The sequence below is a fragment of the Cellulosimicrobium sp. XJ-DQ-B-000 genome (assembly GCF_031119065.1).
GTDB classification, from domain to species: domain Bacteria; phylum Actinomycetota; class Actinomycetes; order Actinomycetales; family Cellulomonadaceae; genus Cellulosimicrobium; species Cellulosimicrobium funkei.
Genome location: NZ_JAVHYN010000001.1, coordinates 735135 through 791962 on the forward strand (window position 1 = coordinate 735135; position 56828 = coordinate 791962).

General features: G+C 75.2%; 50 protein-coding genes and 1 riboswitch (1 of these 51 only partly in view). Of the genes, 28 read left to right on the forward strand and 22 right to left on the reverse strand.

The window, feature by feature from the left end:
• The first annotated feature begins 99 nt into the window (after positions 1–99).
• The 3 genes from RDI86_RS03630 (at position 100) to RDI86_RS03640 (ending at position 1785) form a co-directional block, all read left to right on the forward strand.
• A complete protein-coding gene (locus tag RDI86_RS03630; RefSeq protein ID WP_034653339.1) occupies positions 100–321 on the forward strand; it encodes a helix-turn-helix domain-containing protein in 222 nt (73 codons plus the stop codon).
• A gap of 1 nt (position 322) precedes the next feature.
• Complete coding sequence (locus RDI86_RS03635) at positions 323–898, forward strand: Clp protease N-terminal domain-containing protein (RefSeq protein ID WP_308820707.1); 576 nt, start codon at positions 323–325, stop codon at positions 896–898.
• A gap of 173 nt (positions 899–1071) precedes the next feature.
• Positions 1072–1785: a DUF6518 family protein gene (locus RDI86_RS03640; protein WP_308820708.1), complete on the forward strand. Its 714-nt coding sequence runs from the start codon at positions 1072–1074 to the stop codon at positions 1783–1785.
• A 90-nt stretch (positions 1786–1875) separates the two neighbouring features.
• On the opposite strand, the gene pcrA is transcribed toward RDI86_RS03640, so the two are convergent.
• Positions 1876–4626, reverse strand: coding sequence for a DNA helicase PcrA (gene pcrA, locus RDI86_RS03645; RefSeq protein WP_308820709.1), 2751 nt, complete (start codon positions 4624–4626; stop codon positions 1876–1878).
• Between the two features lie 168 nt (positions 4627–4794).
• Between pcrA and RDI86_RS03650 the strand changes: the two genes are divergently transcribed.
• Entirely contained in the window at positions 4795–5175 is a 381-nt protein-coding gene (locus RDI86_RS03650) for a VOC family protein (RefSeq protein WP_308820710.1), read from the forward strand.
• A 17-nt stretch (positions 5176–5192) separates the two neighbouring features.
• Here the strand turns inward: RDI86_RS03650 and RDI86_RS03655 are convergent, their stop codons facing one another.
• From RDI86_RS03655 to RDI86_RS03670, 4 genes are all read right to left on the reverse strand, one after another.
• Positions 5193–5675, reverse strand: a complete 483-nt coding sequence (locus RDI86_RS03655; protein ID WP_308820711.1) for a DUF456 domain-containing protein — start codon at positions 5673–5675, stop codon at positions 5193–5195.
• A gap of 27 nt (positions 5676–5702) precedes the next feature.
• Positions 5703–6509: an alpha/beta fold hydrolase gene (locus RDI86_RS03660; RefSeq protein ID WP_083711834.1), complete on the reverse strand. Its 807-nt coding sequence runs from the start codon at positions 6507–6509 to the stop codon at positions 5703–5705.
• Positions 6506–7066: a PadR family transcriptional regulator gene (locus RDI86_RS03665; protein WP_076405116.1), complete on the reverse strand. Its 561-nt coding sequence runs from the start codon at positions 7064–7066 to the stop codon at positions 6506–6508. Before RDI86_RS03665 ends, RDI86_RS03660 begins: the two co-directional genes overlap by 4 nt.
• 100 nt (positions 7067–7166) lie before the next feature.
• On the reverse strand, positions 7167–7532 hold the full coding sequence (locus RDI86_RS03670; protein WP_021482514.1) for a hypothetical protein: 366 nt from the start codon (positions 7530–7532) through the stop codon (positions 7167–7169).
• Between the two features lie 412 nt (positions 7533–7944).
• On the opposite strand from RDI86_RS03670, the gene RDI86_RS03675 reads away from it, so the two are divergent.
• The 5 genes from RDI86_RS03675 to cobA are packed head-to-tail and all read left to right on the forward strand — an operon-like array spanning position 7945 to position 14401.
• Positions 7945–9690 carry a nitrite/sulfite reductase gene (locus RDI86_RS03675; RefSeq protein WP_308820712.1) on the forward strand — a complete coding sequence of 582 codons (1746 nt, stop codon included), beginning with the start codon at positions 7945–7947 and terminating at the stop codon, positions 9688–9690.
• Positions 9687–10574, forward strand: coding sequence for a phosphoadenylyl-sulfate reductase (locus tag RDI86_RS03680; protein WP_083711833.1), 888 nt, complete (start codon positions 9687–9689; stop codon positions 10572–10574). The genes RDI86_RS03675 and RDI86_RS03680 overlap by 4 nt, the downstream gene beginning before the upstream one ends.
• Before the next feature lie 8 nt (positions 10575–10582).
• Positions 10583–11578 carry a sulfate adenylyltransferase subunit CysD gene (cysD, locus tag RDI86_RS03685; RefSeq protein WP_308820713.1) on the forward strand — a complete coding sequence of 332 codons (996 nt, stop codon included), beginning with the start codon at positions 10583–10585 and terminating at the stop codon, positions 11576–11578.
• Complete coding sequence (locus RDI86_RS03690) at positions 11578–12966, forward strand: GTP-binding protein (RefSeq protein WP_308820715.1); 1389 nt, start codon at positions 11578–11580, stop codon at positions 12964–12966. The genes cysD and RDI86_RS03690 overlap by 1 nt, the downstream gene beginning before the upstream one ends.
• Positions 12967–13003: 37 nt before the next feature.
• Positions 13004–14401 carry a uroporphyrinogen-III C-methyltransferase gene (cobA, locus tag RDI86_RS03695; RefSeq protein WP_308820716.1) on the forward strand — a complete coding sequence of 466 codons (1398 nt, stop codon included), beginning with the start codon at positions 13004–13006 and terminating at the stop codon, positions 14399–14401.
• 68 nt (positions 14402–14469) lie between these two features.
• Here the strand turns inward: cobA and RDI86_RS03700 are convergent, their stop codons facing one another.
• Positions 14470–15168, reverse strand: a complete 699-nt coding sequence (locus RDI86_RS03700; RefSeq protein WP_021483838.1) for a response regulator transcription factor — start codon at positions 15166–15168, stop codon at positions 14470–14472.
• Entirely contained in the window at positions 15165–16526 is a 1362-nt protein-coding gene (locus RDI86_RS03705) for an ATP-binding protein (protein WP_061266871.1), read from the reverse strand. Before RDI86_RS03705 ends, RDI86_RS03700 begins: the two co-directional genes overlap by 4 nt.
• Positions 16527–16662: 136 nt before the next feature.
• Between RDI86_RS03705 and RDI86_RS03710 the strand changes: the two genes are divergently transcribed.
• Both RDI86_RS03710 and RDI86_RS03715 read left to right on the forward strand, forming a co-directional pair.
• Positions 16663–18402, forward strand: coding sequence for a PspC domain-containing protein (locus RDI86_RS03710; protein WP_308820717.1), 1740 nt, complete (start codon positions 16663–16665; stop codon positions 18400–18402).
• A complete protein-coding gene (locus tag RDI86_RS03715) occupies positions 18402–19013 on the forward strand; it encodes a hypothetical protein (protein ID WP_308820718.1) in 612 nt (203 codons plus the stop codon). The genes RDI86_RS03710 and RDI86_RS03715 overlap by 1 nt, the downstream gene beginning before the upstream one ends.
• 147 nt (positions 19014–19160) lie before the next feature.
• Here RDI86_RS03715 and RDI86_RS03720 read toward each other — a convergent pair whose 3' ends face one another.
• On the reverse strand, positions 19161–19967 hold the full coding sequence (locus tag RDI86_RS03720) for a hypothetical protein (RefSeq protein WP_308820719.1): 807 nt from the start codon (positions 19965–19967) through the stop codon (positions 19161–19163).
• A gap of 207 nt (positions 19968–20174) precedes the next feature.
• Here RDI86_RS03720 and RDI86_RS03725 point away from each other — a divergent pair, with 207 nt between their 5' ends.
• Positions 20175–21335, forward strand: coding sequence for a glycosyltransferase family 4 protein (locus RDI86_RS03725; RefSeq protein WP_076405326.1), 1161 nt, complete (start codon positions 20175–20177; stop codon positions 21333–21335).
• Positions 21336–21339: 4 nt separating this feature from the next.
• On the opposite strand, the gene guaA is transcribed toward RDI86_RS03725, so the two are convergent.
• Both guaA and thiE read right to left on the reverse strand, forming a co-directional pair.
• Positions 21340–22953 (reverse strand): glutamine-hydrolyzing GMP synthase, encoded by a 1614-nt coding sequence (guaA, locus tag RDI86_RS03730; RefSeq protein ID WP_061268633.1) that lies wholly within the window; start codon positions 22951–22953, stop codon positions 21340–21342.
• A gap of 42 nt (positions 22954–22995) precedes the next feature.
• The gene (gene thiE / locus RDI86_RS03735; RefSeq protein ID WP_061268634.1) at positions 22996–23709 is read right to left on the reverse strand and encodes a thiamine phosphate synthase; all 714 of its coding nucleotides are present in this window, start codon (positions 23707–23709) and stop codon (positions 22996–22998) included.
• 44 nt (positions 23710–23753) lie between these two features.
• Positions 23754–23856: riboswitch (TPP riboswitch) on the forward strand.
• Between thiE and thiO the strand changes: the two genes are divergently transcribed.
• The 3 genes from thiO (at position 23846) to RDI86_RS03750 (ending at position 26211) form a co-directional block, all read left to right on the forward strand.
• Entirely contained in the window at positions 23846–25120 is a 1275-nt protein-coding gene (gene thiO / locus RDI86_RS03740; protein WP_308820720.1) for a glycine oxidase ThiO, read from the forward strand. It overlaps the preceding riboswitch by 11 nt.
• 5 nt (positions 25121–25125) lie before the next feature.
• Positions 25126–25359, forward strand: a complete 234-nt coding sequence (thiS, locus tag RDI86_RS03745; protein ID WP_168944694.1) for a sulfur carrier protein ThiS — start codon at positions 25126–25128, stop codon at positions 25357–25359.
• A 9-nt stretch (positions 25360–25368) separates the two neighbouring features.
• The gene (locus RDI86_RS03750) at positions 25369–26211 is read left to right on the forward strand and encodes a thiazole synthase (protein WP_308820721.1); all 843 of its coding nucleotides are present in this window, start codon (positions 25369–25371) and stop codon (positions 26209–26211) included.
• Between the two features lie 96 nt (positions 26212–26307).
• Here RDI86_RS03750 and RDI86_RS03755 read toward each other — a convergent pair whose 3' ends face one another.
• Positions 26308–27624, reverse strand: coding sequence for a ThiF family adenylyltransferase (locus tag RDI86_RS03755; protein WP_061268637.1), 1317 nt, complete (start codon positions 27622–27624; stop codon positions 26308–26310).
• Entirely contained in the window at positions 27621–28067 is a 447-nt protein-coding gene (locus RDI86_RS03760; RefSeq protein WP_308820722.1) for a DUF3817 domain-containing protein, read from the reverse strand. The genes RDI86_RS03755 and RDI86_RS03760 overlap by 4 nt, the downstream gene beginning before the upstream one ends.
• Positions 28068–28188: 121 nt before the next feature.
• Between RDI86_RS03760 and RDI86_RS03765 the strand changes: the two genes are divergently transcribed.
• The 3 genes from RDI86_RS03765 to RDI86_RS03775 are packed head-to-tail and all read left to right on the forward strand — an operon-like array spanning position 28189 to position 32779.
• Positions 28189–29985, forward strand: coding sequence for an ABC transporter ATP-binding protein (locus tag RDI86_RS03765; protein WP_308820723.1), 1797 nt, complete (start codon positions 28189–28191; stop codon positions 29983–29985).
• Positions 29982–31715: an ABC transporter ATP-binding protein gene (locus RDI86_RS03770; protein WP_076405106.1), complete on the forward strand. Its 1734-nt coding sequence runs from the start codon at positions 29982–29984 to the stop codon at positions 31713–31715. The genes RDI86_RS03765 and RDI86_RS03770 overlap by 4 nt, the downstream gene beginning before the upstream one ends.
• A 26-nt stretch (positions 31716–31741) precedes the next feature.
• Positions 31742–32779: a GNAT family N-acetyltransferase gene (locus RDI86_RS03775; protein ID WP_206158297.1), complete on the forward strand. Its 1038-nt coding sequence runs from the start codon at positions 31742–31744 to the stop codon at positions 32777–32779.
• A 180-nt stretch (positions 32780–32959) separates the two neighbouring features.
• Here RDI86_RS03775 and RDI86_RS03780 read toward each other — a convergent pair whose 3' ends face one another.
• Together RDI86_RS03780 and RDI86_RS03785 are read right to left on the reverse strand one after the other, a co-directional pair.
• Positions 32960–33253: a hypothetical protein gene (locus tag RDI86_RS03780; RefSeq protein ID WP_034654148.1), complete on the reverse strand. Its 294-nt coding sequence runs from the start codon at positions 33251–33253 to the stop codon at positions 32960–32962.
• Positions 33254–33435: 182 nt separating this feature from the next.
• Positions 33436–34329 carry an SURF1 family protein gene (locus RDI86_RS03785; protein WP_308820724.1) on the reverse strand — a complete coding sequence of 298 codons (894 nt, stop codon included), beginning with the start codon at positions 34327–34329 and terminating at the stop codon, positions 33436–33438.
• 260 nt (positions 34330–34589) lie between these two features.
• Between RDI86_RS03785 and RDI86_RS03790 the strand changes: the two genes are divergently transcribed.
• The 5 genes from RDI86_RS03790 to RDI86_RS03810 all read left to right on the forward strand — a co-directional run bounded on the left by RDI86_RS03790 (position 34590) and on the right by RDI86_RS03810 (position 42461).
• Positions 34590–37091 carry a phosphoketolase gene (locus RDI86_RS03790; protein ID WP_076405104.1) on the forward strand — a complete coding sequence of 834 codons (2502 nt, stop codon included), beginning with the start codon at positions 34590–34592 and terminating at the stop codon, positions 37089–37091.
• On the forward strand, positions 37088–39277 hold the full coding sequence (pta, locus tag RDI86_RS03795; RefSeq protein WP_034654151.1) for a phosphate acetyltransferase: 2190 nt from the start codon (positions 37088–37090) through the stop codon (positions 39275–39277). Before RDI86_RS03790 ends, pta begins: the two co-directional genes overlap by 4 nt.
• The gene (locus RDI86_RS03800) at positions 39274–40533 is read left to right on the forward strand and encodes an acetate/propionate family kinase (protein ID WP_043656335.1); all 1260 of its coding nucleotides are present in this window, start codon (positions 39274–39276) and stop codon (positions 40531–40533) included. Before pta ends, RDI86_RS03800 begins: the two co-directional genes overlap by 4 nt.
• Positions 40534–40643: 110 nt before the next feature.
• Positions 40644–41636 carry a DUF4031 domain-containing protein gene (locus RDI86_RS03805; protein WP_308820725.1) on the forward strand — a complete coding sequence of 331 codons (993 nt, stop codon included), beginning with the start codon at positions 40644–40646 and terminating at the stop codon, positions 41634–41636.
• 138 nt (positions 41637–41774) lie between these two features.
• Complete coding sequence (locus RDI86_RS03810) at positions 41775–42461, forward strand: ElyC/SanA/YdcF family protein (protein ID WP_308820726.1); 687 nt, start codon at positions 41775–41777, stop codon at positions 42459–42461.
• 10 nt (positions 42462–42471) lie between these two features.
• Here the strand turns inward: RDI86_RS03810 and RDI86_RS03815 are convergent, their stop codons facing one another.
• Genes RDI86_RS03815 through RDI86_RS03830 form a run of 4 tightly spaced genes read right to left on the reverse strand, consistent with a single transcriptional unit; the run spans position 42472 to position 46934 of the window.
• Complete coding sequence (locus tag RDI86_RS03815) at positions 42472–44115, reverse strand: succinic semialdehyde dehydrogenase (protein ID WP_308820727.1); 1644 nt, start codon at positions 44113–44115, stop codon at positions 42472–42474.
• Positions 44112–45167 carry a GNAT family N-acetyltransferase gene (locus tag RDI86_RS03820; protein ID WP_308820728.1) on the reverse strand — a complete coding sequence of 352 codons (1056 nt, stop codon included), beginning with the start codon at positions 45165–45167 and terminating at the stop codon, positions 44112–44114. Before RDI86_RS03820 ends, RDI86_RS03815 begins: the two co-directional genes overlap by 4 nt.
• Positions 45164–45802, reverse strand: a complete 639-nt coding sequence (locus tag RDI86_RS03825; RefSeq protein WP_308820729.1) for a GNAT family N-acetyltransferase — start codon at positions 45800–45802, stop codon at positions 45164–45166. Before RDI86_RS03825 ends, RDI86_RS03820 begins: the two co-directional genes overlap by 4 nt.
• Before the next feature lie 7 nt (positions 45803–45809).
• Entirely contained in the window at positions 45810–46934 is a 1125-nt protein-coding gene (locus RDI86_RS03830) for a GuaB3 family IMP dehydrogenase-related protein (protein WP_034653983.1), read from the reverse strand.
• 148 nt (positions 46935–47082) lie between these two features.
• Here RDI86_RS03830 and RDI86_RS03835 point away from each other — a divergent pair, with 148 nt between their 5' ends.
• Together RDI86_RS03835 and RDI86_RS03840 are read left to right on the forward strand one after the other, a co-directional pair.
• On the forward strand, positions 47083–47784 hold the full coding sequence (locus RDI86_RS03835; protein ID WP_308820730.1) for an exonuclease domain-containing protein: 702 nt from the start codon (positions 47083–47085) through the stop codon (positions 47782–47784).
• A gap of 137 nt (positions 47785–47921) precedes the next feature.
• Complete coding sequence (locus RDI86_RS03840) at positions 47922–49457, forward strand: UDP-N-acetylglucosamine 1-carboxyvinyltransferase (protein WP_194522185.1); 1536 nt, start codon at positions 47922–47924, stop codon at positions 49455–49457.
• Positions 49458–49561: 104 nt separating this feature from the next.
• Here RDI86_RS03840 and RDI86_RS03845 read toward each other — a convergent pair whose 3' ends face one another.
• Positions 49562–50200: a Rid family hydrolase gene (locus RDI86_RS03845; RefSeq protein WP_076405096.1), complete on the reverse strand. Its 639-nt coding sequence runs from the start codon at positions 50198–50200 to the stop codon at positions 49562–49564.
• A gap of 358 nt (positions 50201–50558) precedes the next feature.
• On the opposite strand from RDI86_RS03845, the gene RDI86_RS03850 reads away from it, so the two are divergent.
• Complete coding sequence (locus RDI86_RS03850) at positions 50559–52172, forward strand: FAD-dependent oxidoreductase (RefSeq protein ID WP_061268650.1); 1614 nt, start codon at positions 50559–50561, stop codon at positions 52170–52172.
• Between the two features lie 97 nt (positions 52173–52269).
• Here RDI86_RS03850 and guaB read toward each other — a convergent pair whose 3' ends face one another.
• Entirely contained in the window at positions 52270–53799 is a 1530-nt protein-coding gene (guaB, locus tag RDI86_RS03855) for an IMP dehydrogenase (RefSeq protein WP_021479849.1), read from the reverse strand.
• A gap of 139 nt (positions 53800–53938) precedes the next feature.
• Positions 53939–55024 (reverse strand): MerR family transcriptional regulator, encoded by a 1086-nt coding sequence (locus RDI86_RS03860; RefSeq protein WP_285678237.1) that lies wholly within the window; start codon positions 55022–55024, stop codon positions 53939–53941.
• Positions 55025–55329: 305 nt separating this feature from the next.
• Between RDI86_RS03860 and RDI86_RS03865 the strand changes: the two genes are divergently transcribed.
• Entirely contained in the window at positions 55330–55620 is a 291-nt protein-coding gene (locus tag RDI86_RS03865) for a WhiB family transcriptional regulator (protein WP_031316449.1), read from the forward strand.
• A gap of 189 nt (positions 55621–55809) precedes the next feature.
• On the opposite strand, the gene groES is transcribed toward RDI86_RS03865, so the two are convergent.
• Complete coding sequence (gene groES / locus RDI86_RS03870; protein WP_021482870.1) at positions 55810–56106, reverse strand: co-chaperone GroES; 297 nt, start codon at positions 56104–56106, stop codon at positions 55810–55812.
• A 239-nt stretch (positions 56107–56345) separates the two neighbouring features.
• Here groES and RDI86_RS03875 point away from each other — a divergent pair, with 239 nt between their 5' ends.
• On the forward strand, positions 56346–56828 hold the start of the coding sequence (locus tag RDI86_RS03875) for an SAM-dependent methyltransferase (protein ID WP_308820731.1). Its footprint extends 819 nt past the window's final position; only the first 483 of its 1302 coding nucleotides appear in the window; its start codon is at positions 56346–56348; the stop codon falls past the right edge of the window.

Consider the following 56828-nt stretch of genomic DNA (forward strand, 5'->3'; position numbering starts at 1 on the left):
GCTGCGGCGGCTCGCGGACCGGTGTTCCCTTCGTCACCCCGCACGACGGGCGTCAACCACTGTTGACATCAGACCGAGCGTCAACCTAGATTGACACGCATGGAACCCGTCGACATGGACGCCGCGAGCAGCACCGACCCGGACGTCGGGCTGCGCGCCGTGCGGTCGCTGCGCGTGCTGGCCGAGCGCCTCGAGGCGCTCCAGGTCGAGCACGCCCGGGCGCTCGGCTGGTCCTGGCAGGAGATCGCCGACCGGCTCGGCGTCACGCGTCAGGCCGTGCACAAGAAGTACGGCGCGTCCCGCACCACGAGGAGGTCGTGACATGTTCGAACGCTTCGCCGCCGACGCCCGGGAGACCGTGGTCGGCGCCCAGGAGGTCGCGCGGGAGCGCGGCGACGACACGATCGACGGGGTGCACCTGCTCCTGTCGCTCGCCCGGCAGGAGGGCGGCGCCGGGGCGGCCGCGCTCGGTGCGGTCGGCGTGAGTCCGGCCGACCTCGAGCGCGAGGTCGACGCGGCCGGCGGGCTCGACCCGCTCGACGGCTCCGCGCTCGCGGCGCTCGGGATCGACCTGGACCAGGTCCGGGCCCGCACGGACGCCGCGTTCGGCCCCGGCGCGCTCGACCGGGCAGGGAACGAGGCGAGGGGCCGCGGGCGCCGTCGAAGCCGCTCGCACGTCCCGTTCACTCCCGAGGCGAAGAAGGTGCTCGAGCTCTCGCTCCGCGAGGCAGTGCACGACGCGTCGCGCGTGATCGACTCGGGCCACGTCCTCGCCGCCGTCGCGCGCAGCACGGGCTCGACGGCGCACCGGGCGCTCACCGGCGCGCTCACGGCCGCCGGGTCCGACGACGTCGGGCTGCGCGCGGCGCTCGCGACCCGCCACCGCGCGGCGTCCTGACCGGCACGCAGCGCCGCACGTCGCGGTCGGGCCAGGGACGGGACGGGCGGCCGACGGCAGCGTCACGGCAGGCTCCTCGGGCTCGGTCGTCCTGCCACGGGAGGACCGGGCGCGCGCTCGTGCCCGACGACGGGCTGACGCCCCGCGGCGCCCGGCGCACCTACCGTCGGGGTGTGCCCGACCAGACTGCGCTCCCCCGCCGCTCGGACGCCCGCTCCGACGCCCCCGCCCTCCGCACGCGCTCCGCGCCGGGCCGCCACGCCGGCGCCCCGGCGCCCGGTGGGCAGCCGTGGGCGCGGGGCGCCGTCGTGCTCGCCGCGAGCTTCCTGCTCGGCGGCCTCACCTCCTTCGCCCAGGGCTTCCTGCCCGACGCCGCAGCCCCCTTCGCGAACTCGGCGAGCGGCTGGACGCTGCTCACGGCGCTCCTCGTCGCCTGGGCCGCCCGCGACGCGCGGACGCGGACCTGGCACGCCGCCGTGCTCGGTGCCGCGAGCTTCGTGCTGCTCACCCTCGGGTACACGGTCGCCGCCGACCTGCGTGGGTTCTTCTACGACCCGACGCTGTTCGGGGTGGTCGGTCTCGTCGTCGGCCCGTTCGTCGGGGTCGCGGCGGCGTGGCTGTGGCGGGCAGGCGTGCGCGCGGCTCTCGGCACGGCGGTGCTCGCGGGCATCGGCCTCGGCGAGTCGGTGTACGGGCTCACCACGGTCGTCGAGACGACGGGCGCCACGTACTGGGTCGTGATCGGGCTCGCGTCGCTCGTCCTGCTCGCCGCGGTGCTGGCCCGGCGCCTGCGCGGCCCCGTCCCGGTGGCCGTCGCCGCGGGAGGCACCGCCGTCGTCGCCACGGCGTTCGTCCTCGCCTACCGCGCGCTCGGCACGATCGGCTGACGCGGCGGACGTCCCCCGCGCACGCAGGGCGCTCGACCGGCCGGTCGAGCGCCCTGTGTGTCAGCGCGTGGTGCGTCGGAGCGTGGTGCGTCAGAGCTTCGTGACGGGCGAGTACCGCAGCAGCAGCCGCTTGGTCCCGTCCGCGCCGAAGTCGATCTTCGCGACGGCGTTCGGCCCCGCGCCCTCGAGCGAGACGACCGTCCCGAGCCCGTACGCGTCGTGCGTGACCTTGTCGCCGACGGCGAGGTTCGGCACGTCCCCGTCGGCCCGCGGCGTCGCCGACCCGAACTTCGCACCGCCGGAAGGCGAGCCGAACGCGGCGCGGGCAGGGGCCGACGACGGGGCGTGGCGGGTCTGGCGGGAGCTGCCCGAGGAACGAGGGCCGCGGATGGTAGACCCGTCGTCGTCGGCGCCTGTCCGCGCCCCCGACCCGAATCCCGAACGCGAACCTGACCACGAGCCCGAGCCGCGGCCCCAGACGGACCCGCCCGCGCGCAGCGTCGCCATCGACGACTCGCGCCGCCGCCAGTCCCACAGCTCCTCGGGGATCTCCTCGAGGAACCGGCTCGGCGGGAACTCGTTCGCCATGCCCCACGCGGAGCGCACCGCGGACCGCGACACGTAGAGCCGCTCGCGCGCGCGGGTGATGCCCACGTAGGCGAGGCGGCGCTCCTCGGCGAGCTCGGCGTCGTCGTGCAGGGACCGCATGTGCGGGAACGTGCCGTCCTCCATGCCGGTGAGGAAGACGACGGGGAACTCGAGGCCCTTCGCGGTGTGCAGCGTCATGAGCGTGACGACGCCCGGGTCCTCCTTCTCCTCCCCCTCGTCCTCCTCGTCGGCGCCGTCGTCCGCGGGGATCTGGTCCGCGTCGGCGACGAGCGAGACGCGCTCGAGGAAGTCGGACAGCGTGCCCTCGGGGTCGAGCTCGCTGAACTCCGTCGCGACGGCGTGCAGCTCGGCGAGGTTCTCGACGCGCGTCGCGTCCTGCGGGTCGTCGCTCGCGCGCAGCTCGGCGAGGTAGCCCGTGCGGTCGAGGACGGCGCCGAGGATCTCGGACGGGCTCGCGCCGGAGTCCGCGAGCTCGCGCAGCCCCGTCATGAGCTCCGCGAAGGCGCGCAGCGGGTTGAGCGTGCGGTTCGTCAGGCCGGGGATCTCGTCGATGCGGGCGAGCGCCGCGCCGAACGAGATGCGCTCGCGGTCCGCGAGCGCCGCGACGGCGCCCTCGGCGCGGTCGCCGAGACCGCGCTTGGGCACGTTGAGGACGCGGCGCAGGTTGACGTCGTCGTCGAGGTTGTCGATCGCGCGCAGGTAAGCCACGGCGTCCTTGACCTCGCGCCGCTCGTAGAAGCGCGTCCCGCCGACCACCTTGTACGGCAGGCCGACGCGGATGAGCACCTCCTCCAGCGCCCGGGACTGCGCGTTCGTGCGGTAGAAGACCGCGACGTCGCCGGGGCGCACGCCCTCGGTGTCGCCGAGGCGGTCGATCTCCTCCGCGACGAACCGCGCCTCCTCGTGCTCGTTGTCCGCGACGTAGCCGATGACCTTCGCGCCCGCGCCCGAGTCCGTCCACAGGCGCTTGGGCTTGCGGTCGGGGTTGCGCGAGATGACGGCGTTGGCGGCCGAGAGGATGTTCTGGGTCGAGCGGTAGTTCTGCTCGAGCAGGATGGTCCGGGCGTCCGGGTAGTCGGCCTCGAACTCGAGGATGTTGCGGATCGTCGCGCCGCGGAACGCGTAGATCGACTGGTCGGCGTCGCCGACGACCGTGAGCTCGGCCGGGTCGAGCGCCGGGACCTGCGCCTCGCCCGTGCCGCTCGTCGCCGGGTCGGTCGCCGCGGAGTCCTCCCCCACGCCCGCGAGCTCGCGCACGAGCACGTACTGCGCGTGGTTGGTGTCCTGGTACTCGTCGACGAGCACGTGGCGGAACCGGCGGCGGTAGTGCTCGGCGACCGCGGGGAACGCCTGGAGCAGGTTCACCGTGGTCATGATGATGTCGTCGAAGTCGAGCGCGCTGGCCGCGACGAGACGGGCCTGGTAGCGCGTGTAGACGTCGGCGAGCACCTGGTCGAACTCGGGCACGTTCGCGCCGTGCTGGCCGGCCCGCGCCGCGAGGCCGTCGTCCGTCGCGTGGGCGCCGGAGTCGCGCGCGTAGGTCTCGGGGTCGATGAGCTCGTTCTTGAGGTCCGAGATCTTGTTGGCGAGCGACCGGGCCGGGTACTTCTTCGGGTCCAGGTCGAGCTCGCGCGTGACGAGGGTGATGAGCCGCTGGGAGTCCGCGGCGTCGTAGATCGAGAAGCTCGACCGCAGGCCGAGCGTCTTCGCCTCGCGCCGCAGGATGCGCACGCACGCCGAGTGGAACGTGGAGACCCACATGTTCCGCGCCGACGGCCCGACGAGCGCCTCGACGCGCTCGCGCATCTCGGCCGCGGCCTTGTTGGTGAACGTGATCGCGAGGATCTGGCCCGCCCGCGCCCGGCCCGTGGCGAGCAGGTGCGCGATGCGGTGCGTCAGCACGCGCGTCTTGCCCGACCCGGCGCCCGCGACGATGAGCAGCGGCCCGCCCGCGTGCACGACGGCCTCGCGCTGCTGCGGGTTGAGCCCGTCGAGCAGAGCGTCGGGGTCGAGGTGCGCGTATAGGCCCCGGCGCTCGCCCGACGGCGCACCGCCGGTCGTCCCCGGCGCGCCGTCCCCGGCGGGCGACCCCGCGCCGTCGGGCACGGCCGGGTCGTCGGTCCAGCGCGGGGCGGTCCGCGGGAGGCGGGACTCGCCGCCGTGGTCGACGCGCGGGCCGTCGAACAGCGTGTCGAGGCCGGGCAGCGGGAGGTTCTCGAAGAGCGAAGCCATAGCCCCTCCAGCCTAGGCGCCCGCGCCCACACCCGGCACCGCCCGACCGACGCGTCCGCCGACGGTCCTCACCGGCGGGTCGTGCCGATGAGTCCTGCCGCCCGGCCCGGTCTCTCCTTCGTCCGCCGCACGTGCGCGCAGCACGGCCCGCACCACGAAGGAGTCCCCATGACGACGACGCACCTCACGGGCGTGCACACCGTCGCGATCCCGGTCACCGACCAGGACCGCGCGCTCGCCTACTACACCGGGACGCTCGGCTTCGAGCTCCGCATGGACGGCGAGCTCCAGGAGGGCTTCCGCTGGATCGAGGTCGCGCCCCCGGGCGCCGGGACGTCCGTCGCGCTCGTCCCGGCCGACGGCGGCCGCGGCGCGGGCGTCGACACCGGCATCCGCCTCACGACGACGGACGCCGCGGGCGACCACGCGACGCTCACCGCGGCGGGCGCGGACACGGGCGAGCTCCTGCGCTGGGAGGGGGTCCCGCCGATGTTCGCGCTGCGCGACGCCGACGGCAACACCCTCTACGTGATGGAGCGCCCCGGCTGACCGGGGACACCCCCGGGTCAGGTGAACGTGAGCCCGACGCCCCACGTCGCGGCGGCGAGGAGCCCGCCGAGGAGCTGGACGAGGATCGTGATGCCGGTCGCCTGCATCGCGGCGACCGTCGCGCGCCAGGCGGCGTGCCGGTCGCGGCGGCGCACGAGCTCGGCGAGGAACACGGCGAGCACGAACCCGATGAAGAGCCCGACCACCGGGATGACGAAGAACCCGACGACGCCCGCGATACCGCCCCACACGAGCGTCGACCACGGGACGTCCGCCCGGCGCATGTGCCGACCCGCGAGGACGTACTGGGACACCTCCGCGGCGACGACGAGCACGGCCGCGACCGCGAAGACGACCCAGGCGGCCGTGCCGCCCGTGACGATCGCCCACACGAGGATCGCCCCGAGCACGAGCACGTTCCCGGGCAGGATCTGCACGACGATCCCGATCAGCCCGACCAGGATCGCCAGCCCGACGAGGACCTCTCCACCGACGCTCACGGGGGAAACCCTCGCACGTCCGGCGCGCTACGCACGCCCCGCGGGCGGGACCAGCCGGGGGTGCGCGACGCCGTCGACCACCCACGAGCGGATCATCGCGCTGAAAAGGTCGGGGTCCTCCGCGCTCCACTGGTGGTGCATGCCGGGCGCCAGGCGGACGACGGCGTCCGGCACCCGGCGGGCGATCGTCCCGAGCGCGGAGCGCGCGGCGCGCAGGTCGCGCGAGCCCGCGACGGCGAGGACGCGCGTACCCGACGCCTCGAGGCCGGTCGGCCAGCAGCCGCCGTAGACGTCACGCAGGGTGCGGGCCATGTTGTCGCGGCGGATCGCGAGGCCGGTCCGGACGAAGACGTCGCGCGCGTCGGCGGGGAGGCGGAAGGCGCGGGCCTGCGCCTCCCAGTACCAGCGCCGGTCCCACACCCGGAGCTGGGCGCGCCCGACGGCCCCGGCGAGACCCGGCACGCCGTCGACCGCAGCGCCGGACGCGAGGACGGAGCGCACGAGCCCGGGGTGCCGCGCCGCGGCACGGAGGGCGACGATCCCGCCGTACGACAGCCCGACGAGGTGCACGGCCCGGCCCGCGGGCAGAGCCGCGACGAGGGCGGCCACGTCGTCGGCGGTGGCGTCCAGCGACACGACGTCCTCGGCCGCCCGGGACCCGAAGCCGGGCAGGTCCGGCGTCCGGACGTCGAGGTCGGCGAGGTGCTCGACCTGCGGCTCCCACATCCACGACGCGACGTTGCCGCCGTGCAGCAGGACGACGGAGACCTCGTCCGCCCCGGACCCGTCGGGCGGCGTCGCGGGGTGGCGCCCGACGGCGTCCGGCGTGGTCACGGGAGCACCTCCCGCTCGGTCTCGTCGAGCCACGCGAGCTCGGTCCGGGCGTGCGCGAGGCCGTGGCGGAGCGTGGCGAGGCGCAGGGCGAGCCCCCGGGTGCCGCGGACGCGGTCGGCGTCGGTACCGCCGTCGGCGAGGACGGCGGCGACGCGCTCGTGCTCGGCGGCGAGCGCCGCGACCGCCTCCTCCGCCTGCGCGCGGCGGGACGCGAGGAGCTCCGCGACGCCCGCGTCGTCGAGCTGGTCGGCGAAGAACAGCCGCCCGAGGAAGGGCTCGCGCGCGTCCTCCGGCTCGAGCGGCGCGGCGAGCCAGTCGCGGAGCGCCGCGCGGCCCGCGGCGGTGATCGTGTGGACCTTGCGGTCGGGGTAGCTCTCCTGCGGCACGACCTCCACCTCCGCGAGGCGCGCGTCGACGAGGGCCGCGAGCGTGCGGTAGAGCTGCGAGCGGTCCGCGGCCCAGAAGTGGTGCACGGAGGTGTCGAACGCGCGCTTGAGGTCGTAGCCGGTCATGGGCCGGACCGTGAGGAGCCCGAGCACGAGGTATCGAAGGACCATGCGACTAGTGGACCATGCACCTAGAACCAGGTCAACGCTTCCCGAGACGACGACGGCCCGCCGACGCGGAGCGTCGACGGGCCGGGTGCCGGTGGTGCGGTCAGTTCCAGAACACGGCGACGAGGATGTTGACGAGGGTCAGGCCGCCGATGGCGTGCTTGAGGCCCGGCGCCACGGCGCCGTCGGAGGACTTGGCCCCCTGGCGCTTGGCGACGAACGCGAGGACGGCGATGACGAGGGCGACGACCAGCTTGACGCCGATCTTGGCCATGTCCGGGCCACCGTCGCCCCAGACCGAGGCCTCACCGATCCCGACCATGGCGATCCCCGCGACGAGGGCGGTGAGCGCCCCGTGGAAGACGCCCTTGTACAGGCCCGGCGAGCGCAGGGACGCGAGGTAGCCACCGAGCACGATGGCCCACCCGATGAAGTGCAGCGCGACGAAGACGTTGTAGAGGAACTCCATGACCCCATGGTATTTGCTGACGACCCTGTCGTGAAACTTTGCACAAGGTGAGATGCGCCCGGCGATCTACGGCGCTCGACAAAGCAGACCGAATCGGTCTACTATTTTCGGTTTCCCACCATGCGGACCGGGGCTGTCCACGCGTCCGGACCGCGGCTACTGTTCTCGGCATGACCACGGCTGCCCGCACCCTCCTCGTGACCTCCGGTCACGGGACGCCGGCGTGCGCGCACACGTGTCTGAGCTGTTGTCGCTGAACCGCGCCCGACTCAGCGCGAGCCATCGCTCGCCTCTCTTCCCGAGAACCCCTGAGAACCGGCGCGCGCCGTCGGTCCTCAGCCACTCGCAGCATCCTCGCTGAGCGCTCGCCGTCGCGCGTCCCCGCCCCCCAACGAGGACACGAGGAACCCCGATGACGCAGGCACCGACTGCGCCCGAGGCCACGGACGGCAGCACTCCTCCCGCCCGTCCGCCGCGGACCGCCGAGCGCCCCGCGCGCGCCGCTCGACCGAACGGGCAGTGGAAGGTCGACGGCACCGAGCCGCTCAACGCGAACGAGAAGTGGAAGCAGGAGGACGGCGGCCTGTCCGTCCGCGAGCGCATCGAGACGATCTACGCGCGCGACGGCTTCGACTCCATCCCCGGCGACGACCTCCACGGACGCTTCCGCTGGTGGGGCCTGTACACGCAGCGCAAGCCCGGGATCGACGGCGGCAGGACCGCGACGCTCGAGCCGCACGAGCTCGAGGACCGGTACTTCATGCTCCGGGTCCGCATCGACGGTGGGGCGCTCACGACCGAGCAGCTGCGCGTCGTCGCGGGCATCTCGACGGAGTTCGCCCGCGACAGCGCGGACATCACCGACCGCCAGAACATCCAGCTCCACTGGGTCGAGGTCGAGGACGTCCCCGAGATCTGGCGCCGCCTGGAGTCCGTCGGGCTGCAGACGACCGAGGCGTGCGGCGACGTCCCGCGCGTCGTGCTCGGCAGCCCCGTCGCGGGCATCGCCGCCGACGAGCTCATCGACATCGGCCCGGCCGTCGCGGGGATCACCGAGAAGTACATCGGCGTCCCCGAGCTCGCGAACCTGCCCCGCAAGTTCAAGACGGCGCTCACCGGCCACCCGAGCCAGGACGTCGTCCACGAGATCAACGACGTCGCGTTCGTCGCGCACCGCCACCCCGAGCTGGGCGTCGGGTTCGACCTGTGGGTCGGCGGCGGCCTGTCCGCGAACCCGCGTCTCGGGGAGCGCCTCGGGGCGTTCGTCACCGAGGAGCAGGTGCCCGACGTGTGGCACGGCGTCGTGCGGATCTTCCGCGACTACGGCTACCGCCGGCTGCGCAACAAGGCGCGCCTGAAGTTCCTGCTCGCCGACTGGGGGCCGGAGAAGTTCCGCGAGGTCCTCGAGACCGAGTACCTCGGGTACGCGCTGCCCGACGGCCCCCCGGCGCCCAAGCCGACCGTCCCCGGTGACCACGTGGGCGTGCACAAGCAGAAGGACGGGCTCAACTACGTCGGGGCGGCGCCGTACGTCGGGCGCGTGTCCGGCACGATCCTCGCGAACGTCGCCGACCTCGCGGAGTCGGTCGGGTCGCACCGCGTGCGCCTCACCCCGCACCAGAAGCTCCTCGTCCTCGACGTGCCGGACGAGCACGTCGAGCACGTCGTGTCGACGCTCAAGGAGAACGGCCTCGACGCCCGGCCGAGCCCGTTCCGGCGCAGCACGATCGCGTGCACCGGCATCGAGTACTGCAAGCTCGCGATCGTCGACACGAAGGACACCGCGACCGCGACGATCGACGAGCTCGAGCAGCGGCTCGGGGACCTGTCCCAGATGAAGCCGCTCTCCCTGCACGTCAACGGCTGCCCCAACTCGTGCGCGCGCATCCAGACGGCGGACATCGGCCTCAAGGGCCAGCTCGTCATGGACGACGACGGCCGGCAGGTCCCGGGCTTCCAGGTCCACCTGGGCGGCGGGCTGGCCTCCGACGACCGCGAGCTCGCGGGGCTGGGCCGGACCGTGCGCGGGCTCAAGGTGACCGCGGACGACCTCACCGACTACGTCGAGCGCGTCGTCCGGCGCTACGAGAGCGACAAGGACGGGTCCGAGACGTTCGCCGAGTGGGCGCACCGTGCGGACGAGGAGGCGCTCCGATGACCGCGGACCTGACCGGCGGGAGCGCCGCACCCGCGGGCACCGACCCGCTCGCGGCGCTGCGCGCCGCGGCGCGGGCCCGGACGGAGCAGCGCGAGGGCGCGAAGGCCGCGCACCACGCGGAGCGTGCGCGGCAGGCCGCGCAGGGCCGGGAGAAGCGCTCGACCGACCAGCTGCGCGAGATCGCGCGGCGCGGCGCCGAGCTGCTGCACGGCGTGGGCACGCCCGGCGTCGAGGGCGCCACGCGCCCGGAGGCGACCGCCGACGAGGTGGTCGCCTGGGCGGCGCGCGAGTTCGGGACGTCCGTCGCGGTCGCGTGCTCCATGGCCGACGCGGTGCTCCCCCACGTCGTCGCGGCGCAGATCCCCTGGGTCGACGTGCTGTTCCTCGACACGGGCTACCACTTCGCCGAGACCGTCGGCACGCGCGACGCCGTCGAGCAGCAGCTGGACGTGACGATCGTCGACGTCAGGCCCGAGCTCACGGTCGCCCAGCAGGACGCGGCGCACGGCAAGGACCTGTTCGGCCGCGACCCGGCGCTGTGCTGCCAGCTGCGCAAGGTCGAGCCGCTGCACCGCACGCTCGCGGGCTACGAGGTGTGGGTCACGGGCGTGCGCCGCGACGAGGCGCCGACGCGGACCGGCACGCCGCTCGTCACGTTCGACGAGAAGAACGGGCTCGTGAAGATCAACCCGCTCGCGGCGTGGTCCTTCGACGACCTGCTCGCGTACGCGGCGCGGCACCAGGTGGTGCTCAACCCCCTGCTCCACGACGGCTACCCGTCGATCGGCTGCCAGCCGTGCACCCGGCGCGTCGCGCCGGGCGAGGACCCGAGGGCCGGCCGCTGGGCGGGGCTCGACAAGACAGAGTGCGGACTCCACGTATGAGGACGGGCATGACGACCATCGACCTGACGACCGACGCGCCGGGCTCCCCCGGCGCCTCCGCCGCCGCGGGCACGACCCCGGCCGCGGCGCTCCCCGGCGGGCGCCGCCTCGCCCAGCTCGACGCGCTCGAGAGCGAGGGCATCCACATCGTGCGGGAGGTCGTCGCCGAGTTCGAGCGACCGGTCCTGCTGTTCAGCGGGGGCAAGGACTCCGTGGTGATGCTCCACCTCGCGGTCAAGGCGTTCGCGCCCGGCCCGGTGCCGTTCCCCGTGCTGCACGTCGACACCGGGCACAACTTCCCCGAGGTCCTGGCCTACCGCGACGCGACGGCAGAGCGCCTCGGCCTGCGCCTCGAGGTGGCGCGCGTGCAGGACTACATCGACGACGGCCAGCTGCGCGAGCGCGCCGACGGCACGCGCAACCCGCTCCAGACGCAGCCGCTGCTCGACGCCATCTCGGGGCACCGGTTCGACGCCGTGTTCGGCGGCGGCCGTCGCGACGAGGAGAAGGCGCGCGCCAAGGAGCGCGTGTTCTCCCTGCGCGACGAGTTCGGCCAGTGGGACCCGCGCAACCAGCGCCCGGAGCTGTGGAACCTCTACAACGGGCGGCACCGCCCGGGCGAGCACGTCCGCGTGTTCCCGCTGTCGAACTGGACCGAGCTCGACGTGTGGCGCTACATCGCGCGCGAGCGCATCGAGCTCCCCGCGCTCTACTACGCGCACGAGCGCGAGGTGTTCGACCGCGACGGGATGCTCCTCGCCGTCGGGCCGTACTCGGAGCCCCGCACGGATGCCGAGACCGCGTCGCTGCGGACGGAGACCGTGCGCTACCGGACGGTGGGCGACATGTCGTGCACCGGCGCCGTGCGCTCGGACGCGGCGGGCGTCGACGACGTCATCGCCGAGGTCGCCGCGACGCGCATCACCGAGCGCGGCGCGACCCGCGCCGACGACCGCCTCTCCGAGGCCGCCATGGAGGACCGCAAGAAGGAGGGGTACTTCTGATGGGCACCCACACCACCACCGGTACCGTCACCGCGGACGCGGCGCCCCCGCTCGACGACGCGCGCCGCGGCACGCTGCTGCGCCTCGCGACGGCGGGCTCCGTCGACGACGGCAAGTCCACGCTCGTGGGCCGCCTGCTGTTCGACTCGAAGTCCGTGCTCGCCGACCAGCTCGACGCGGTCGAGCGCGTCTCGCGCGACCGCGGGCTGGAGACCGCCGACCTCGCGCTGCTCACCGACGGCCTGCGCGCCGAGCGCGAGCAGGGCATCACGATCGACGTCGCGTACCGGTACTTCGCGACCGCGCGCCGCTCGTTCATCCTCGCCGACTGCCCCGGGCACGTGCAGTACACGCGCAACACCGTGACGGGGGCGTCGACGGCCGACGTCGTCGTGCTGCTCATCGACGCGCGCAAGGGCCTGCTGGAGCAGACGCGCCGCCACCTCGCCGTCGCGAGCCTCCTGCGCGTGCCGCACGTCGTCGTCGCGGTGAACAAGATCGACCTCGTCGACTACAGCGAGGCGCGCTACGCCGAGCTCGCCGCGGACATCCGGGCGGCGGCGACGTCGCTCGGCGTCGGCGACGTGCACACGATCCCCGTCTCGGCGCTCGTCGGCGACAACGTCGTGGACCGGGCCAGCGCGCGCACGCCCTGGTACGACGGCCCGAGCCTGCTCGAGCTGCTCGAGGAGCTCCCGACGGGCGACGACCCGGAGGCCGAGGCGTTCCGCTTCCCCGTCCAGGTCGTCATCCGCCCGCAGGCCGCGGCCGACGAGCGCTACCGCGACTACCGCGGGTACGCCGGGCAGGTCGCGTCGGGCGTCGTGACGGTCGGCGACGAGGTCGTGGTGCTGCCCTCCGGGCGCCGCACGACGGTCGTCGGGATCGACACCGCCGACTCCCTCGCGAGCGGCACGGAGCTCGCCGAGGCGTTCGCCCCGCAGTCGGTGACGATCCGCCTCGCCGACGACGTGGACGTCGCGCGCGGCGACCTCCTCGCGTCCGCGGCCGAGGCACCCGACGTCACGCAGGACGTCGAGGGCACGGTCGCGTGGCTGGGCGACCGTCCGCTCCTGCCCGGCGCGCGCGTGCTGCTCAAGCACACGACCCGCACCGTGCAGGCCGTGGTGCGCGACGTCGTCGGGCGCCTCGACCTGGACACGGCCGAGCTCGAGCCCGCCGAGCGCCTGGAGCTCAACGACATCGGCCGCGTGACGCTGCGGCTCGCGTCGCCCGTCGCGGCCGAGGAGTACGTCGTGGCGCGCCGCACGGGCGCGTTCCTGCTCGTCGACGCCCAGGACGGCGGCACGCTCGCCGCCGGCATGGTCGGTGACGCGCTCGCCGCCGCCCGCCGGCCGGCCGAGCGTCCCGGCTCCTACGCCATCTAGCTCCTTCGCCACCGAGACCGAGACCGAGGCCGGAACCGTGACCGTACCCACCCACGAGACGTACCCCCTGGGCCTGCGTCTCGACGGCCGTCGCGTCGTCGTCGTCGGCGGCGGGCCCGTCGCCGCACGCCGCGCGCGAGGCGTCCTCGACGCGGGCGCGGTCGTGACCGTCGTCGCGCCGTACGTGTGCGAGGACCTCGCCGAGCTGCTCGCGGCCCACGGCCCGGGGGCCGCCGGTCACGCGGCGCACGCCCCGGCGGCGGTCCCGGCGCGGGACGCCCGGCTCTCCTGGGTGCGGCGCGACTACCTCACGGGCGACCTCGACGGCGCGTGGCTCGTCCACACCGCGACGGGCGACGCCCGCGTCGACGCCGAGGTAGCGGCCGACGCCGAGGCGGACCGCGTCTTCTGCGTCACCGCGGGCGACGCCGAGCGCGCGACCGCGTGGGTCCCGGCCGTCGCGCGCACGGTCGTGCCGGGCTCCTCCTCCGGGGCAGGGGAGGCCGAGGTCACGGTGGCCGTCAACGCCGGTCGCGACCCGCGGCGCGCCCAGCGCGTGCGCGACGCCGTCGCGGTGCTCCTCGAGACGGGCGAGCTCCCGCTGCGTGCGGTGCGGCCGGCACGCGCCGTCGTCGCGGGGTCTGGCGACGCCGGGCACGAGGCCACTACCGCGGGGGCCGTCACGGCGCCGCTCGTGCGGCCCGTGGGCTCCGTCGCGCTCGTCGGCGGGGGCCCGGGCGACGCGGGCCTGATCTCCGTGCGCGGGCGCCGGGTGCTCGCGGAGGCCGACGTCGTCGTGGTCGACCGGCTCGCGCCGCGCGCGCTGCTCGCCGAGCTCGGCGACGACGTCGTCGTGGTGGACGTCGGCAAGACGTCGGGCAACCACCCCGTGCCGCAGGACGAGATCAACCGGATCCTCGTGCACCACGCGCTCGTGGGGAAGCGGGTCGTCCGGCTCAAGGGCGGCGACCCGTACGTGTTCGGACGGGGTGGCGAGGAGCTCGACGCGTGCCGCGCCCACGGCGTCCCGGTGGAGGTCGTGCCCGGCGTGACGAGCGCCGTCTCCGTGCCCGCCGCCGCGGGCATCCCGGTGACGCACCGGGGCCTGTCGCGCGGGTTCACCGTGCTCACGGGGCACGAGGACGTCGGGAAGGTCCCCGCGGCGAGCGACCACACCGTCGTCCTGCTCATGGGTGTCTCGCGCCTCGCGGAGACCGCCGCGGCGCTCGTCGCGCAGGGCCGCTCGCCCGACACGCCGGTCGCGGTGGTCGAGGACGGCTACGGCCCGCGCCAGCGGACGACGGTCGGGACGCTCGCGACCATCGCCGAGCGGGCCCGCGAGGCCGGAGTGCGGCCCCCGGCCGTGACCGTCGTCGGCGACGTGGTCACCCTCTCCCCCGCCTGGCCGCCCCGCACCCCGCCCGCCCCGCGCTGAGTGCATGAAACAGTCGCCCTCGGATCCGTTCCGCGCGACTGTTTCCCGCACTCAGCGGTGGGCGGGGCTCAGAGGAGGCGGCGCTGGGCCGCCCAGCGGGTGAGCTCGTGACGGGACGACAGCTGGAGCTTGCGCAGGACCGCGGAGACGTGGGTCTCGACGGTCTTGATCGAGATGAACAGCTCCGACGCGACCTCGCGGTACGTGTACCCGCGCGCGATGAGGCGCATGACCTCCTGCTCGCGCGCGGAGAGCCGGTCGAGCTCGTCGTCGTGCACGGCGACGTCGCCCGCGCCCGTGCCGAACGCGTCGAGCACGAAGCCCGCGAGCCGCGGCGAGAACACCGCGTCGCCGCCCGCGACCTGCCCGACGGCGGCCGACAGGTCCGGCCCCGAGATCGCCTTCGTCACGTACCCGCGCGCGCCGGCGCGGATGACCGCGACGACGTCCTCCGCGGCGTCCGACACGGACAGCGCGAGGAACCGCACGTCGCCCAGCACGTCGGCGCAGCGCTGGATGACCTCCGCGCCCCCGCCGCCGTTCCCGCCGGGCAGGTGCACGTCGAGCAGCACGACCGGCGGCCGCAGCTCGTGCACGCGCGCGACCGCCGACCCCACGTCGTCCGCCTCGCCCACGACCGTGACGAGCGCCGGGTCGAGGCTCGCGCGCACACCGGCCCGGAACATGTGGTGGTCGTCGACGAGCACCACGGGCACCGGCCCGGTGGCGGGTGCGCCGTCGGGCGTCGCGCTGGGGATGGTCGTCACGGGGTCTCCTCGCTCGGTGCGGTCCGCGCCGGGCCGGGGTCCGTCGGCACGTCCGTCGACACGGCCCGCGGCACGCGCAACCGTACCTCGGTGCCCCACCCCGGCCGGCTGATGATCTCGGCCTTGCCCCCGCGGCGCTGCACGCGCCCGAGGATCGACTCGCGCACCCCGAACCGGTCGGGGGCGACGTCGTCCATGTCGAAGCCCTCGCCCCGGTCGCGGACGAACACCTCGACCGCCGCGTCGCTCACCTCGAGGTAGACGGAGTACGGCGGCCCGCCGTGGGCGACGGCGTTGACGAGCGCCTCGCGGGTCGCCTGGAGGAGCGCCGCCGTCTCCTGCGTCGGGGTGCAGTCCCCCACCACGACGACGTCCACGACGACCGGCCCCGGCTCGGGCGCACCGGGCGCCGCGCCGATCGGCTCGGCGCGGCGGCCCACGCGCCCGTCCTCGACCTCCGCCACGAGCGCGCGCAGCTCGGCAGCGAGCGACGTCCCGGGCGAGGGGCGGTCGTCGTAGAGCCACTCGCGCAGCTCGCGCTCCTGGGCGCGCGCGAGGCGCGCGACGGTGTCGGCGTCGGAGGACCGGGCGCGGATGAGGGCGAGCGTCTGGAGCACGGAGTCGTGCAGGTGCGCGGCGATGTCGGCCCGCTCGGCCTCGCGCGCCCGGGCGGCGCGCTCGTCGCCGAGCTCGCGCACGAGCCGCAGCCACCACGGAGCGAGCACGATCGCGACGCCGGCGAGCACCGCGACCGCGGCCACCGCGGCGCGCACGACCTGGGTGGGCCGCGCGTCCTGCCCCACGAGCAGCACGATGCCGACGAGCACGAGCACGACGCCGCCCGCGATGCGCACGACCCCGGCGGGCGTTCGCCCGCCCGCCCGCGTGAGCAGCCGCCCCCGCTCGACGGCGTCGAGCTGGCTCCACGCGAGCGCCGCGCCCGCGAGCGCGATGAGCACGGGGATGACCCACGAGACCTCGACGTCGACGCCCGTGCGCAGCGCCACGAGCAGCGCGGCGCCGCCCAGGAGGACGACGCCGATCGCGACGTCGCGCACGGGCAGGCGCCGCACGCTCCCCTGGAGGCGCGGCGCGAGCCGGGACAGCGAGGCGGGGCGCTGCTCGTCGCGCGCGGCCAGCGGGTCGCCGGACGGGACGGTGAGCCACCAGAACACGTACAGCGCGACGCCCGCGCCGCCCGCGAGCGCGAGGAGCGCCATGACGAGGCGCACGACCCCGACGCCGACGCCGAGGTGCGCCGCGAGGCCCGCGCACACGCCACCCACCCACCGGCCGCGCTCGGGGCGGCGCAGCGGCAGGTCGCGCGGTCGGGCGCCGGGCCGGGCTGCTGTCGTCACCCCCCGATCGTCACACGGCGCGGACGCCTCGAGCGCCCCCGGGCGGGGAAACCAGGGTCGGGCCCCGGACGGTTCAGGGTCGGGTCAGGGTGGCACCCGATACCGGCGGCGCGCCCCGCGCACCAGCATGGTGGTCATGAGCACTCCCGACCTCCCCGGACCCGGCGCCCAGCCCGGGAGCTCCGGCGGCGACACCGAGACACCCGGCGCGCAGCCGGGCACCGTCCCCCCGGGGCCGAGCGACCCCGACCACGGCGGCGGACCGGGCTGGACCGGCCCCGCCGGCCCGCCCCCGGGTGCACCGGGCGCGGCGCCGGGCGAGCCGCCCCGGCGTCCGAGCGGCGCCGACGGCTTCTTCGACGCGGTGCGCCGCGTCGGCATCTACCGCTCGGACGACCGCTGGATCGGCGGCGTCGCGTCCGGCGTCGCGGAGCGGTTCGGGATCGACCCGCTGGTCGTGCGCGGGCTGCTGTTCGTGACGTTCTTCCTCTCCGGCGCCGGGCTCGTCCTGTACGGCGCGGCGTGGGCGCTGCTGCCCGAGCGTCGCGACGGCCGCATCCACCTCCAGGAGGCGTTCCGCGGCAACGTCGACGTCGCGCTGCTCGGCGCCGCGGCGTTCGTCGTGGTCGGGTTCTCGTGGGGCGGCGGCTGGTGGTCGTGGTGGGACGCGCTCCACCTCGGCTGGCTGACCGGCCTGTTCTGGGTCGCGGCCTTCGTCACCGTGGCGGTCGTCGCGGTCTCGGCGCTCACGCAGCGCGGCCCCCGCGGCGGCCAGGGCACGCCTCCGCAGGCTCCGCCGTGGCCGGGCGGTCCGGGTCACGGCCCGGGTGGTCCGGGTCACGGCCCGGGCGGCGCCGGTCCGGCGCAGGGCCCGTACGCCCCGGGCCACGGCCCGACGGCGACCCCCGGCGCCCCCGCGGGCGGCGCACCCTCGGACGCCCCGTGGGGCAGCCCCGGCCCGACGTACCCGGGCGGCCCGACGACGTCCGGCACCCCCGGCGGGTCGCCCGTGGGCGGTGCGCCGACGAGAACGCAGGACGACGCGGTCTGGTCGGCGGAGGCGAGCCCGTACGCCGCCCCCGCGCCCGGCGTGACCGCGCCCCTCCCCCCGCACGCGCCGTACGCCCCGTCCCCGCAGGGCGGCGCACCGCAGCCGCCGCTCCCTCCGCAGGCCGCGCGCGCCCCGCGCCCGCCGAAGCCCCCGCGCCCTCGCGGCCCGGGTGCGACGACGACCGGCGTCGTCGTCGGGCTGAGCCTCCTCCTGGGGGCGCTGCTCCTCGTGCTCGACCGCCAGGGCGCGCTGCCCTGGCCGGTGTTCCTGACCTGGGCGGGCCTCAGCGGGATCCTCGCGGGCCTCGCGATCGTGGTCAGCGGGCTGCGGGGCCGGACGAGCGGCGGCCTCGGCTGGCTCGCGGTGGTCCTGCTCGTCGTCGCGCTCCCCGCCTCGGCGTGGCGCACGACCCCGTTCACCGTGTTCGTCGACGACTCCGTGCGGACCGTCACCGACGGCACGCACCGCATCACCGACCCCGAGGTCGCCGAGCAGGGGTTCGGCGTGTCGTTCGGCGACCCGCGCATCGACCTTTCCGACCTGGACCTGTCCGACGCGACCGCCGGCTCGCCCGTCGAGGTCCCCGTCCGGCTCGGCGCGGGCGACGCGACGGTCGTCGTGCCCGACGGCGTCCCCGTCCGCGCCGAGGTCCAGGTGCTCGCGGGCAACGCGCGCTGGCACGTGGACGGCGACCGTCAGGAGATCGGCGGGGTCAGCACGCAGCCGGTGACGTTCGACAACGACGAGGTCCAGACGGGCGACGACCCGCTGCTCGTGCTGCAGGTCGAGGTCGGCGCCGGCCAGGTCACGATCGAGGAGGACTGATGAACGACGAGAACCGCCGCGACGACGACACGCGGCCGCTCGGGGACGAGCTGTTCGACCCCGCCCCCACGCAGGGCCCCGAGCCGGCTCAGCAGCAGGAACGCCGGGAGGCGTCCGGGACGGACGCGACGGTCCCGCTCCCCGCCGTGACGCCCGCGGCCGACGCCCGCGCGACGACCCCGCTCCCGGCTGCGGCACCGTCCACCGACACCGGGGCCACGACGCCGCTGCCCGCCATGCCGCCGGCCGACCCGCTGTCGGTCGACGGGCCGCCCGCCGACGCGCCGCCCGTCGGTGCCCGGTCGGCCGGTGCCCCGTCGACTGGTGCGCCGCTCTACGGCGCGGCCCCGACGGCGTCGGGCGCCGACCCGTCGTCCACGGGCGGGGCGCCCGGCGCGGGCGCGGACCCCGGCCCGCTCCCGCGGCGCGGCCCGCGCGTCGCCACGATCGTGTGGGGCTTCGTCATCGTCGCCTTCGCCGTCGTGGTGCTCGCGGCCGCGCTCGGTGCCCGGGTCGACCTGGGGCTCGCGACGATCGTCGTGCTCGCCGCGGCGGGGGTCACGCTCGTCGTCGGGTCGGTCGTCTCCGGGGCACGACGCCGCCGAGGCTGAGCCGCACCGGGACCTCCGGGTACGCCGAGGGCCGTGGCACGTCGTGCCACGGCCCTCGGTGTGCCCGAGCGACGCCGCCCCGCACGCTCTCCCCGGTGCGACCCGGTGGGAGCGGGTCCTCGGCGCCCGGACGGGCTGCCGGGACGGTCAGGGGGTCGGCTCGTCGCCCCGCCGCGTCGGGCCGTCGGCCCGGTGCTCGGGCGTGGTCGGCCCCGTCGTCGTCGTCGGGGTGTCGGGCGAGGCCGCGGGCGAGGAGCCCGGTGCGCTCGGCGTGCCCGTGCCGGCGGCACCGGTCGGCTCGACGGGCGTCGCCGTCGTGCCGGGAGCGGCCGCGCGGGCCTCGGCGCCGGGGGTCGAGAGCGCGGAGGGGCGGCCCGGGGACGTCGGCTCGGGGCGCACCGGAGGCGCCGTCGGCGACGGCTCGACGTGCCCCGGCGCGGCGTGCGCGGGTGCGGCGTGCCGACCGGCGTCCGACAGGTCGCCCGACGACGAGTAGCCGCCCGGGGTCTCGACGGCGACGCTCGGCCCGCCCGCGAGCCGGCGCAGCGCGATGCCGACGAGGATGAACAGGATGCCCAACCCGATGACGAGCGCGCACACCCCGAACGCGACGACGGACGTGAACAGCGACGCGCGCAGGAACGAGGCGGTCATGACGGTCTGGCGCGTCGGGTCGTCCTGGTCGAGCTCGGCGTAGGTCTTGCCGTCGCTCGCCTCGAGCGCGTGCTTGTTGATGACCTCGGCCTGCGCGTACGCGGTGAGCGGCCCGTTGACGTGGCGCCCCGCGAGGAACGACGCGTCGTCGGAGACGGTGATCTCCTCGGCGGACAGCTGGTTCGACACGACGATCCATGTGCCGATGCCCGCGAGGAGAAGGATGATGCCCGCGATGATCGACACGAGGCCGATGCCCCGTGCCCCCTTCGTCGGTGTGACGGTGACGGTGCTCGACATGGCGCGTTCTCCCCTTCGTCAGGACCCACCTGCAGCCGCCCGCGCGAGACGGCCCGCGGGTGCGGGCCGGTCACGGGACGGTCGAACCACCCATACGGGGCCCACGGTAGCGACGGGAGACGCCCACCGCGCGGCGAACGCGCACCTCAGGGCGGGCGCGGCGACGACCGCGCGGTCCGCCGGGGCCGGGATGGGAGGATGCGGTCCGTGCGCATCACCCACCTGACCGACTGCTACCTGCCGCTGCTCGGCGGCATCGAGACCCAGGTCGCGCGGCTCGCGCAGCAGCAGGCGGCCGCCGGTCACGACGTCGCGGTCGTCTGCACGACGCCCGCGCGCCCCGGCGCGCACGGCGTGTCGACCGAGCGGGACGGCGACGTCACGGTGCACCGGCTCGCCGCGCGCGTCCCGGGCGGGTACCCCGTGCACCCGCGCGCGCCGCACCACGTGGCGCGGGTCCTGCGGACCGACCGGCCCGACGTCGTGCACCTGCACATGGGCGTGCTGACGCCCTCCACCCAGGCGTCGCTGCGGACGGTCGTGCGCGCGGGGCTGCCCGCGGTCCTCACCGTGCACAGCGTCTGGGGCGGCGCGGAGCGCGCGTTCGCCGGGCTCGACCGCGTGGTCCGCTGGTCCCGCTGGCCCGTGCTGTGGTCGGCCGTGAGCGAGCTGACCGCCGCTCCCCTGCGTCGGATCGTCGGCGACCACGGCGAGGTCGTGGTGCTGCACAACGGCCTCGACCTCGACGCGTGGCGCGTCCCGCGCACCGAGCGCGCCGACCGCATGGAGGGCTCGGCCGTCCACGTCGTGGCCGCGACGCGGTTCGCGCCCCGCAAGCGCGTGCTGCCGTTCCTCGAGGTCGTGCGCGACGCCGTCGCGCGCCTCCCCGAGGGGGCGCTGCACGTGACGCTCGCCGGGGACGGCCCCGAGCTGGCCGACGCGCGGCGCCTCGTCGCCGAGCACGGGCTGGGGTCGGTCGTGTCGCTCCCGGGGCGGCTCGACGCGACGGGCCTCCAGCGGCTCTACGCGCGCGCCGACGTGTTCGCCGCCCCCGCCGTCGAGGAGGCGTTCGGCATCGCCGCGCTCGAGGGCCAGGCCGCGGGGCTGGCCGTGCTCACGCGCTCGCAGTCGGGCGTGGCGGAGCGCCTCACCGACGGCGTCGACGCGCTCGTGGCCGACGACGACGCCGGCCTCGCCGACGCGCTCGTGCGCCTCGCGACCGAGGACGGCCTGCTCGACCGGATCGTCGCCCACAACCGGGACGTGCCGTCGTCGGCGGGCTGGCCGCGCGTGCTCGCCGACGTGGAGCGGGCATACGAACGGGCCGCGACGATCGCCGTGGATCGTCGGGCCCGCCCGTCCCGCTAGGGGGTCACTCCCACTCGATGGTGCCCGGGGGCTTGCTCGTCACGTCGAGCACGACGCGGTTGACCTCGGAGACCTCGTTGGTGATGCGCGTCGAGATGACGGACAGCACGTCGTAGGGCAGGCGCGTCCAGTCGGCCGTCATCGCGTCCTCGGACGAGACGGGGCGCAGCACGATCGGGTGGCCGTAGGTGCGGCCGTCGCCCTGGACGCCGACCGAGCGGACGTCGGCGAGCAGCACGACCGGGCACTGCCAGATCTCCTGGTCGAGGCCGGCCTTCGTGAGCTCCTCGCGCGCGATCGCGTCGGCGGCGCGCAGCGTCTCGAGGCGGTCCGCCGTGACCTCGCCGACGATGCGGATGCCCAGCCCGGGGCCCGGGAACGGCTGCCGCGCGACGATCTCCTCGGGCACGCCGAGCTCGCGGCCGACCGCGCGGACCTCGTCCTTGAACAGCGTGCGCAGCGGCTCGACGAGCGAGAACTGCAGGTCGTCGGGCAGGCCGCCGACGTTGTGGTGGCTCTTGATGTTCGCCGCGCCCTCGCCGCCGCCGGACTCGACGACGTCCGGGTAGAGCGTGCCCTGCACGAGGAACTTCACCTCGGCGCCGTGCTCGCCCGCGTCCTCGACGATCTGGCGCGCCGCGTCCTCGAACACGCGGATGAACTCGCGACCGATGATCTTGCGCTTGGTCTCCGGGTCGCTGTGCCCGGCGAGCGCGGTGAGGAACCGCTCCTTCTCGTCGCGGATCACGAGGTTGACGCCCGTCGCCGCGACGAAGTCGCGCTCGATCTGCTCGACCTCGCCCGCGCGCATCAGCCCGTGGTCGACGTGCACGCACGTGAGCTGGTCACCCACCGCGCGCTGCACGAGCGCCGCGGCGACGGCGGAGTCCACGCCGCCCGAGAGGGCGCAGATGACGCGCGCGTCGCCGACCTGGGCGCGGATCGCCGCGACCTGGTCCGCGATGACGTTGCCGGGCGTCCAGTCCGGGGCGAGACCCGCGCCGTCGTACAGGAAGTGCTCCAGCACCGTCTGGCCGTGCGCGGAGTGCTTGACCTCCGGGTGCCACTGCACGCCGTAGAGGCGACGCTCGCGGTCCTCGAACGCGGCGACCGGCGAGCCCGACGACGTCGCGAGGACCTCGAAGCCCTCGGGCGCGCGGTGCACGGCGTCGCCGTGGCTCATCCACGTGGTCTGGTTCTGCGGCGTGCCGTCGAGCAGCACGCCCGCGGCGCACACCTCGACCTCGGTGCCGCCGTACTCGCGCAGGCCCGTCTGGGCGACCTCGCCGCCGAGGGCCTTCGCCATGGCCTGGAAGCCGTAGCAGATGCCCATGACGGGCACGCCGGCCTCGAACAGCGCCGGGTCGACGAACGGGGCACCCGTGGCGTACACGGACGAGGGACCGCCCGAGAGGATGATCGCGGCCGGGTCCTTGGCGAGCATCTGCTCGACCGTGAAGGTGTGCGGCACGATCTCGGAGTAGACCTTGGCCTCGCGCACGCGGCGCGCGATGAGCTGCGCGTACTGGGCGCCGAAGTCGACGACGAGCACGGGCCGCGGGGTCGAGGCCACCTCAGCGGTGGTGGGGGTGTCGGGAGCGGTGGCGGGTGACGTCACCCGTCCAGGATAGTCGCCGTGCGGCGGGGCTCGTCCCGCGTCTCAGGCGTCGGTGCGCACCTCGGCGCGCGCCGCGACGCGCTCGCGCAGGGCGCGGGCGGCCGCCTCCGGGTCGCTCGCCGCCGTGATCGCGCGCACCACCACGATCCGGGTCGCGCCCGCGTCGAGGACCGCGTCGAGCCGGTCCGCGTCGATCCCGCCGATCGCGAACCACGGCGTCGCGGGCCGGGTCGCCGCGACGTCGCGCAGCAGGTCCAGGCCGACGGCGGCCCGCCCCGGCTTCGTCGGGGTCGCCCACAGCGGGCCCACGCAGAAGTAGTCCACCGCCGGGTCGGCCTCCGCCGCGGCCGCCTGCGCGGCCGAGTGCGTGGACCGGCCGAGCACGGGCCCCGCGCCGAGCAGCGCCCGCACGGCCGGGACCGGCAGGTCGCCCTGGCCCATGTGCACGACCGGCGCGCCCGTGACCGACGCCACGTCCGCCCGGTCGTTCACGGCCCACAGCGCGCCGTGCTCCGTCGCGACGCGCGCGACGAGCTCCTGGAGCTCGAGCTCCCGCGCGACGTCGAGCGTCTTGTCGCGGAGCTGCACGACGTCCACCCCGCCCGCGAGCGCCGCCCGCAGGAAGTCCTCGAGGTCGCCGCGCTCCTCGCGCGCGTCCGTGCAGAGGTAGAGCCGCGCGTCGGCGAGCCGGGCGCGTGCGGCGTCCGCCGCCGACGGGGCGGGAGTGGCCGGGGTGGTGGAGGTCTCGGAGCTCACCCGCGGGAGCCTAACCTCGGCGGGCCCACGGCAGGAGGTACTGTGGCCGACAGCACGGGAGCCCCGCACGGGGCTGAGAGGGCGTCGCCGCCGACCGTCGAACCTGATCTGGGTCATGCCAGCGAAGGGAGCGCACATGAGCCTGTCCGTCCACCCGTCCGCGGGTGGCTCCGTCGTGCCCGACGGCGCGCGTGACGTCGTCGTCGTGGGGGGCGGGATCGTGGGTCTCGCCGTCGCGTGGCGCGCGGCGCGCGCGGGCCTGACCGTCACGGTGCTCGACCCGGCGCCGGGCGCGGGCGCGACGCATGCCGCCGCGGGGATGCTGGCGCCGGTGACCGAGGCCGACTTCGGGGAGGAGGCCGCCCTGCGGCTCCACCTCGCGGCCGCCGCGGCGTGGCCGGCGTTCGCCGCGGACCTGCGCGCGGTGACGGGGGCGGACGTCGGGCTGCGGACCGCCGGGACGCTCACCCTCGCCTACGACGCGGACGACCTCGCGCTGCTCCGCCGCGTCCTCGCGCTGCACGCCGCACACGGTCTCGCGTCGCACGAGCTCACCGTCGCCGACGCGCGCCGCCGCGAGCCGTACCTGGGCCCGCGCGTCGCCGGGGCGGCGTGGGCCCCCGCGGACCACGCCGTCGACCCGCGCGCGACGCACGCCGCGCTGCTCGCGGCGGTCGTCGGACGCGGCACCGCGGGCGCGGGCTCGGCCGCCGGGGCGCGCGTCGTCCGCGCGTCCGCGACCCGGCTCGCGCTCGATGCCGGGCGCGTGGTCGGCGTGCACGACGACGCCGGCCGGCTCCACCGCGCGGGTGCGGTCGTCGTCGCGGCGGGCTGGCAGTCGGGCGCCCTCCTCGCGGACGTGCCGGGCGTCGTCGTGCCCACGCGCCCGGTGAAGGGTCAGACGCTGCGGCTCGACGCCGGCCCGGACCTCGCGCTGGAGCACGTCGTGCGCGGGCTCGTGCAGGGCCGGCCGGTGTACGTCGTGCCGCGCGACGCCGAGCCGGCGGGGCCGCGCGCGGGTCACCGGGAGGTCGTCGTCGGGGCCACCACCGAGGAGAACCCGGACGACCGCCGCGCCACCGCCGGCGGGGTCTTCGCGCTCCTGCGGGACGCGCGCGCCCTCCTGCCGGGGATCGACGAGGCCGCGCTGGTCGAGGTGACGCCGCGGGGGCGCCCCGCGACCCCGGACAACCTCCCGCTCGTCGGGCCGACGGACGTCCCGGGGCTGCACCTCGCGACGGGCCACGGCCGCAACGGCATCCTGCTCGCCCCGCTCACGGCCGACGCCGTCGTCGCCGGGCTCGGCGGGCTCTCCGGCCTGGGCGGGACCGAGCCCAGGGACGACGTCGCGACCGCCCTCGCCACCGCCCGGACCGACCGCTTCGCCCGCACCGCCACGACACCGAGGTGAGACCCGTGACCGCACCCGCACCCACCGCGCTCGTCAACGGCGAGCCGTACCCGCTCGACGGCGACGTCGACCTGGAGCGGCTCGTCGCCGCGCTCGTCCCCGCCTACGTCGCCGACGGCACGCCGCAGGGCGTCGCGGTGGCCGTCGGGGACGCCGTCGTGCCGCGCGGCGCCTGGGCGACGACCGTCGTCGCGCCCGGGGACCGCATCGAGATCGTCGCCGCCGTCCAGGGCGGCTGAGGAGGACCCATGACCACGACCGACGTCTCCCCCGCCACCGCGAGCGGCCCGGCCGTCGCCGACGACCCGCTCGTCGTCGCCGGCACGCCCGTCGGGTCGCGCCTCGTCATGGGCACCGGCGGGGCCGCGAACCTGCTCACGCTCGAGGACGCGCTCGTCGCGTCGGGCACCGCCCTGACGACCGTCGCGATGCGACGCGTCGCCGTCCGCGCCGGCGGGGACGCGAGCCCCGACGCGGGGATCTGGGCGCTGCTCGCGCGCCTCGGCATCCGCGCGCTGCCCAACACCGCCGGGTGCTTCTCGGTGCGGGAGGCCGTGCTCACCGCGCACCTCGCGCGCGAGGCGTGCGGCACCGAGTGGGTCAAGCTCGAGGTGATCGCCGACGACGTGACCCTCCTGCCCGACCCGGTCGGCCTCGTCGAGGCGGCGGACCAGCTCGTGCGCGACGGGTTCGTCGTGCTGCCCTACACGAACGACGACCCGATCCTCGCGCGCCGGCTGGAGGACGTCGGCTGCGCCGCCGTCATGCCCCTCGGGGCACCCATCGGCACGGGGCTGGGCATCCTCAACCCGCGCAACATCGAGGCGATCGCCGCCGCGGCCCGCGTGCCCGTGATCCTCGACGCGGGGATCGGCACGGCGTCCGACGCCGCGCTCGCCATGGAGCTCGGCTGCGACGGCGTGCTCCTCGCGACGGCCGTCACGCGCGCCGCCGACCCGGTCCGCATGGCCCGCGCGATGCGCCTCGCCGTCGATTCGGGTCGGCTCGCCGCGGGCGCCGGGCGCATCCCCCGCCGCGAGGGCGCCCTGGCGAGCTCGTCCCCGCAGGGCCGCCTGGACCTGGCCCTCTGACCCCGTCCACCAGGCCGTCCCGGCGGGCCGAGCAGGCCATCCCGGCTCGTCCGTCGACCAGGACGCGCCACGACCACCTGGTCGACGTGCAGGGGGCTAGAGGGTGGGGGTCTTCAGGGCGTCGAGGAGGGCCTGGACGCCGCCGACGACGGAGCGAGCGTCGAGGCCCGCGGCGCGGGCGGCATCGGCGACGCGGGCCGACCGGCCGCCGACCGCGCACACCACGAGCACCGGGCGGTCGGCGGGCAGGTCCGCGAGCGCCGCGGCGGCACCGGGGTCCTGCGTGCCGCCGAGGAACGCGCCGCTCGGGACGAGCGTCGACCCGGGGAGCGGGCGCACCTGCGCCTCCCAGTCCTCGCGGACGTCGAGCAGGAAGGGTGCGGCGTCGTCGGCCCGCAGCAGGGCGGCCGCGTCAGGGGCGGACACGTCGCGCGGCGCGGGCCCCGCTGCCCCGGTCGGCCCCGCCCCGGCACCGGGCGTCGCCACGGCCTGCGCCGCGGGCCGGAGCCCGCAGAACGCGGCGTAGGCGTCGTCGCCCGGCAGGAGCGCGGTGACGGGCTCGCGCGTCGGGTCGGCGCGCACGGTGAGCTGGCGCCACGAGAGGTCGAGGGCGTCGTAGACGGCGAGGCGGCCCAGCAGCGTGGTGCCGGCGCCGGTGACGAGCTTGATCGCCTCGGTCGCCATGACGGAGCCGACGGTGCCGCACATCGCGCCGAACACGCCGCCGGTCGCGCAGTCGGGTGCCGCGCCCGGGGGCGGCGGGACGGGGAACACGTCGCGGTAGGTGACCCCGCGCGGGCCCTGCTCCCCCGACCCCGCCGCGGGATCGGGACCCGCGGCGTCCGGGTGCGGGGCGTCGTCGGGCACGGCGAACCGGGGCGCGGCCCAGAAGACGCTGACCTGTCCCTGGAAGCGGTAGATCGAGCCCCAGACGACGGGCAGGCCGAGGACCTCGGCCGCGTCGGAGACGAGGTAGCGGGTCGGGAAGTTGTCGGCGCCGTCGAGCACGACGTCGTAGCCGCGCAGCACGTCGAGCGCGTTGTCCGCGTCGAGCCGCAGCGCGTGCTCGACGACCTGGACGTGCGGGTTGACGTCCGCGATGCTCTCGCGCGCGGAGTCGACCTTGCGGCGCCCGACGTCCGACCCGCCGTGGATGACCTGGCGCTGGAGGTTGGACGTGTCGACGGCGTCGTCGTCGACGATGCCGATCGTGCCGACGCCCGCGGCGGCGAGGTAGAGCAGCGCGGGGCTGCCGAGGCCGCCCGCGCCGACGACGAGCACGCGCGCGGCCGCGAGCCGCCGCTGGCCCTCGGTACCGACGCCCGGCAGCGCGAGGTGGCGCGCGTAGCGCTCGAGCTCCGGCGTCGAGAGCTCGGGACCGGGCGCGACGAGGGGCGCGAGCGGCGTGGTCATGCCGAGTACTGCTCCTCCAGCGCGACGAGCTTCGCGTCGGCCTCGGCGTGCACCTTCTTCTCGAGGATGAACGACATGACCGGCACGACGCCGGCGAACACCATCGTCGCGAGGCGGCCCCAGCCCCAGCGCATCTTGGTCCACAGGTCGAGCACGGTGACGAGGTACACGACGTAGATCCAGCCGTGCGCGAAGGGGATCCAGGACACGTACCGCATGATCCCGTCGACGTCGACGAACTGGCCCACGCCGTACTTGACGAGCATCTCGACGCACAGGATCAGCAGCATCACACCGGTGATGATCGCGAGGACCCGGTAGCGCGCGAGCGCGCCGCGCGCCTTGCGGATCGCGGTGCGCGCGGCCTCCGCGCTGGGGGCCGCCGCGTCGGCGGGAGCGACGACGGGCGCGTCGGTGGGGGTGGCCGGGTCCTGCGTGGTCATGGGAGAGGTCCTCGTTCCGGGCGAGACGGCCGCGGCGGTCTCCGCCGCGTGCGGTGGCGTGACGCGGTCGCCGCGTTAAACCGTCGCCGCGTGTCGGACGCCGAACCTAGGGTAGAACACCGTGCGACCCCTCCCTCTCCCCGACCCGGGGACCCCCGACCTGCGCGGCCCGTCCCGCTACCTCCTCTGGATCGCCCGGCGCCAGTGGACGGTGCTCACGGTGTCCGTGCTGCTCGGCCTCGTGAACTTCGCCTGCCAGGCGTTCCAGCCGTACATGCTCGGCCGCGCGCTCGACGAGGGGCTCACCGCCGGGTTCGGCGCGGAGCTGTGGCGCTGGGCGGGCCTCCTGCTCGCGCTGGGCCTGGGCATCGTCGTCACGGGCGTGACGCAGCACCGGTTCGACATCGCGAACTGGCTGCGCTCGGCGCTCACGACGTCGCAGCTCGTGGGCGACGTCACGGCCCGCTCGGGCGACGCGATCACCGAGGAGCTCCCGACGGGCGAGGTCGTGTCCACCGTCGCGAGCGACGCGATGCGCGTCGGCCAGCTCTTCTCGATGATGGGCCAGTTCCTCGGCGCGCTCGGCGCGTACGTCGTCGTGGCGGTCATCATGCTCTCGACGTCGCTCCAGCTCGGGCTCGTCGTCGTGCTGGGTCTGCCGGTCGTCGCCGCGGTGCTCGCGCTGCTCGTCAAACCGCTCCAGCAGCGCCAGGCCGCGCAGCGCGAGGCGCAGGGCCGCCTGACGACGCTCGGCGCGGACACCGTCTCGGGCCTGCGCATCCTGCGCGGGATCGGCGGCGAGGGCGTGTTCGTGGGCCGCTACGCGCGGCAGTCGCAGAAGGTCCGCGAGGCCGGCGTGAAGGTCGCGCACACCCAGGCCACGCTCGACGCGCTCCAGGTGCTCCTGCCCGGCCTGCTCGTCGTGCTCGTCGTCTACCTCGGCGCGACGGCGGCCCTGCGCGGCGAGATCACGCCCGGGCAGCTCGTCGCGTTCTACGGGTACGCGGCGTTCCTCGGCTGGCCGCTGCAGGTCGCGACGCAGATGCTCAACATCGCGACGCGCGCCCACGTCGCCGCGCGCAAGATCGTGCGCGTCCTCGCGGTCGAGCCGGCCGCGGGCGCGACCCCGGCCATCGCGCCCATGCCGCCCGAGGGCAGCCCCCTCGTCGACGAGACGAGCGGCCTGGTGCTCGAGCCGGGACGCGTCGTCGCGCTCGTCTCGGCGGACCCGGACGCGTCGGCGGCCGTCGCGACCCGGCTGGGGCGGTTCGACGACGCCGCGGAGGCGGCCACGCCCGTGCGGCTCGGCGGGACGCCGCTCGCCGCGCTCGACAAGCACGCGCTCCGGCGCCGCGTCGTCGTCGCCGAGGCGACGCCCCAGCTCTTCTCGGGCGCGCTGCGCGACGAGCTCGACGCGCGCGGCACCGCGACGGAGGCCGAGGTGCTCGCCGCGGTGAGCACGGCCGACGCGCACGACGTGCTCGACTCCGTGCCCGACGGCCTCGCGGGCGAGCTGCCCGAGAAGGGGCGGTCGCTCTCGGGCGGCCAGCGCCAGCGCGTCGCGCTCGCCCGGGCGCTCCTCACGGACCCGGAGATCCTCGTCCTCGTCGAGCCGACGAGCGCCGTCGACGCGCACACCGAGGCGCGGATCGCCGCGAGCCTCGCGCAGGCCCGCCGCGGGCGCACGACCCTCGTCGTCACGGCGTCGCCGCTCGTGCTCGAGCACGTCGACGAGGTGCTGCTCCTCGAGGACGGCCGGGTCACGGCGCGCGGCACGCACCGCGACCTCGTCGACCGCGCCCACTCCCCCGCGACCGCGCCGGACGACGACGCGGCCCGGTACCTGCGCGTCGTCGGGCGCTCGCTCGACGACACCCCCGCCCTCGCCCGCACCGCACCCGAAGGAGGCCAGGCATGAGGCTCCCCGTCGCCGACGGCCCCGCCGTCCGCGCCGCCGCCGGACGCCTGTTCGCCCGGCACCGCGGCACGTTCGTGCTCATCGCCGTCCTCCACACCCTGGCCGCGGTCGCGGGCCTCGTGGGGCCGTGGCTCCTCGGCCGGCTCGTCGACGCCGTCACGGAGGGCACCACGTCGTCGTACGTGACGACGGTCGTCGCCGTGGGCGCGGGCGCGGTCGTCGCGCAGGCCGTCCTGCGCCGGTACGCGCAGCGCCTGTCCATGGTCTTCGGCGAGACGGTGTTCGCCGAGCTGCGCGAGGACCTCGTCGAGACGGTGACGTCGCTGCCGCTGTCCACGGTCGAGCGCGCGGGCACGGGCGACCTCGTGGCACGCACGACGAACGACGTCGACCGCATCCAGCACGCCGTGCGGTTCGGCGTGCCGCAGCTCCTCGTCGCGGTCGTCACGCTCGTGCTCACGGCCGTGGCAGCCGTCGTGGTCGCACCCCTCGTCGCGCTCGCGCTGTTCGTGGGCGTGCCGCTGCTCGTCGTCGTGTCGCGGTGGTACCTCAAGCGCGCGTCGGCCGGCTACCAGCGCGAGGCCGCCGCCTACGCGACGCTCAACGGCACCATCACCGAGAGCGTCGAGGGCGCGCGCACGGTCGACGCGCTCTCGCTCACCGAGCGCCGCCAGGCGCGCGTGCGCGCCGACCTCACCGAGGCGTTCGAGGCGGAGCGGTACACCCTCGGGCTGCGCACCGTGCTGTTCCCGGGCATCGACCTGGCCATCGCGATCGCGCCCGTCGCGGCGCTCGTGTGGGGCGCGTGGCTGCTCTCGCAGGGCCAGACGACGCTCGGCGCCGTGGCCACGGTGACGACCTACGCGTTCCAGCTCGCCGGGCCGGTGTGGAACCTCATCTTCTGGCTCGACGAGATCCAGGTGGCCGCGGCGTCGTACGCGCGCATCGTCGGCGTCGCGCAGGTGCCCGGCGACCGCACCCCGACGGGCGACGTGCCCGACGGCGACCGCCTCGTCGCGCGCGACGTCGAGTACGCCTACCGCGAGGGCCACCCCGTGCTGCACGGCGTCTCGCTCGACCTCGAGCCGGGCGAGCGGCTCGCCGTCGTCGGGCCGTCGGGCGCGGGCAAGTCGACCCTCGGACGCATGCTCGCGGGCATCCACCCCCCGACGGCGGGCTCCGTCCGCTCCGGCGGCGTGCGGCTCGTCGACCTGCCGCTCGAGGACCTGCGGCGCGAGGTCGCGCTCGTCACGCAGGAGCACCACGTGTTCGTCGGCACGCTCGCGGACAACCTGCGCCTCGCGAAGGTCGACGCGGAGGAGGCCGAGCTGCTCGACGCGCTCGACGCCGTCGACGCGCGTGGGTGGGCCGAGTCGCTGCCCGAGGGCCTCGCGACGACCGTGGGGTCGGGCGGGCACGTGCTCACCCCGGCGCAGGCGCAGCAGCTCGCGCTCGCGCGCCTCGTGCTGCTCGACCCGCACACGCTCGTGCTCGACGAGGCGACGTCGCTCCTCGACCCCCGGGCGGCTCGCCACCTCGAGCGCTCGCTCGACGCCGTGCTGGCCGGCCGGACGGTCGTCGCGATCGCGCACCGCCTGCACACCGCGCACGACGCCGACCGCGTCGCCGTGGTCGACGGCGGCCGCATCAGCGAGATCGGCCCGCACGACGAGCTCGTCGCCGCGGGCGGCGACTACGCGCGGCTGTGGCACTCCTGGCAGCAGGAGTAGCACCGTTCGGTGCCAAGATGGTGCCGATGCCTGGAACCACGAGCGCCACCCCGCACGACCTCCCGACCCTCCCGAGCCCCTGGCGGGCCCGGGTCCCCGGCTACGCCGACATCGACGCGCTCGTCCGGCTTCGGCGCCTGGACGAGCTCCAGGGGACGGGCTCGACGCACGTCGACCCCGCCGGGATCGAGTCCGAGGTCGCGGGGCTGGCCTCCTGGACGCGGCGCCAGCTGGTCGCCGTCGGGCCCGACGACGTCCCCCGCGCCTGGGTGACCGTGCACGACCGCGCCGCCGGGCGGGCCACCGTCTGGGGCTACTTCGACCGCGACGTGGCCGAGGTCGACGCGATCGCGGACGCGTTCTACCGCTGGGCGGAGCGCACCGCGGTCGCGATGGCGCGCCTGCGCGGCGTGACGGCGACGCGCCTCGACGAGAGCCCGTTCGCCGACGACGCGCGCCAGGCGCAGTGGCTGACCCGGGCCGGGTACGCGCGGCGGCGCAGCTGGCTGCACATGACGCGCCCCGTCGTCCCCGACGAGGCCGCGCTCGCCCCGCGCGCCGGGGTCACGGTCCGCCCGGTCGAGCGGCACGAGAACGGGATGCCCGTCGCGGCCGACCTCCAGGTCGTGCACCAGATGCTGGAGACGTCCTTCCAGGACCACTTCAACTCCTACCGGGAGAGCTTCTCGGAATTTGTGCAGCGGCTCCGCGAGGACCCGGGCCACAGCTGGGACCACTGGTGGCTCGCGTACGTGGACACCGACGACGGCCACCGCGTCCCCGCGGGCACGGTCGTGTGCTCGTCGATCGCCGCGGGCGAGAGCGGCGCGCCGGGCACCTACGTCGAGTACATCGGGGTGACGCGCGCCGCCCGCGGCCGCGGCGTGGCGAAGTCGCTGCTCGCGACGGTGATCGCGGACGCCGCCCGGGACGGTCGCGACCGCGTCGCGCTCGAGGTCGACGCCGACTCCCCCACGAAGGCCGACCAGCTCTACCGCTCGCTCGGCTGGGAGACGGACTACGTCACCGAGTCGTGGTTCAAGGACCTCGACCTCGACGGCTGACCGCGGGCGGCCGGGACGCGCAGCCGGGTCGGGGGCCCGGGCCCGGACTCGGGGCCGGGCCCGGTCGCGGGGCCGGGGCCGGACGCGCCGGTGCCCGGCCGTCGCGGACGACGACCGGGCACCGGGTGACGCCGCGTCGGGTGGCCTGACGGGGTCAGCCGACCCGACGGGACGAGCGCGTCAGAAGCACGAGACGTGGATCGCCACCGACGCGTCGGTCGACGTCGCGTAGGCGGTGCCCTGGCCGTCGTAGTCGTACATCGTCACCGCCGCGCCCGCGCTGTTGCGCGCGCTGTTGGTCGTCCCGTTGACCCGGAGCGACACGTTCGTCGGCGCGCTCGCCGTGATCTTCGCGTCGCGGGTGCCGCAGTTGTACGGCGTGGTCCTGCTCGCCGCGCTCGCGCTCGCCGCCGGGGCGAGGACCAGACCGATCGTGACCGCTGCCACCGCGAACGGTGCAAGACGCTTCTTCATGGAGTACCCCCGTGTCTCTCCGACCGCCGGGCGACGTCGACCGGCGGACCGCCCGGACGCTCTGTCCGGGCGGGATAAGACTGAGGTCCGTACATATGTCCGGCAAGCGCTGTGTCACGTGGTGAGACGGCGGTCCGTCCGCTCCCGGCCCGGGACGCGGCGCGTGCGCTCCCGGCCCGCTCTCAGGGGGTCGTTCGCGGGCCCGTCGCGTCGGCGTCGGCCGGCCCGGGGAGGCCGGCGATCCCGGCGTCCTCCCCGCGCGCGCGGCGCTTGCCACCCGCCGCCTCGTCACGCACGAGCCGGACCCACAGCAGCACGGCGAACCCACCGAACACCCACCACTGGAGCGCGTAGAACAGGTTCTGCAGGTTGAGCCCCGTGCCGCCCTCGATCGTCGGGCGCGGGAGCTGGGCCGGGCCGCCGTCGGCCGCCGACGGCTGCGCCGGGTCCGAGGACAGCAGCACGAGGTAGCCCGAGTAGATCGGTCCGCCCCACGCGTTGACCAGCTCGCCCGTGGAGATCGCGTCGGTGCGGCCGGGGGCGGAGCCGCCCTGCCCGGCGGCCTCGGACGCCTGGAGGTAGCCGGTGAGGCGCACGACGCCGTCCGGCGGGTCGAGCGCGGCGCTCGCGTTGGGCGACTCGACCCAGCCCCGCACGACGGGCAGGACCGGGGCGCCCGAGAGGTCGGCCCACGACGCGCCCTGGGTGCCGTCGTCGGTCACGTGGAGCGGGGTGAGCACGAGGTAGCCGGTGCGGCCGTCGAGCGCGCGGCCCTCGACGAGGAGCTGCCCCTCCGCGTCGTACTCGCCCTCGACCCAGGCCTGCCGCCCGACGAGCTCGCCGGGGAACGTGGACTGCGGCGGGAGCAGCACGCCGACGCCCTCGGGGCCGGCGGCCTCGAGCTCGGCGGCCTCGTGCTGCGCCGCGAGCTCGGCACGCTGCTGGGCGCGGTCGAGCTGCCAGACGCCGAGCCGCGCGCACACGGCCGCGGCGACGAGGAGGAGCACGAGCAGCCCGACGACCCGGGGCTGGCGGGCGACCGCCCAGAACGAGCGGGGCGCGGTGGGCTCGGGCACGACCCCACGGTATCCGGGGCGCGGGCGGGTCCCCGCATCCGGACCGCCTGGCGGGCGAACGTCACACGCCGCCCACCGGCCCTCGGGGCCGGGGACAACGTCCTCGGCCGTGGTTCCCGGGCGCGGGACCTTGGACCTTTTGTGCCGTCGCGGGCGCAGGTCACACCGCCGGGCGCCAGGAGGAATAGTGCAGGCCCCCGGTCGATGGGGTTGTATGAAGCCGTAGTCGTTCACGGACCCTTCCCCCGCAGGAGCGTGAGATGAGCACGACCACCGTCACCGAGTCCACCGCCTGGCAGCCCGCCGAGATCGCACCGCTCGACGACGACACCCTGCGTCGGGTCGACGCCTGGTGGCGCGCGGCGAACTACCTCTCGGTCGGCCAGATCTACCTGCTCGACAACCCGCTGCTGCGGACGCCGCTGGACCGCGAGGACGTCAAGCCGCGCCTCCTGGGCCACTGGGGCACCACGCCGGGCCTCAACTTCCTCTACGCGCACCTCAACCGCGCGATCGCGCAGCGCCGCCAGTCGACGATCTACGTCGCCGGCCCCGGCCACGGCGGCCCCGGCCTCGTCGCGAACGCGTACCTCGAGGGCACATACTCCGAGACCTACTCGGACGTCACCCAGGACACCGAGGGCCTGCGCCGGCTGTTCCGCCAGTTCTCCTTCCCGGGCGGCATCCCGAGCCACGTCGCGCCGGAGACGCCCGGGTCGATCCACGAGGGCGGTGAGCTGGGCTACGCGCTCTCCCACGCGTACGGCGCCGCGTTCGACAACCCCGACCTGCTCGTCGCCGCGGTCGTCGGCGACGGCGAGGCGGAGACGGGCCCGCTCGCGACGAGCTGGCACTCGAACAAGTTCGTCAACGCGCGCAACGACGGCGTCGTCCTGCCGATCCTGCACCTCAACGGCTACAAGATCGCCAACCCGACGGTGCTCGCGCGCATCAGCGACGACGAGCTGCGCGACCTCATGATCGGCTACGGCCACACGCCCTACTTCTTCACGGGCGGGTTCGACGGCGAGGACCACTTCGAGGTGCACCGCCGCTTCGCGCAGCTCCTCGACGAGGTGCTCAACCACATCGCGCAGATCAAGGCCGACGCCGCGGCGGGGAACGACGAGCGTCCCGCGTGGCCGATGATCGTGTTCCGCACGCCGAAGGGCTGGACGTGCCCGCCGGTCATCGACGGCAAGAAGACCGAGGACTCGTGGCGCGCGCACCAGGTGCCGCTCGCGAGCGCCCGGGACACGCCGGAGCACCTCGAGGTGCTGCGCGGCTGGCTCGAGTCCTACCGGGCCGACGAGCTGTTCGACGAGGACGGCCGCCTGGTCGACGACGTCGCCGCGCTCGCCCCCGAGGGCACGCTCCGCATGAGCGACAACCCGCACGCGAACGGCGGCCTCCTGCTCAAGGACCTCCGCCTGCCGGACTTCCGCGACTACGCCGTGGACGTCACGGGGCCGGGCAGCAGCATCGCCGAGTCGACGCGCGTCCTCGGCCAGTGGCTCACCGACGTCGTGCGGAAGAACCCGGACAACTTCCGGATCTTCGGCCCCGACGAGACGGCGTCGAACCGCCTCCAGGCCGTGTACGAGGTCACGGACAAGCAGTGGAACGCCGACTTCTTCGGGCCCGACGTCGACGAGCACCTCGCGCGCGCCGGCCGCGTCATGGAGATGCTGTCGGAGCACCAGTGCCAGGGCTGGCTGGAGGGCTACCTGCTCACCGGGCGGCACGGCCTGTTCACGAGCTACGAGGCCTTCATCCACATCGTCGACTCGATGTTCAACCAGCACGCGAAGTGGCTCAAGGTCACGAACCACATCCCGTGGCGGCGCCCGGTCGCGAGCCTCAACTACCTGCTGTCGAGCCACGTGTGGCGCCAGGACCACAACGGCTTCAGCCACCAGGACCCGGGCTTCATCGACCACGTCGTGAACAAGAAGGCCGAGATCGTCCGCGTCTACCTGCCGCCGGACGCGAACACGCTGCTCTCGACGTACGACCACTGCCTGCGCTCGCGCCAGTACGTGAACGTCGTCGTGGCGGGCAAGCAGCCCGCGCCGCAGTTCCTGTCGATGGACCAGGCGATCGCGCACTGCTCGCGCGGCCTCGGCATCTGGGACTGGGCCGGCACCGAGGTCGAGGGCGAGGACCCGGACGTCGTGCTCGGCGCCGCGGGCGACGTGCCCACGCTCGAGGTGCTCGCCGCGGCGGACATCCTGCGCCGGCGCATCCCCGACCTCAAGGTCCGGGTCGTCAACGTCGTGGACCTCATGCGGCTCCAGGACGAGAAGGAGCACCCGCACGGCCTGTCGGACAAGGACTTCGACACGCTCTTCACGACGGACCGGCCGGTCATCTTCAACTACCACGGCTACCCGTGGCTCATCCACCGCCTCACGTACCGCCGCACGAACCACGCGAACATCCACGTGCGCGGCTACAAGGAGGAGGGCACCACCACCACCCCGTTCGACATGGCCATGCTCAACGACATCGACCGCTACCACCTGGTGATCGACGTCATCGACCGTGTGCCGTCCCTGCGCTCGACCTACGCGGGCCTGCGCCAGGAGATGGTCGACGCGCGGCTGACGGCCCGCCAGTACACCCGCGAGCACGGGGAGGACATCCCCGAGGTGCGCGACTGGGTGTGGCCGGACGTCGGCGAGACGGCGACCGAGGAGGGTGGCCCGCAGTACAACGGCGCGAGCGCCGCCGTGCAGGACACCGGAGGAGACAACGAGTGAGCGACACCGCTCGCAGCATCTACATCACCTCGCCCGAGGGCGAGACGGGCAAGTCCACGATCGCGCTGGGGGTCCTCGACCTGCTGGTCCGCAAGGTCCAGCGGGTCGGGGTCTTCCGGCCGGTCACCCGGGCCGCCGGCCCGGACGTGCAGGACTACGTGCTCGAGCTCCTGCTCGCGCACGACGGCGTGGACGTCACCGCCGAGCAGGCGATCGGCGTCACGTACGAGGACGTCCACGCCGACCAGGAGGCCGCGCTCTCGCGGATCGTGGCCCGGTACCACGAGGTCGCGAGCCAGTGCGACTTCGTGGTCGTCGTGGGCACGGACTACACCGACGTCGCCGGGCCGACCGAGCTGTCGTTCAACGCGCGCGTCGCGGCGAACCTCGGCGCACCGGTCCTCCTCGTCGTCTCCGGCAAGGGCCGCACGCCCGACGCCGTGGGCAACCTCATCGAGGTGAGCGTCGCCGAGCTGCGCTCGCAGCACGCGCAGCCCATCGGCGTCGTCGCGAACCGCGTGCAGCCGGACGACCTCGACGCGGTGCGCGCGCTGCTCGGGTCGCTGGGACCGGACGGCGAGCCGCTCGCGGGCGGGACGTCGTCGGGCCCGACGGCGCAGCCCGCCCCGGGTACGCGGCTGCCGGGCTGGGCGGTGCCCGAGGACCCGTTCCTCGACGCGCCGACCGTGCGGATCCTCATGGAGGCCGTGGGCGGGACGCTCGCGTTCGGCGAGGAGGAGCTCCTCGCTCGCGAGGCGACCGACCTGCTCGTCGGAGCGATGTCGTTCGAGCACCTGCTCGACCGGCTCACCGACGGCGCCGTCGTCATCACGCCCGGCGACCGGGTGGACATCCTCATCGGGCTGCTCGCCGCCCACTCGGCGTCGGGCTTCCCGTCGCTCGCGGGCGTCATCCTCAACGGCGGGTTCTTCCCGCCCGAGTCGACGGCGCGCCTCGTCGCGGACCTCGACCCGAGCCTGCCGATCATCCGCACCGACCTCGGGACGTTCCGCTCGGCGAGCGCCGCCGCGAGCGCCCGGGGCCGCGTGACCAAGGAGTCGCAGCGCAAGGTCGACACGGCGCTCGCGCTGTTCGAGCAGAGCGTCGACGGCGCGGCGCTCCTCGCGGGGCTCGACGTGCCCCGGCCCGAGGTCGTCACGCCGCTGATGTTCGAGTACGAGCTGCTGTCGCGCGCCCGTGCGGACCGCAAGCACGTCGTGCTGCCCGAGGGCGACGACGACCGCATCCTGCGCGCCGCGTCCACGCTGCTCGGCCGCCAGGTCGCGGAGCTGACGATCCTCGGGGAGGAGCAGAAGGTCCGCGCCCGCGCGGCGGAGCTCGGCCTCGACATCGACGCCGCGCACGTCGTCAGCCCGCACGACCCGGAGCTCGTGGAGCGGTTCGCCGCGGAGTACCAGCGGCTGCGCGCGCACAAGGGCATGACGCTCGAGGAGGCGCGCGAGCGCGTCCAGGACGTGTCCTACTTCGGCACGATGATGGTCCACCTCGGGCTCGCGGACGGCATGGTGTCGGGCGCCAAGCACACGACAGCGCACACCATCAAGCCGTCGTTCGAGATCATCAAGACCCAGCCGGGCGTGTCCGTCGTCTCGTCCGTGTTCCTCATGTGCCTGCAGGACCGCGTGCTCGTCTACGGCGACTGCGCGGTCATCCCCGACCCGACGGCCGAGCAGCTCGCGGACATCGCGATCTCCTCGGCGGCGACGGCGCAGCAGTTCGGCGTCGACCAGCGGGTCGCGATGCTGTCGTACTCGACCGGCGAGTCCGGCTCGGGGGCCGACGTGGACAAGGTGCGCCGGGGCACGGCGCTCGTGCGCGAGCGCCGCCCCGACCTGTTCGTCGAGGGCCCGATCCAGTACGACGCGGCCGTGGACGCGTCCGTCGCGGCGTCGAAGATGCCGGGCTCGGACGTCGCGGGGCGCGCGACCGTGTTCATCTTCCCGGACCTCAACACGGGCAACAACACCTACAAGGCGGTCCAGCGCTCGGCGGGCGCCGTCGCGGTGGGCCCGGTCCTCCAGGGCCTCAACAAGCCGGTGAACGACCTCTCGCGCGGCGCGCTCGTGCAGGACATCGTCAACACCGTCGCGATCACCGCGATCCAGGCGCAGGCCCCGGCCGACGCCGCCGACCCCACCTCTGACTCCCAGGGAGCCACGTCATGACGATCCTGCCCGAGGGCGAGCGCCCCAACCCCTACAGCGCGTACGGCGCGCACGGGTCCGTGCTCGTCATGAACTCGGGGTCGTCCTCGCTCAAGTACCAGCTCGTCAACCCCGTCGGGGGCGAGGCGATCGCCGCGGGCACGATCGAGCGCATCGGCGAGGAGTCCGGGATCATCAAGCACCGGTTCGCCGGGAACACCACGACGCGCGAGGAGCCCGTCGCGGACCACGGGCACGCGCTGCGCATCGCGCTGAGCATGTTCGACGAGGTCGGCCCGACGCTCTCGGACGCCGACGTGTACGCGGTGGGGCACCGCGTCGTGCAGGGCGGCTCGCTGTTCGCCGACCCGGTCCTCGTCGACGACGGCGTGCTCGAGCGGATCCGCTCGCTGTCCCCGCTCGCGCCGCTGCACAACCCGGCGAACGTCAAGGGCATCGAGGTCGCGCGGTCGCTGCTCGGCGACGTGCCGCACGTCGCGGTGTTCGACACCGCGTTCTTCCAGCGGCTGCCGCAGCACGTCGCGACGTACGCCCTGGACGCCGAGGTCGCCGAGAAGTACGCGATCCGCCGCTACGGCGCCCACGGCACGAGCCACCAGTACGTGTCCGGGAAGGTCGCGCGCGTCCTCGGGCGCCGGATCGAGGGTCTGAACACGATCGTGCTGCACCTCGGCAACGGCGCCTCGGCGTCGGCCGTCAAGGGCGGCGTGCCGGTCGAGACGTCGATGGGCCTGACCCCGCTCGAGGGCCTCGTCATGGGCACGCGCACGGGCGACATCGACCCCGCGGTCGTGTTCCACCTCGCGCGCAACGCGGGCATGAGCATCGACGAGATCGACGACCTGTTCAACAAGCGTTCGGGCGTCAAGGGCCTGTCCGGCGTGAACGACTTCCGCGAGCTGCACCGGCTCATGGAGGCCGGCCACGAGGGTGCCCGCCTCGCGTTCGACGTGTACATCCACCGGCTGCGCAAGTACGTCGGCGCGTACGCCGCCGTGCTCGGCCGCGTGGACGTCGTCGCCTTCACCGCGGGCGTCGGCGAGCACGACGCCGAGGTGCGCGCCGCCGTCGTCGAGGGGCTCGAGCCGCTCGGCCTCGCCGTCGACCCGGACCGCAACGCCGTCGACTCCGGCGAGCCGCGCGTCATCTCGCCGGACTGGACGAGCACGCTCGTCATGGTGGTCCCGACGATGGAGGAGCTCGCCATCGCGCGCCAGTCGGTCGAGGTCGTCGAGGCGGCCTCGCGCGCCGGCTGATCCCCGCACGCCCGGACTCGTCCGGGTGACACCTGCGCGGCTCAGGCCGCTCCCCGGCCGGTGAGCCGACGCCCGCGCGTCGGCTCGCCGGTCGGTGGCATGCTCGGGCGGTGACCGTTCTCATCGACCCGCCCGCGTGGCCCGCGCACGGGACGCTGTTCAGCCATCTCGTGTCCGACGCGTCGCTCGCGGAGCTGCACGCGTTCGCGGCGTCGATCGGGGTGAGCCCGCGGGCGTTCGACCTCGACCACTACGACGTCGCCGCCGAGCGGTACGACGTCGCGGTCGCCGCGGGCGCGGTGCCCGTCGGGGGGCGCGAGCTCGCCCGGCGCCTCGGCGCCTCCGGCCTGCGCGTGCCCGGCCGGGCGCGGCGCGCGGCGAAGGCCGACGCGCTCCTCGCACGCTGGGACGCGCTCCTCCCGGGCGCGCGCGACGTCGGCGTCGAGCTCGTCGAGCGCTGGCACGAGCTGCACCGCGTCTACCACGGGCCCGAGCACCTGGTGCACGCCCTCGACTCCCTCGCGCTCCTCGAGGGACGCCCGCCCGGCGTGCCCGACGCCGCCCGGCCCCCAGGCCGCGCAGGTGCCGCCGCGTCGCCGGGCGGCGCCTCGGGCGGCGCGGTGTCGGACGGCGCGGCGTCGGTCACGGGCTCGATGCCTGCGGTGACGCAGCTCGCGCTGTGGTTCCACGACGCCGTGCACGACGGCGAGGCGGGCCGCGACGAGGAGCGGTCGGCCGAGCTCGCAGACGCCCGGCTGGCGGGCCACCTCGGCGCCCACGAGGTCGAGGAGGTCGTGCGGCTCGTGCTCGTGACGACCGACCACGCCCCGGCGCCGGGCGACGGGCCCGGAGCGCTCGTCTCGGACGCCGACCTCGCCGTCCTCGGGTCCGCGCCGGACCGGTACGCGCGCTACGCCCGGCAGGTGCGCGCCGAGTACGCCCACGTGCCCGACGACGCCTTCCGCACCGGGCGGGCCGCCGTCCTGCGCGCGCTGCTCGGGGGCGGCACGCTGTTCCGCACCCCGCAGGGCGCCACGCTCTGGGAGGACCGCGCCCGAGCCAACCTCACCGCCGAGCTCACGACCCTCACCTCCCCCACCTGACCCTCTCTCCCTCCCCTCTCCCTCCCCACCCGCCGAACAGGCGGTCTTGGTCCGTCCCGGACGGCGGACGGACCCGGACCACCTGCTCGGCCGGCCAGGAGCGCCTGGTCGACGCGGCGGCGACGTTAGGGTCGGGGCGTGACCGACGAACCGGCGTCGCCGCCCGCCACTACGGCGTCAGCAGCAGGCCCGACAGCGCCGTCGTCCGACAGGGCCTCGTCGGGGCGTCCGCGCCGGTCCCGACGGCGGCGCCTGACCCTCGGGACGGCCGCCGGGCTCGTGGTGCTCGTGCTGGCGCCGTTCGTCGTGGTGCAGGCCGTGGGGCGCTCGCACGTCGCCGACCCCGCGCACGTGCCGCCGAGCGACGCGATCGTCGTCCCGGGGGCGGGGCTGCGGCCGGACGGGACTCCGTCTACGTACCTGCGCCGTCGGCTCGACGCGGCGGCCGAGCTCTACGACCGGGGCGTCGCGCCGGTCGTGCTCGTGAGCGGCGACGCGCACGACGACTACGACGAGCCCGGCTCGATGCGCGCGTGGCTGCTGAGCCGCGGCGTGCCCGACGACGCGATCCTGCTCGACCGCGAGGGCTTCGACACCCACGCGACGTGCACGCGCGCGGCGTCGGAGTTCGGCGTCGGCACGGCGGTGGTCGTCACGCAGGGGTACCACCTGCCGCGCACGCTGTTCTCGTGCCGCGTCGCGGGTCTCGACGCCGTGGGGGTCGGCGTGAGCGCGGCGAGCGTGGAGCCGTGGAAGGCCGTGCTCTACCGCGCCCGGGAGGTTCCCGCGGCGACGAAGGCCGTGCTCGACGCCGTGCTCCGCTGAGCGGGCTCCGTCAGGGCAGCCGCAGGCGGCGCATGACGTCGAGCGCCGACGTGAGGACCTTGCTCGGCAGCTCCCCGCCGAGCTGGTAGAGCGCGTCGAGCGTGAGGCCCTGGTTCGCGCCGCGCTGCACGGAGATCGTCTGCGCCTCGGTGAGCGCCTCGATCCCCTCGCGCCCGTGGCGGCGCCCGAGGCCCGACGCCTTGAACCCGCCCATCGGCGCCCCGACGGAGCCCCACGTCGCGGAGTAGCCGTCGTTGACGTTGACCGTCCCGGCCTCGACGCGCGCCGCGATCCGACGGCCCCGGGCGGCGTCGCGCGTCCACACGCTCGCGTTGAGCCCGTACTCGGTGTCGTTCATGACCTCGACGGCCTCGTCGTCGCTCGCGACCCTGCGCACGGAGACGACCGGGCCGAACGTCTCCTCGCGCGCGCACGCCGCGTCGTCGGGCACGTCGTCGAGGACGGTGGGCGCGTAGAACCACGGCCCGATGTCCGCCCGGTGCACGCCGCCCGCGAGGACGCGCGCGCCGCGCGCGATGGCGTCCTCGACGTGGGCGACCACGCGGTCGAGCTGCGCCTGCGACGTGAGCGACCCCATGTCGGCCGAGTAGTCGAGCCCGGCGCCGAGACGCATCTCACGCACGAGGGGCACGAACTCGTCGAGGAACGCGTCCGCCACGTCCTCGTGCAGCACGAGCCGCTCGATCGACACGCAGAGCTGGCCGGAGTTGGAGAAGCACGCGCGCACGGCGCCACGCGCGGCGGCGCGCACGTCGGCGTCGGCCGCGACGTAGAGCGGGTTCTTGCCGCCCAGCTCGAGCGTCGCGCCGATGAGGCGCTCCCCCGCGCGCGCCGCGACCTTGCGGCCGGTGGCCGTCGAGCCCGTGAACGCGATGTGGTCCACGTGGTCGGTCACCGCGGCGCCGACGTCTCCCCCGCCCGCGACGACGAGGAACAGGTCGGCGGGCAGCCCCGCCTCCTCGAGCAGCTCCGCGCCCCACAGCGCGGTGAGCGTCGTCTGCGGGTCCGGCTTGAGCACGACGGCGTTCCCCGCCACGAGCGCGGGCACGGCCTCGGCGAACGCGAGCGTCAGCGGGTAGTTCCACGGCGCGATGACGCCGACGACGCCCACGGGACGGCGGTGCACGCGCGTCCCGGTGAGCACGGGCAGCATCCCCGGCGCCCGCCGGTCGGCGAGGTAGCGCGGGCCGCGCTGGGCGTAGTGGCGCGTGAGGATCGCGACGTCCGCGACCTCCTCGAACGCGCTGCGCCGCGACTTGCCGGACTCCATCTGGATGAGGTCGAGGCCGTCGGACTGGCGCGCGAGCACGAGCTCGCCGAAGCGCCGCAGCACCGCCGCGCGCTCGCGCACGGAACGGGCGGCCCAGGCCGGCTGCGCGGCCCGCGCGCGTGCCACGGCACGGGCGACGTCCGCGACGGACGAGACGGGGACCGCGGCGAGCGGGGCTCCCGTGGACGGCAGGACGGAGCGGTGCATGCCCGCCTCGTTGCTCGTGACGACGCGCTGCGCGAGGGGGGCCACGACCTCCGGCTCGAGGACGTAGGTCGCGGCCGGGTTCTCGGGGTCGATCAGGCCGTCCAGCGCGGCGCCGTCGCCGCGCCCGGAGCCGGGTGTGCCGGATGAGCTCGTCATGGGGACAGGCTACGTCGTGGCGCTGACAGCGCGTCGACGGGCTGCTCCCACGTGGTGAGCACGGGCCGGAACCCCTGCCGCGCCCAGAACGGCGCGGACAGCGGGTTGAGCACGCCGTGGTGCAGCACGACGACCGCGCCCGGCCCGGCCTGCTCGTGCACGCGCGCGAGCGCCGCGTCGACGAGCGCCCTGCCGACCCCGGTACCGCGCGCGCTGCCCGTCACGTGCAGCAGGACGAGGTAGGCGACCGGCCCCGCCGTGACGGTCCCGGCCATGGCCCCGGAGCGCTCCGGCGGCTCGACCGCGACGACGCCCACGACCTCGCCCGCCCGCTCCCCCGGCCCCTGGCGGCGCGCCACGAGGACCGTGGTGCGCGGGTTCTCGACGGCGGCGGCGACCTGGGCGGCGAGGTGCTCGGCCGCGAGTGGCCGGACGCGGGCCGCGCCCACGAGCTCGTCGTACGCGAGCTCGGCGCGCTGGTGCTCGACGACGGCGGCCACGTCGTCCGGGCCGGCGTCGGTCAGCACGAGCCCGGGGAGGTCCGTGCGGGGCCGGGCCGACGGGGCGCCGCAGCGCGCGACGAGGTGCACGGTGGGGCGCAGGCCGCTCGCCGCGAGGGCGCCCACGGCCTCGACGTCGCGGCTCGGCCACAGGAGCGCCAGGCCGTGGTCGCGGGGTGCAGGGCCCCGCTCGGGCAGCCCGTCGCCCGCCGGTGCGCTGCCCGGGTCGCGCCCGACGCGCGCCGTCCAGGCCGCGACGAGCGCGCGGACCGCGCCGCCCACGTCCGGTCCCGCCGCGCGCGCCCGCAGCCGGTGCTCGCGCAGCGCGCGGAACCCCGCCGCCGCGGAGCCGGGTCCGACGTCCCCCACCCCGAGGAGCCCCGCGGCCCGGGAACCGTCCGGGAGCCGCACGGCGAGGAGACGCTCGTCGTCCGCGGTGGCACCGAGAGCGGGGACCGCGACGAGCGGGTCGAGCACCGCGACGCGCGCGCGGTGCTCGGTCTCGAGGGCGGCGAGGTCGTCGTCGTCCGGCCGCCACGCGGCGGGGGTCATCGTCCGGCGTCGCGGGCGTCCGGGGCGCCGAGCGGGCGGCCGAGCACGACGCACTCCTGGTCCGCGTACCCGAGTCGCTCGTAGAAGCCGCGCACCGCGTCGTTCGTGGCGCGCACCATGAGGCGCACGGCCCGCGCGCCCTGCGCGGCGAGCCACGCCTCCGCCGCGACGACCGTCGCACGGCCCGCGCCGCGCCCCTGGACGCGAGGGTCGACCGCCACGTAGTAGAGCCAGCCACGGTGCCCGTCCACGCCGGCCATGGCCGTCGCGACGAGCTCCCCCGCCGCGACCCCGGGCGCCTCGGGAGCACCGTCCGGGGCCACCGTGGGCAGGTCGCGCGTCGCACGGCCCACGAGCACCGTCGAGGTCTCGCCCAGGCGGGCGTCGGCGAGGTCGCGGTACGGGTCGTTCCAGGGCCGGGTGAGCCCGCACTCCCGCCACAGCGCGACGACCGCCTCGACGTCGGCGTCCTCGACCTCCGTGAAGACCAGGTCGGTGGAGGCCTCCGACGAGGCCGCGTCCGCGACGTCCGCCTCCGGGCGGGCCGCGCCCGCGGCGGGCACGGAGCCGTTGCCGCCCGGCGCGCCGTCGCCGGCGTGCGTCAGGCGCGGACCGTCGGCGATGCGTCCGGCCACGGCGGGCTCAGCGGGGCTGGTACGGGGAGACGACGACCTCGACGCGCTGGAACTCCTTGAGGTCCGAGTACCCGGTCGTCGCCATGGCCCGGCGGAGCGCGCCGACGAGGTTGAGCGTGCCGTCCGCCTGGCGGCCCGGCCCGAAGAGGATCTCCTCGAGCGTGCCGGCCGTGCCGACGCGCACGCGCTCGCCGCGCGGGAGCTGGGCGTGGTGGGCCTCCGAGCCCCAGTGCCAGCCCTTGCCCGGCGCCTCCTCGGCCCGCGCGAGCGCCGCGCCGAGCATCACCGCGTCGGCGCCGCACGCGACCGCCTTGACGAGGTCGCCCGAGCGGCCGACGCCGCCGTCCGCGATGACGTGCACGTAGCGGCCCCCCGACTCGTCGAGGTAGTCGCGGCGGGCCGCCGCGACGTCCGCGACCGCGGTCGCCATGGGCGCGTGGATGCCGAGCGAGACCCGCGTGGTGTGGGCGGCGCCGCCGCCGAAGCCGACGAGGACGCCCGCGGCGCCCGTGCGCATGAGGTGCAGCGCCGCGGTGTACGTGGACGCGCCACCCACGACGACCGGGACGTCGAGCTCGTAGATGAAGCGCTTGAGGTTGAGCGGCTCGGCGACGCCGGACACGTGCTCGGCGGAGACCGTCGTGCCGCGGATGACGAACAGGTCGACGCCCGCGTCGACCACCGTCTGGTAGTGCTCCTGGGTGCGCTGCGGCGACAGGGCCGCGGCGACGGTGACGCCCGCCGCGCGGATCTCCTTGAGGCGCTGCGTGATGAGGTCGGCCTTGATGGGCTCGGCGTAGATCTCCTGCATGCGGCGCGTCGCCTCGAGCGGCTCGAGCCCGGCGATCTCCTCGAGGAGCGCGGTCGGGTCGTCGTAGCGCGTCCACAGGCCCTCGAGGTCGAGGACACCGAGGCCGCCGTGGTTGCCGAGCGCGACGGCGGTAGCCGGGCTCATGACCGAGTCCATGGGCGCCGCGAGGATCGGCAGGTCGAAGTGGTAGGCGTCGATCTGCCAGCCGACCGACACCTCCTCCGGGTCGCGCGTGCGCCGCGAGGGCACGACGGCGACGTCGTCGAAGGAGAACGCGCGCCGACCGCGCTTGCCACGTCCGATCTCGATCTCGTTGCTCACCGGGTCAGCCTACCGGCGGGCCGTGCCCGCCACCTGCACCGACCACCGTGTGGGTGGGCGCTGGCAGGGTGACGCTCGTCGCCGGGACGTCCGGCGACGACGGGAGCGCCGGGCGCCCCGGGCCCCGACCGGACGGCAGAGGTGGACCATGACGACGACGCCCTGGACGGCGGGACCGCTGCTCGGTCTCGACACCGAGACCACGGGCCTCGACGTCGACGTCGACCGCGTCGTCACCGCCGCGCTCGTGCTCCGCGAGCCGGGCGCCACGCACGTGCGCACGTGGCTCCTCGACCCCGGCGTCGAGATCCCGGCGGAGGCCACGGGGATCCACGGCATCACGACCGCGCACGCCACGGCGCACGGGTCGGCCCCCGCCGTCGCGCTCGACGAGATCGCGACGCTCGTCGTCGACGCCCAGCGCGACGGCGTCCCCCTCGTCGCCTACAACGCCGCGTTCGACCTCGCGATCCTCGACACCGAGCTCGTGCGGCACGGCCTGCCGACGCTCGCCGCGCGCCTCGGGCGGCCCGTGCGGCCGGTGCTCGACCCGCTCGTGCTCGACCGGGCGTGGGACCCGGCCCGCGAGGGCAAGCGCCGGCTCGTCGACCTGTGCGCGCGCTACGAGGTGCTCGACGTCGGGCCCCTGCACACGGCGGACGGGGACGTGCTCGCGACGCTCGACCTGCTCGACGCGCTCGCGCGCGCGTACCCGGACCTGGCCGGGCTCGGCCCGGTCGCGCTGCACGACCTGCAGGTCGTCGCGCACCGGCAGTGGGTCGACGCCCTGGACCCGGACCCCGACCAGCCCTACGTCGGCGCCGGCGCGGACGGCCGCTGGCCGGGCTGACCCGGGCGCACGCCCGCGTCGCCACCTGCGGGCATATCTCATGATGCGGGTGAAGGTCGTGTGATGGAGGCATGATGGCGGACCGCACGGGGCCCTTCGCCGCGTCGATATCTCATCCATGAGTTATCGTCGCTCTCATGACAGCGATCGACGACGCACCTCTCACGCAGGTCGGCGCGCTCATCCGCGGCGCCCGCCAGAACCGGGGTCTCACCCAGACGCAGCTCGCGGAGCGGCTCGGCACGAGCCAGAGCGCCGTGCACCGCATCGAGCAGGGCTCGCAGAACCTCAGCCTGGAGATGCTCAACCGCATCGGCCTCGCGCTCGACTCCGAGATCATCAGCCTCGGCGGCCCCAAGCACGCGCACCTGCGCGTCCAGGGCGGCCAGACCCTCTCCGGCCGCATCGAGGTGAACTCCTCCAAGAACGGCGCGGTCGCGCTGCTGTGCGCCTCGCTCCTCAACCGCGGTCGCACCACCCTGCGCGGCGTGGCCCGCATCGTCGAGGTCGACCGGATCGTCGACGTGCTGCGCTCCATCGGCGTGCGGGCGACCTGGACGACGGGCGGCCGGGACCTCGAGATCGTCGTGCCGGAGCGCCTCGACCTCGCCGCGATCGACGTCGACGCCGCGCGCCGCACGCGCTCGATCATCATGTTCCTCGGGCCGCTGCTCGGGCTGCGGGACACGTTCGAGCTCCCGTACGCGGGCGGCTGCGACCTCGGGACCCGCACCGTCGAGCCGCACATGATCGCCCTGCGGCCCTTCGGCCTGGCCGTCACCGCGACGGGCGGGAACTACCACGCGACCGTCGCCCCGGCGTCGGGCACGGACCTGTCGGTCGTGCTCACCGAGCGCGGCGACACCGTCACCGAGAACGCGCTCATGGCCGCGGCCCGCCGCGAGGGCGTGACGACGATCCGCAACGCCAGCTCGAACTACATGGTGCAGGACCTGTGCTTCTACCTCGAGCTGCTCGGCGTGCAGGTCGAGGGGATCGGCACGACGACCCTGCGCGTGCACGGCCGCACCGACATCGACGTGGACGTGGAGTACGCCGTCTCGGAGGACCCGGTCGAGGCGATGAGCCTGCTCACGGCGGGCATCGTCACGGGCTCGGAGATCACCGTGGCCCGCGTCCCGATCGAGTTCATGGAGATCGAGCTCGCGACGCTCGCCGAGATGGGGCTGCGGTACACGCTGAGCGCCGAGTACGTGGCGCGCAACGGCCGCACGCGCCTGGTCGACGTCACGGTGCACCCCAGCGAGCTGCACGCGCCGATCGACAAGATCCACCCCATGCCGTTCCCCGGCCTCAACATCGACAACCTGCCGTTCTTCGCGGTCATCGCCGCGAACGCGCAGGGCACGACGCTCATCCACGACTGGGTCTACGAGGGGCGCGCCATCCACCTCACCGACCTCACGCGGCTCGGCGCCGACGTGCGGCTCCTGGACGCCCACCGGCTCCAGGTGACGGGCCCCACGCGCTGGTCGGGCGCCGAGGTGAGCTGCCCGCCCGCCCTGCGCCCCGCCGTCGTCATCCTGCTCGCGATGCTCGCCGCGAAGGGCACCTCCGTCCTGCGCGGCGTCGACATCATCGCGCGCGGCTACGAGGGCCTCACCGAGCGCCTGCGCGAGCTCGGCGCGAACATCGAGACGTTCCGGGACTGACCCCTCGCCACGCTCGGCGCCCGCGGGCCCTCGGGCCCTCCGTGCCCACGACGCCGGCACGACCACGACGGGCCGCCCTCCTGCGGGAGGGCGGCCCGTCGTCGTCACTTCGGGTAGACGGCGTCGACCTCCACCTCGACGAGCCAGCCGTCGACCGGCAGGTTCTCGATCTCGAGCGCGAAGCGCGACGGCCGGGCCGCGTTGACCACCATGGGCGCCGTCCGGGCCGAGCCGAGCTGGACCTCGAGCGTCGCGCCGGTCGCGAGGTTCGTGTTCGCGAAGAACTGGCGGTAGGCGCGGTTCCAGCCGGCGAAGTCCATCTTCTCCTGGCCGGCGGGGTTCTGGAGGAACACCCGCATGGAGACGACGTCGTCGTAGGAGAGCCCGGCCCGCTCGAGGTTCTCGCCGATCCGCATGAGGACGTTGATGCCCTGCGCCTCCGTGATCGTCACGCCGGCCGGCAGGACGCCGCCGGGGAAGACGTCGGTCGGGACGTAGCGCTGCTCGGCCGTCGCGCCGGGCGTCGTGTTCATCGCGGCGGGACCGAGGCCGGACGACTTGTACCAGGAGACGTTCTTCCCGATCGCGACGCCGTCGGCGATGGACGGGGTGTCGCCGGTGACGAAGGAGTGGGCCTCGGTCGGCCTCGGCTCGAAGAGCTTCCCGGCGGCGACGGCGGTGCCGGGGACGGCGACGGCGGCGGTGAGGGCGACGGCGACGACGACCTTGGTGCGGTTCTTCATGCAGGCCTCCCAGGGGACGACGGGCGCCACCCTGGCGCCCGGGCTCCGGCCGGTCGCGAGGACCGCCGGCGCCGCGACGCTAGCCAGGCTCCGTTTCCGCGCCGTGACCGCCACGTGTCGGGTCGTCGCCGGTCCCGCCGCGCGCCCGGACGCCGCGGCGCGCCGTCCCGCGGGCGCCGCCGAGGGCCGCGACACGAGACGTTTACGAGAGCCGCGAACCGTTGACCGACGCGAAACGCGCCGGACCCGTGCTCGCGACGACACGTCCCTAGCGTCGGGCCCGGTGCTGACGGCGGCACCCGGCATCGTGGGCCGGGCTCGCCGCCCGTCAGGCCGTGGACGAGAGGGCTCCAGCCACATGGTCACTGACGAGAAGACGACCGGCGTCTCGCGCCGCAACTTCCTCCAGGCCGTCGGGGTCGGCTCCAGCGCCGGCGTCATGTTCGCGACGATGGGCGCGGTCGGCCTCGCCCCGACGGCCGCCGCCCAGCCGCGGAACGAGTCGTGGACACCGCCGCGGGGCAGCGACTTCAGCCTCACGGGCCGCTCCGCGAAGAAGGTCGTCGTCGTCGGCGCCGGGCCGGCGGGCCTGGCCACGGCGTACGAGCTGCAGAAGGCCGGCTACCGCGTCACGGTCCTCGAGGCGCGGCACCGCGTCGGCGGCCGGACGCTGACGATACGCGGCGGCGACGCGGAGACCGATGTCAACGGCGTCACGCAGAAGGCGCAGTTCGCCGACGGCGTCTACATGAACGCGGGCGCGGGGCGCATCGCCCAGTGGATGGTCACCATGGACTACCTGCGCGAGCTCGGCGTCCCCTACGAGGTGTTCACGAACGCCAACGCGGACGCCTACCTCTACAACGAGCGCTCCGGCGCGACCCCCGGCAACCCGGTCCGATACCGCACCGCGAAGGCCGACGTGTTCGGCTATACGTCCGAGCTGCTCGGCTATGCGACCGACCAGGGTGCGCTCGACCAGAAGCTCACCGCCGCGGACAAGGAGAACCTGCGCGCGTTCCTCCGGTCGTGGGGGTCGCTCCAGGCCGACGGGAGCTACCGGGGCGGGAGCAACCGCGGGTACGCGGTCTACCCGTCCGCGTGGAACGAGCACGGCACGCCCCTGCCCGGCCCGGGCTCGGTGTCGGAGGTGCTCGCCTCGAAGGTCGGGCAGTACTTCCCGTTCGAGATCAACTGGGAGCAGTCGATGCTCATGTTCCAGCCCAAGGGCGGCATGGACACCACCTACGACTACTTCGTCAAGGCGATCGGCAAGCAGAACGTCCAGCTCAGCTCGCCCGTCACCGCGGTGAAGAACACGCCGCGCGGCGTCTCGGTCACGTACACCGCCCCCAACGGCAAGGCGCGGCAGATCGACGCCGACTTCGCCGTCGTCTCGGCGCCCGCGGGGCTCATGCGCCGCTGGGACACGAACTGGGGGCCCGACGTCGACGCCGCGCTCGGCGAGTTCGCCGTCGGGTCGCCCGCGGGCAAGATCGGGCTCCAGTACCGGTCGCGGTTCTGGGAGGACGACCACCGGATCTACGGCGGCATCACCGAGACCGACATGGACCTCGCCCACGTCTGGTACCCGTCCTACGGCTACGGGGAGCGCCGCGGGCTCGTCGTGGGCTACTACAACACCGGCGCGAACGCGCGCGCCTACGCGGACATGACGCCGCGGCAGCGGGAGATGCGCGCCGTCGAGCAGGGCGTGAAGATCCACGGCGAGAAGTACCGGACGGAGCTCGAGAGCTCGTTCTCCATCGCGTGGCACAAGGTGCCCTACATCGAGGGCGCCTGGGCCTACCCGAACACGCAGTCGTCCCGGTTCAAGCTCCTGCAGCAGGGCGCCGGGAACGTGTACTTCGCGGGCGACTGGATGTCCGAGATCTCGGCCTGGCAGCACGGTGCGTTCTGGGCCGCGCGCTACGCCGTCCAGGCGCTGCACGCGCGCGTCATGGCGTCGTGACCGCCGACCGCACGCAGCGCTGACGGGACGACGACGGCCCGGCGCCGCCCCGTGAGGGTGGTGCCGGGCCGTCGGTCGTGGTGCTGCGTCCCGGCGCTCAGAAGCCCGTGTAGTTGGGGGCCTCGACCGTCATCTGCACGTCGTGCGGGTGGCTCTCCTTGAGCGACGCCGACGTGATGCGGATGAAGCGCCCCTTCTCCTGGAGCTCGGGCACGGTGCGAGCGCCGACGTAGAACATCGTCTGGTGCAGGCCGCCGACGAGCTGGTGCGCCACGGTGCCGAGCGACCCCTTGTAGGGCACCTGGCCCTCGACGCCCTCGGGGACGATCATGTCGTCGCTCGTGACCTCGGCCTGGAAGTAGCGGTCCTTCGAGTACGACTTCTTGCCGCGCGAGGACATGGCGCCCATGGAGCCCATGCCGCGGTACGCCTTGTACTGCTTGCCCTTGACGAGGATCGTCTCGCCCGGGGACTCCTCGGTGCCCGCGAGCATCGAGCCGAGCATCACCGTCTCCGCGCCCGCGACGATCGCCTTCCCGATCTCGCCCGAGTGACGCATGCCGCCGTCGGCGATGACCGGGACCCCGGCCGGGCGCGCGGCGAGCGACGCCTCGTAGACCGCGGTCACCTGCGGGACGCCGACGCCCGTGACGATGCGCGTGGTGCAGATCGAGCCCGGCCCGACGCCGACCTTGACCGCGTCTGCGCCGGCGTCGACGAACGCCTGCGCGCCCTCGCGCGTCGCGACGTTGCCGCCGATCACCTGGACGTCGCGCGTCGCCGGGTCGGACTTGAGGCGCGCGACCATCTCGATGAGCATCCGGACGTTGCCGTGCGCCGTGTCCGCGACCAGCACGTCGACGCCCGCGTCGATGAGCGTCGTGGCGCGCTGCCACGCGTCGCCGAAGTAGCCGATCGCGGCGCCGACGAGCAGGCGGCCCTGGCCGTCCTTCGACGCGTTGGGGAACTGCTCGGACTTGACGAAGTCCTTGACCGTGATGAGCCCGGTGAGGCGGCCGTCCGCGTCGACGAGCGGCAGGCGCTCGAGCTTGTGCTTGCGCAGGAGCGCGGTCGCCTCCTCGCGGGAGATGCCCGCCGGGCCCGTGATGAGCGGCTGGGGCGTCATGACCTCGTCGACCTTCGTCGTCGCCCACTCGGCGACGGGCGTGAAGCGCAGGTCGCGGTTGGTCACCATGCCGATGAGGCGGCGCTCGGCGTCGAGCACCGGGAAGCCGGAGATGCGGTACTCGCCCGCGGTCTTGTCGAGCTCCTCGAGCGTCGCGTCGGGCCCGATGGTCACCGGGTTGTCGATGATGCCCGTCTGCGTGCGCTTCACCAGGTCGACCTGGAGCGCCTGGTCCTCGATCGAGAGGTTGCGGTGCAGCACGCCGATGCCGCCCTGGCGCGCCATCGCGATGGCCATGCGCGACTCGGTGACGGTGTCCATGGCCGCCGAGACGAGCGGCACGCGGATCGAGATCTCGCGCGTCAGGCGCGTCGTGGTGTCGATGTCCGACGGCGCCAGGTCCGAGTAGCCGGGCTGCAGCAGGACGTCGTCGTAGGTGAGACCCAGGAATCCGAAGGGGTCACGGTCGGGGACGGCGGCGGGGACGGGCGAGGCGGTCACACCAGGATTCTACGCCGGGGGCCCTCGCCGTATTCCCGCCCGGTCCCCGCCCGCCCGGGGCCCGGGAGGCACGGACGGGCGGGAGGCACGTGGGCGTGCAGGCGCGCGCCGCACCCGGCCGGGCGGCCCCGCGGACGGCTCAGCGCACGACGGCGAGGAGCTCGTGCAGGAGGCCCGTGAAGCTGCGCACCCGGTGGACGGTCGCGGCGAGCGGGAGCTCCTCCGCGGCCTGGTCGCTCGGGAGACCGACGAAGAACGGCAGGCTCGGGTTCGCGTCGTGCGCGGCGTGCACGATGCCCAGGTCGGGACGCGCCTGCGTGGTCACCATCGCCACCGCGGACGGCCGCACCATCGTCACGATCTCCAGCGTGCGGTGCACGTTCGCGGGCCCGGTGACGATCCGCGCCATCGCGCCGTGCGAGGCGAGCGACGCGGCGAGCGCGTGCGCGGCCAGCGGGAGCGGCTCGTCGGGCGCAGCGAAGACGAGGACGATCCGCCGCATGCGGCTCGGGTGGTTCCGGGGCGGCCCCCCGGCGGCCACGATCGCGTCCTCGCTCGCCTGCGTGTACTCGCGCAGCGCGACGAGCGTCGCGTTGGCGAGCACGACCTCGGGCACCTCGCCCGGGCCGGCGAGCACGGTGCGCTCGGCCAGGCGCTCGAGCGCGGGCTCGACGAGGTCGGACCACCACGCGGCCGGGTCGCCGCCCGTCGGGATGCGTAGCAGCCGGTCGCACGCGCGCTGGTCGTAGGCGATCGCCGCGTCGACGACGTCGGAGACGCGCGTGGGCCGCGGTCCCTCACGGACGCCGACCGGACGGGGACCGGCGGCCCGTGCGGGCTCGCCACCCGGGACGGCGCGCAGGAACGGGCGCGACGGCGGCGGCTCGGGCGCCTCGTCGTCGGCCTCGGGCTCGTCGGCGTCGAGGTCGCCCGCGCCGTCGGCGCCGCGGTCGTCGAAGGAGATCGCCCCACGGTTCGCGGCGAGCTCCTCCTCGTCGGCGGCGAGGGCGGCGCGGGCCGCGTCGGCGGGCGCGACGCCGTCGAGCGTGAGGCGGCGCATCACGACGAGGCGAGCGACGTCGTCGTCGGTGTAGCGCCGGTGGGAGCCGGCCCGGTGCTGCGAGGGGCCGAGGCCGTAGCGACGGTCCCAGGTGCGCAGGGTCGCGGGCGCGACGCCGAGCCGGCGCGCGACGGCGGCGACGGCGAGGCCGGGGGACGAGGTCATGCTCGGTCGGGCTCCCTCGGGGTCGGGGGCGGACCGGACTGAGGTCATGGATCGATTCTGCCGAGCGGGCACCCGTCTCGCCACCTCGTAGAGGTCACAGTCGTGCACCCTTCGCGCCAGACCCGTGCCGTATTTGTTCGCTGCACGCGCAAACGCGCCGGGCGCAGCCGATCGCGTCAGCGCGGCAGGATCAGCCGACGCGGTTGAGCAGACCCGCACCGCTCCACGAGCGGTTCAACCTGCTCGTTCACTTTTTCCTCACAGGGGACTTGAACAACCCTTGCAACGCTTGTAGGTTGTTCGGCATGGCAGAGATCTCGAGGCTCCCCGGGCCCGTCATGGAGCTGTGGGAATGGCAGTACCAGGGTTCGTGCCGCGACGCGGACGACACGTTGTTCTTCCACCCCGAGGGTGAACGCGGCTCGACGCGACGACGGCGAGCGGAGGCCGCGAAGGCGATCTGCCACTCGTGCCCCGTGATGATGCAGTGCCGCGAGCAGTCGCTCCGCGTGCGTGAGCCGTACGGGGTGTGGGGCGGCCTGAGCGAGGACGAGCGCGCCGCCATCCTCGCGGGCGGCGCCCGCCGCACCGGCTGACGCACCCCTCCCCGGGCACCGTCCTCGGTGCCTCCGCGCCACCAGCAGACCTGCACGGCCCCGGTCCGACGTCGTACCGGGCGCGCGTGCGCACGACCCGTGGGACCACCGGTGGGGCGACCGGCCACGGAACGCAGCAGGGCCCCGCGACCGACGGTCGCGGGGCCCTGCTGCTGAACCGGGTCGGCGTCAGCCGACCACCACGGCGAGGATGTCGCGCGCGGACAGGACGAGGTAGTCCTCGCCGCCGTACTTGACCTCGGTGCCGCCGTACTTGCTGTAGATGACCTTGTCGCCGACGGTCACGTCGAGCGGGACGCGGTTGCCGTTGTCGTCGACACGGCCCGGACCGACGGCCAGGACCTCGCCCTCCTGGGGCTTCTCCTTGGCGGTGTCCGGGATGACCAGGCCGGATGCGGTCGTGGTCTCGGCCTCGAGGGCCTTCACGACGATCCGGTCCTCGAGCGGCTTGATGGGGACCGACACGTCGGACCTCCCCTTTCGCGGTGAGAACTGCAACGGATGGGTCGAGCGCACCGGCTGGCCGTCGTCGCGGGTGCCGGACAGCCTGGTCGCACGTGGCGCCGCCTCCGCGAGCGGTGGCGGCACGTCTCAAATCTAGGTCCCGGTTAGCACTCGGTCAAGGCGAGTGCCAACGTCCGCCCTGCGGACGATCCGGGCTCCGGCTGCGCGTGGTCCCCGGCCCCCGTGGAAGGATCGACGCCATGGACGCCGCCACGCTCACCAAGCTGCTCAGCCCCGAGGGCTGGGCCCTGCTCGGCGCGCTCCCGCCGTACGACGAGCAGCAGGCGCTCGTGCTCGCGGCAGGGCTGCGCGCGAAGGGCGTCGACCCGGACCTGGCCGCCGCGGCCCTCACCCAGTCCCGGCTGCGCGCCGCGGCGCACGGCAAGCTCGGCGCGTTCGCCGACGGCATGCTCTTCACGCAGGCGGGGCTGGAGCAGGCGAGCCGGCTCGTCGTCGCGGGCCTGCACGCCCGGCGGTACCAGGAGGCGGGGATCCGGCGCGTCGCGGACCTCACGAGCGGGATCGGCGTCGACGCGCTCGCGTTCGCCGCCGCGGAGCTCGAGGTGCTCGCGACCGACGTCGACGAGCTCACCGCGGCGATCGCGACCGTCAACCTGCGCCACTTCCCCGAGGCCGAGGTGCGCCACGGCGACGGGCTCGCGCTCGACCTGGAGGGCGAGCGG

What these genes read in the sequence shown, in the direction of transcription:
- RDI86_RS03690 (WP_308820715.1), top strand. Translation starts at nt 11,578, where the DNA reads ATGGGCACCCACACCACCACCGGTACCGTCACCGCGGACGCGGCGCCC.
- RDI86_RS03790 (WP_076405104.1), top strand. Translation starts at nt 34,590, where the DNA reads ATGAGCACGACCACCGTCACCGAGTCCACCGCCTGGCAGCCCGCCGAG.
- RDI86_RS03820 (WP_308820728.1), bottom strand. Translation starts at nt 45,167, where the DNA reads ATGACCCCCGCCGCGTGGCGGCCGGACGACGACGACCTCGCCGCCCTC.
- RDI86_RS03865 (WP_031316449.1), top strand. Translation starts at nt 55,330, where the DNA reads ATGGCAGAGATCTCGAGGCTCCCCGGGCCCGTCATGGAGCTGTGGGAA.
- RDI86_RS03840 (WP_194522185.1), top strand. Translation starts at nt 47,922, where the DNA reads ATGACAGCGATCGACGACGCACCTCTCACGCAGGTCGGCGCGCTCATC.
- RDI86_RS03775 (WP_206158297.1), top strand. Translation starts at nt 31,742, where the DNA reads ATGCCTGGAACCACGAGCGCCACCCCGCACGACCTCCCGACCCTCCCG.
- RDI86_RS03815 (WP_308820727.1), bottom strand. Translation starts at nt 44,115, where the DNA reads ATGACGAGCTCATCCGGCACACCCGGCTCCGGGCGCGGCGACGGCGCC.
- RDI86_RS03635 (WP_308820707.1), top strand. Translation starts at nt 323, where the DNA reads ATGTTCGAACGCTTCGCCGCCGACGCCCGGGAGACCGTGGTCGGCGCC.
- RDI86_RS03650 (WP_308820710.1), top strand. Translation starts at nt 4,795, where the DNA reads ATGACGACGACGCACCTCACGGGCGTGCACACCGTCGCGATCCCGGTC.
- cysD (WP_308820713.1), top strand. Translation starts at nt 10,583, where the DNA reads ATGACGACCATCGACCTGACGACCGACGCGCCGGGCTCCCCCGGCGCC.
- RDI86_RS03720 (WP_308820719.1), bottom strand. Translation starts at nt 19,967, where the DNA reads ATGTCGAGCACCGTCACCGTCACACCGACGAAGGGGGCACGGGGCATC.
- RDI86_RS03670 (WP_021482514.1), bottom strand. Translation starts at nt 7,532, where the DNA reads ATGGAGTTCCTCTACAACGTCTTCGTCGCGCTGCACTTCATCGGGTGG.
- RDI86_RS03860 (WP_285678237.1), bottom strand. Translation starts at nt 55,024, where the DNA reads ATGACCTCGTCCCCCGGCCTCGCCGTCGCCGCCGTCGCGCGCCGGCTC.
- RDI86_RS03710 (WP_308820717.1), top strand. Translation starts at nt 16,663, where the DNA reads ATGAGCACTCCCGACCTCCCCGGACCCGGCGCCCAGCCCGGGAGCTCC.
- RDI86_RS03760 (WP_308820722.1), bottom strand. Translation starts at nt 28,067, where the DNA reads ATGACCACGCAGGACCCGGCCACCCCCACCGACGCGCCCGTCGTCGCT.
- RDI86_RS03675 (WP_308820712.1), top strand. Translation starts at nt 7,945, where the DNA reads ATGACGCAGGCACCGACTGCGCCCGAGGCCACGGACGGCAGCACTCCT.
- RDI86_RS03630 (WP_034653339.1), top strand. Translation starts at nt 100, where the DNA reads ATGGAACCCGTCGACATGGACGCCGCGAGCAGCACCGACCCGGACGTC.
- pcrA (WP_308820709.1), bottom strand. Translation starts at nt 4,626, where the DNA reads ATGGCTTCGCTCTTCGAGAACCTCCCGCTGCCCGGCCTCGACACGCTG.
- RDI86_RS03845 (WP_076405096.1), bottom strand. Translation starts at nt 50,200, where the DNA reads ATGAAGAACCGCACCAAGGTCGTCGTCGCCGTCGCCCTCACCGCCGCC.
- RDI86_RS03800 (WP_043656335.1), top strand. Translation starts at nt 39,274, where the DNA reads ATGACGATCCTGCCCGAGGGCGAGCGCCCCAACCCCTACAGCGCGTAC.
- RDI86_RS03850 (WP_061268650.1), top strand. Translation starts at nt 50,559, where the DNA reads ATGGTCACTGACGAGAAGACGACCGGCGTCTCGCGCCGCAACTTCCTC.
- RDI86_RS03835 (WP_308820730.1), top strand. Translation starts at nt 47,083, where the DNA reads ATGACGACGACGCCCTGGACGGCGGGACCGCTGCTCGGTCTCGACACC.
- RDI86_RS03715 (WP_308820718.1), top strand. Translation starts at nt 18,402, where the DNA reads ATGAACGACGAGAACCGCCGCGACGACGACACGCGGCCGCTCGGGGAC.
- RDI86_RS03665 (WP_076405116.1), bottom strand. Translation starts at nt 7,066, where the DNA reads ATGGTCCTTCGATACCTCGTGCTCGGGCTCCTCACGGTCCGGCCCATG.
- RDI86_RS03770 (WP_076405106.1), top strand. Translation starts at nt 29,982, where the DNA reads ATGAGGCTCCCCGTCGCCGACGGCCCCGCCGTCCGCGCCGCCGCCGGA.
- RDI86_RS03755 (WP_061268637.1), bottom strand. Translation starts at nt 27,624, where the DNA reads ATGACCACGCCGCTCGCGCCCCTCGTCGCGCCCGGTCCCGAGCTCTCG.
- RDI86_RS03780 (WP_034654148.1), bottom strand. Translation starts at nt 33,253, where the DNA reads ATGAAGAAGCGTCTTGCACCGTTCGCGGTGGCAGCGGTCACGATCGGT.
- RDI86_RS03680 (WP_083711833.1), top strand. Translation starts at nt 9,687, where the DNA reads ATGACCGCGGACCTGACCGGCGGGAGCGCCGCACCCGCGGGCACCGAC.
- RDI86_RS03750 (WP_308820721.1), top strand. Translation starts at nt 25,369, where the DNA reads ATGACCACGACCGACGTCTCCCCCGCCACCGCGAGCGGCCCGGCCGTC.
- thiO (WP_308820720.1), top strand. Translation starts at nt 23,846, where the DNA reads ATGAGCCTGTCCGTCCACCCGTCCGCGGGTGGCTCCGTCGTGCCCGAC.